Consider the following 42641-nt stretch of genomic DNA (forward strand, 5'->3'; position numbering starts at 1 on the left):
TTTCGTTTGCGGTTCGGTTTGATGGCTCTTTTGTTTCGGCACCGTTAATGGTACTGGCGTGTTTGTACTTGCTGTTCTGGAATTATGATTCGCTGAAATACATACTACCGTTCAAAAAGCATGAAAACAAAACCATTGCCCTGAAACCTGCAAGGTATAGCTTGAGATTTCCATTTGGTTTTGCAGCTGCGGTTATTGCAATGATAGCCGTAGTAATTTTGTTTTTCGCCTATGGTCACGATGTAATGCCCCGAAATGATTTTAAAAACTGCATGGCTCAATTTCAACAAACCGAGTACGAAATGATTGGGAAAGAATTCTGTGAGTGCGTACACAAAAAAGGGGAGCCACTAGACATCTGTTTGGGGGTTTTTGAGACTGCTATTCCTTAGGTGGATATTTCTTCAAAATTTTTTCTATCACTGCTAGATAGTGGGCTTCTTTTTGGGCCGGGGAAGCTTTTTCTTTATAGTCGGCATCGGCTACGGCTTGCCAAACCAGATCGTCCTTTAGTACGTCTATAAAATCCATGGTAAACTGTTGGTTCACCACGCGCCCACCAATAGGAATGCCACCACTTACGCCTACGCCCACGTTGCCGCCGCCCCCGCCAACACCAATCCCTATTGTATTACGGGAATTGGAAACACTTTCCTTCGCATAAAAATTGATGTACAGTTGTGGCGTTTCAGATTTTATGAAACCACGTTGTTGCATCAGGCTATCGGTAAGTTGCATAACACGTTTGTCGTCCAGATCGTTAAGACCCGATGCTATAGTGGGGTAAAAGTTATAGGTATTGTATTGGGAGAAATTGGTGGTTTCGTCATAATCTACCCCAACGGTCGCCCCGCAGGATAGAAGGAGTAAACTTCCTAAAAGTACAGACAGTAATTTCATAGCTTGGTTTTTCACTAAAATAGTCAAAAATTAAGCCGAAAGGTTGCGTATTTGTTATTGTTTAACAAAATTTGGCAATGTGTAGCACTACTCCTGTACGGATGTTTCATTCATCATCTCCCACAGTTTATCCTTCAGTTCCATTAACCCCTGTTGGGCAACGGCGGAGATAAATAGGTAAGGCACTTTGGTAAATTGTGGGTCCAGTTGGGCCTTCATCTCGTTCTTTAGTTCTTCATCCAGCATATCACTCTTGGAGATGGCTACCAGGCGCTGCTTGTCCAGCAATTCGGGGTTGTAACGTTTTAACTCATCCAGCAATATATCATACTGTTTTTTTATGTCGTCCGCATCAGCAGGGATTAGGAACAGCAACGTAGAGTTGCGTTCAATATGACGAAGGAAGTAGTGGCCAAGGCCTTTCCCTTCGGCGGCACCCTCGATAATCCCAGGAATATCGGCCATTACAAAGGTGCGATGGTCTCGGTACTCTACAATTCCTAAATTGGGCTTTAGGGTGGTAAACTCATAGTTGGCAATCTTGGGTTTGGCAGCGGTCACTACTGAAAGCAAAGTAGATTTGCCCGCATTGGGGAAGCCTACGAGGCCTACATCGGCCAGCACTTTCATCTCCAAGGTAAAATTACCTTCTTCACCTGGCATCCCGGGTTGGGCATAACGTGGTGTCTGGTTGGTAGACGATTTAAAATGATCGTTCCCCAACCCTCCTTTTCCACCTTTGGCCAAGATTAGTTCTTCGCCATGCTCCATGAGTTCTTTTAGGGTTTCGTTGGTGTCGGTATTTTTCACTACCGTTCCCAAAGGCACTTCTACATACACATCCTCACCATCGGCCCCAGTGCTGGTCTGTTTGCCTCCCGCACCACCATGACCTGCCGTAAAATGTCTTTTAAACTTTAAGTGGTGGAGGGTCCACATATTTTCGTTGGCCTTTAAGATCACATGTCCACCACGCCCACCATCACCTCCGTCGGGACCGCCTTTTGGGATATACTTTTCACGGCGCAAATGCGCACTCCCTTGCCCACCCTTTCCGGATTTCACATGGATTTTAACGTAGTCTGTAAAGTTGCCTTCGGTCATTTTAAAAAAATTGAGGAGGTTGGTAGTTTATTGTGTATTGTTTTCGATTTCTAATATAAGTAATCGAATTAGAAAACACCTCCTACCCCCCCTCAAGGGGGATTTATAGTTTATTGATTACGTCGCTCAAACGCTCGGTAATTTCTTCTATGCTACCCACACCGTCAACGCCATAGTATTTGTCTTGGGCTTGGTAGTACTCTTTTAGGATATCGGTTTTACGGTAGTACTCGGCAATGCGCTCGCGAATCACTTCCTCGTTGGCATCGTCTGCCCTACCGCTGGATTTTCCACGCTCGAGTAGGCGCTGTACCAAAATTTCATCATCTACTTCCAAAGCTACCATTGCATCTACTTGGGTATCCTTTTTCGCCAAGAATTCGGTGAGCACTGCGGCCTGTGCCTTGGTACGTGGATAGCCGTCAAAAATAAATCCATTGGGGCTTTGTTCTAGCTGGCGGTTAACTTCGTCCTTTAGCATATCGTTGGTCACGCTATCTGGCACCAAATGTCCTTTTTCGGTATAGGTCTTGGCCAGTTTTCCCAGTTCGGTATCATTCTTCATATTGTACCGAAACATATCGCCCGTAGAGAGGTGGATGAGCTGGTACTTTTCTTTCAATACTTCGGCTTGGGTTCCTTTTCCGGCGCCGGGAGGGCCAAATAATACAATGTTTTTCATCTGCATTGCTCCGTCTTTAGTGGAGTATTTTATTAATTCAACTTTCTGTTTTGCTTTATCGTTCATCTTGAAGAAAGTTCGCATCCAGTTCCACATACAGAAACAATAAAGGGTTACATTTTTTAGAGGCACAAAGATACAAATATTCAAGCGACGAGGTACGAGATACGAATGTCGATTTTATTTAATTTCAATCCTAACACCCCCAGCCCCCCTAGAGGGGGAATTGCTTTTTACAAGCAGCGAACCCTTGGAGCTCCCTTGGGGGTGTTTTTTTAGTTTTTCCCTCGACTTAAGTTTCCACTTCAATTTCAATTTCGATTTAATTACCTTTGCGCTATGGCAAACTATTTCTCTTCCTCCTTTACCCTTGGCATCCTAGGCGGTGGCCAGTTGGGCAAGATGATGGGCTACGAAACCCGTAAATACGATATCAAGACCCACGTACTGGATCCCAGTGACCAAGCGCCTTTCCGTATTGCTTGCGATTATTTTGAGCAGGGCGACCTTATGGATTTTGATACGGTGTATAACTTCGGAAAAAAAGTGGACGTGCTCACTTTTGAAATTGAGAGCGTGAATGTGGATGCACTTGAAAAGTTAGAAGAAGAGGGAAAAAAAGTATATCCCAGTGCCAAGACACTCCGAAACATACAGGACAAGGGGGTTCAGAAAAATTTTTATAAAAACAACAGCATCCCCACTGCCCCGTTTCTGGTCTTTAAAGATAAATTTCAACTCACGGAAGCTATTGTTCGCAAAGAAGTAACCTTGCCGTTTGTTTGGAAAAGCTGTACAGGCGGGTACGATGGTAAGGGTGTTTCGGTGATACGGACCGAAGAGGACATGATCCCCCTACCCGAAGTTGCCTGTATTGCCGAAAAATTGATTCCGTTTAAAAACGAACTCGCTGTAATCGTGGCGCGCAATGTTTCAGGAGAAGTAAAAACGTACCCTGTTGTAGAAATGGAGTTCCACCCAGAAGCAAACCAAGTGGAATATGTAATCTGTCCCGCAAGGATTTCAGACAACGTTGCAGCAAAGGCAAGGGCTGTGGCCGAAAAAGTTTCCGAGGCATTTAAACACGTAGGTTTGTTGGCCGTAGAACTATTCCAGACCGAAGATAACGAGATTATCGTGAACGAAGTAGCTCCACGCCCCCATAACAGTGGGCATTACAGCATTGAGGCAAGTTATTGCAACCAGTTTGAGCAGCACATTCGCGCCATTTTGGACCTCCCCTTGGGCAATACCCAAAATAAAGTGGGCGGCATTATGGTAAATCTCGTAGGCGCCGAAGGCCATACGGGTGAAGTGGTGTACAAAAACATTGAAAGGATCATGGCAATGGACGGGGTAACCCCGCATATCTATGGAAAGAAACAAACCCGCCCTTTCAGAAAAATGGGCCACGTGACCATTGTTGATGAGAGTATTGACAAAGCGAGGGAAGTTGCCGAGAGGGTGAAGGGGTTGATTGAGGTTGTAAGCAAATAGAACGCAAACGGAATTCCAAAATCGTATCTTTGATTTTAAATTTTACAACATGAGCAAAGTAGCAATAATAATGGGAAGCACCAGCGATCTGCCTGTCATGCAGGACGCTATAGATATTTTGAAGGGTTTCGATATTGAAGTGGAAGTAGATATAGTTTCTGCTCACCGTACACCCGAGAAACTGTTCGATTTCAGCAAAAATGCCCACGAAAGAGGCATCAAGGTAATCGTTGCAGGTGCCGGTGGGGCCGCTCACTTACCGGGGATGGTCGCATCTTTATCACCACTCCCTGTTATTGGCGTACCCGTAAAAAGCAGCAACAGCATAGACGGCTGGGACAGTGTGCTTTCTATTTTACAAATGCCCGGAGGTGTACCCGTAGCCACGGTAGCGCTAAACGGTGCAAAAAATGCAGGTATTCTCGCAGCACAGATCATTGGGGCTGCGGACAAGTGCGTTCTGGACAAAATAATAGCCTATAAAGAAGGGCTTAAAATGAAGGTGGAAGAAGGAGCAAAATCTGTACGTAGTGGGCAGTAGGCAACGTTTAATCTTTTAACAATGTCCGGTCGAGCATTATTTGATAAATTACGATTGGTAATTTAGAAAATAGCCAACGTAGTTGTCGAGACCTTCATTGAACAAACAAATTTGAAAAGTTATTACACTTATATTATTGAATGCACTGATGGTCTCTTGTACACCGCCTTCACAAACAATATCACAAGGCGTTTTGAAGAACACCAGCTTGGAAAAACAAATCAAGCTTCACCTATAAGCGAAGACCACTTAAACTACTTTATTACCTAAACTTTAAAAATGTTGAGCAAGCTATATATTTTGGAAAGAAAATAAAGAAATGGAGCGCACAAAAAAAGAGCTCTTGCCCAAAATGATTTTGAAATGTTACAGATATTAGCTGAATGTAGAAATATGACCCACTTTAAATATCGCCCCTCGGCATTGGAGGTCTCGACTGCGCTCGACCAGATATACAAAGACTAGAAATTTATGAACCCCCTTTTAAAAAAATTCAACACAGCACCGTTTTCAGAAATAAAGAACGAGCATTTTTTGCCCGCCATTAAAAAATTGATTGTTGAAACGAAAGCTGAAATTGACCAAATCGTAACCAACACCGAAGCTCCTACGTTCACAAATACCGTGGAAGCACTAGAGAATACCGGGCAACAATTGGATCGTGCCACCAGTATATTCTTTAACCTGAACAGTGCCGAAACTTCCGAAGAAATCCAAAAGATAGCACAAGAAGTTTCTCCGTTGTTGACCGAATTTTCCAACGATCTATTGCTCAATGAAGCACTCTTCAAAAGGGTGAAAGCCGTATATGACAATCGTTCAGATTTCAGTTTGAATACGGAGCAAAATACACTCCTGGACAAGCAGTACAAAAGCTTTAGCCGCAACGGCGCCAACCTTTCGGAAGAGAAAAAGAAACAGCTCCGTAAATTGGATACAGACCTCAGCAAGCTAAAACTCACTTTTGGGGAAAACGTACTTGCCGAAACCAACGCCTACCAAATGCATCTCACCGAGGCAGAAGATCTAGCAGGATTGCCCAATGGCGCTAAAGAAGCAGCAAAACAAGCTGCAGAAGAGAAAGAACTTGAAGGCTGGTTGATAACCCTGGATTACCCAAGCTATATTCCTTTTATGAAATATGCCGAAAAGAGGGAACTTCGCAAAGAACTATCCTTGGCTTTTGGGGCGAGGGCATTTCAAACACGCCTGCCGAATGGCACGGAGAATAAATACAATAACGAAGAGAACGTGCTGAAGCTCGTTAACCTTCGTCACCAACGCGCAAAATTGCTGGGCTATGATAGCCATGCACATTTTGTGTTGGAAGAGCGCATGGCAAAAACACCACAAAAAGTACAATCGTTTTTGGAGGAGCTCCTCGAAAAAGCAAAACCCGCCGCCCAGAAAGAATTTGAAGAACTTTCAGCGTTTGCAAAAGAGTTGGATGGCGTGGATCAACTTCAAAAATGGGACAGCGCTTTTTATGCTGAAAAATTGAAGCAACAAAAATTCAATCTGGACGATGAAAAACTGAAACCCTACTTTAAACTGGAGAACGTGATCGATGGTGTGTTCATGGTAGCTGAAAAATTATTCGGTATACATTTTACAATTGATAACAGTATTGACAAATACCACCACGACGTAAAAGCCTATCGGGTGACAGATGCCGAAGGTGCCGAGGTTGCCATTTTTTATGCCGATTTCCACCCGCGACCCGGCAAGCGACAAGGGGCGTGGATGACCAGCTACAAGCCCCAGCAAAAATTTCATGGGATTAACGATAGACCGCATGTTTCCATAGTTTGCAACTTTACGAAACCTACGCCCACAACCCCATCATTATTAACATTTAACGAAGTTACCACATTGTTCCACGAATTTGGGCATGCCTTGCACGGAATGCTTGCAAACACAACGTATAAAGGCTTGAGCGGTACTAATGTATATTGGGATTTTGTGGAGTTGCCCAGCCAGATTCTGGAGAATTGGTGTTACGAGAAAGAAACGCTGGAACTGTTTGCAAAACATTATAAAACAGACGAGATTATCCCTATGGAACTGGTCGAGAAAATAAAGGAAAGCGCCACTTTTCACGAAGGGATGCAAACACTGCGGCAAATCAGTTTTGGGATGTTGGACATGGCTTGGCATGGGGAAGATCCATCTTCCATAAAAAATGTGAAGCAATTTGAAACCAAAGCTTTTGAAGGAACCCAACTTTTCCCTGAAACTCCAGAAACGTGTATGAGCACTTCATTCGGGCATATTTTCCAAGGTGGGTATTCATCGGGGTATTACAGCTACAAATGGGCCGAAGTACTGGATGCCGATGCCTTTGCCTATTTTCAAGAAGAAGGGATTTTCAATAAAGAAGTAGCTACAAAATTCAAGGAATTCGTATTGAGCCAGGGGGGCACACAGGATCCAATGGAATTGTACGTAAAATTCCGTGGCAAGAAACCAGATCCAGAAGCTTTGCTGAAACGTGCTGGACTTTTAAATTAATCGTAATGAAAAGATTTTTATACGTTAGTATTTTCTTTCTGGTCTGTATTTCCTGTAACGAAAACAAAACAGGAACCACAAAAGAGCCAATTGAAGCAGTAAAAGACGATGCAACCGAAACCTTCAAAATGCTCCAGGGAACTTGGGTGAATGTCCAGGACACCCTTAGCACCATCAGCTTTGAAGGGAGTACCTCCACAAACAGCTATAATGGCACACCCAATGGACGCACTATACATTTTACTATTGGAAATAACTGCGCTGCGGGACAGACTGTAACAATCTCAGAAAAAGATAAATATATAAACACCACTGGCGCAGCAGAAGAGTGTTACTACATTAAAACACTAACGAAAAGTACACTGGAGTTGCAACTGGTCGCTAGCGATCTTACTTTAGCATTTAAGAGACCGTAAGGTTCAAGATAGAGTCTTTTATTCTTTGATCACTTTTTTCGAAACCGAAACACCTGTTTTACTGGCAAGAGTAACAATGTAAACACCTTGGGAAAGACTGGCTACTGGCACTTCTCCTTTTGTTTCGGCAATAGGTAAAGACAATACTTTTTTTCCTAGAGTATCAAATACAGACAATAACTCAAATTCAGTTTTTGAGGCCGAAACATCGAAATGCAACTTATTTTGTTGAACTGTAACAAAAATTTCTTTTGCCGTAGCCTCATGTACCGAAAGAAGTTCATTTCCTTTAGCGGTTTCAATTAAAAACTCTGCACAAAGCTTTGTAAATTTTGTTGCGTGGGATGCCGTTCCAGTAACCGAAAAGGTATCGTTAGACGTATGGATGTTTCCGTTGTGTTGCCCAAAACTGGCCTCGAATGGAAAGGACGCCATATATCCTTCGGCCGTCCAGCTTGCGTGGTCCGAACAGCCGTAGTTACACAAGGAGGTACCGTATGTGATCTGGTGGTCTCCAGTAGCATTGTAGTGGTCCATCAAATCCATAAAAAATGTATTCAAATTGGCATTTGTAAAGTCGGAAATCAATGAAACATCAGTCGCCGAACCATTAAAAAGAGTCATATCAAACTGTCCCACGGCAATAACATTTACATTGTTCGAGGCATATTCTTCCGCTATTTCAGCAGAACCTACCAGACCTATTTCTTCGGCTGCATAGGCCATCACCTCGATGGTTCGCTTAGGAACAAAACCAATTTCAAACAATGCACGTGTTGCTTCAGTTATTGTGGCAATACCCGATGCATCATCGTCTGCGCCAGGGGCATTGTTGTTACCTTGGTTTGAGGTAGAGTCTAGGTGACCTCCCACTACAACAAACTCCTCTGGAGTTTCAGAGCCAGCTATGGTCATTATTACCGATGGCATATTTGTATTTGTATGGTTAAATAGCCTCACACTCACATCGTTCCTATTGTATTGTGCGGCCATAGATTCCCATTTAACTTTAAGGTCCTGGGCCGCTTGTATCGCTTCGGGTCTTGTATGGAACCTGGTTCCATACGCCTGCAACTCCAAGATATGGTCTTCAATATTCTGGACATTTATAACCTCTAATACCTCTGCTACGGTAGCATCCTCTGTTATGGTGAACGGCATTAGGTTTTCAGTATTTATAGCACCTTGTCTGCCCAATGCTGCTAAAGCATCAGTTTTTGAGGCCTTAAACATATACCCTGGCCCATGGACCAAGATACGGTCGTGCAATTTATGGGCTGCGGCTGGGGTCATTAAAACAGCCGCCTCGTTACCTTTGGTTGCCAAAATCTGGATTCCGTTAGGGATGTCTTTTTCTAATGCTTTTGCATCCACAACATTCATTGTTGCATAGAATGTATCGTTATTTTGTGCAAGTCCGCAGACTGAAAAAGCGATAAAGAGGAAACTTAGCAGTAAATTTTTCATAATAATTTTTTAGTGCCACAAAAGTAGTCATTACATACGTATCTAATTGAAGAAAATAACTTCACTACAGTATTTAACTTTCAAATAATTTTGAAAGTTTAAAATTTATTATATATTTGTGCTATGGAATTACAAGAAGCAAAAGAGAAGTTTATAAGTACTTGGGGCACCTTGGGCTCACTTTGGGGTATCAATAAAGCAATGGCACAAATACACGCACTTTTATTTATATCGCCCAACCCACTTTCCATGGAAGATATTATGGAAGCACTTGAAATCTCCCGCGGAAATGCCAGTATGAACCTACGTGGGCTTATGGACTGGGGCATTGTGTACAAAGTAAATGTACCCGGTGAGCGAAAGGAATTTTTCACCAGCGAGAAAGATGTTACCGAACTCTCTCGCCAAATCGCCAAGGAACGCAGCCGCAGGGAGTTACAGCCCACCATAAAAATTTTGAAAGAAGTTTCCAGTATTGAGGACGACGGTACAGCCGCCACCAAAGAATTTATAAAACAGACCAAAGCCATGCACGATCTGGCCGATACGGCAGATACTATGATGAACCGGATCGTAAGCCAGGAACAGAACTGGATTACAAAAACCCTGGTTAAGTTCTTGAAATAACCCTCTCAGCACCGCTCGCATTGCGAATTTACACCCAAAGGCCATAAGAGTGCTGAAAAGACCATAATAAACAAATGGAGTTCACTCCCTTTTAATTTGAATTAATATTTCAATATTTTTTGAAACTTTAAAATAATCGAAATGAAACAAAATTTTCTACACATCCTTTTACTTCTTGCAGGAATTGGGCAAATCTTCACTGCAGTTGTATATCCATTGGTACGGTATAAAGTATTGCTTTGGTTCACAGACCTAAAAAAACTGACACCTCTAAATGAAGCCATTGCAAAAATTTATGGCTACTACATCCAAGGCATAAATTTTTGCATGGGATTGCTATCAGTTATGCTCCCCAGCGAATTGCTCCGTCCTACTTCTCTTTCAATTGCAGTTGTTGGGTTTATGGCAATGTATTGGATTGGCCGGATATCATTTCAGTTAAAGGACTACTCCTTTAAGGAGCTCTCAAAGAACAAACATTTCAAAAAAGGTGTTTGGGGAATGAATCTCCTCATAAGCTTCTTCGCACTCACCTATTCAATTTTATTTCTCAACCTTTTAATTCAATCTATATGAAAACTTTAGTGATTGCTGGCGGAAGTGGGTTTCTTGGAAATATCCTTATAAACCATTTCAAGAATAAGGTTCAAAACATATATATCCTATCTCGCTCTCCGAAGAAAAATTTTGAAAATGTAACGCACCTTATCTGGGATGCGGAAACGAGAGATATCTGGACACAAGTTCTTGAAGGTGCCGATGTTCTTATAAACCTCACAGGCAAATCGGTTGATTGCCGATATAACGAAAGGAATAAAAAACTGATATTAAATTCAAGAGTTAACAGCACCAATATTTTGGGCAAAGTAATTTCAGAATGCAAACATCCCCCAAAGATCTGGCTAAACTCTTCAACCGCTACCATTTATAGGCATTCTCTCAACAAAGAAATGGGCGAGATAGATGGAGAAATAGGGCGTGGATTTTCCGTAAACGTTGCAACAGCCTGGGAAAAGGCATTTTTTGAGCATAATCCCCCCAACACAAGACAAGTAGCGCTTCGCACCTCAATTGTTTTCGGAAAAGATGGCGGTGCCTTTTCACCCATTAAAAAGTTGACCCAAATTGGTTTTGGTGGAAAGCAGGGTAGCGGCGACCAAAAAGTAAGCTGGATCCATGCCGTAGATTTCGCAAGGAGTATAGCGTTTATAATTAAAAATGAAACTATTACGGGTGCAATAAATATTGTTTCCCCGAAGCCTACAAACAATGCCGAATTAATGCAAAAACTTCGAAAAAAGACAGGTGTACTTTTTGGAATTCCAATGAGCGAATCTTTACTGGAACTTGGCGCAAAAATTATCAACACCGAAACCGAACTTATTTTAAAAAGCCGAAATGTAATTCCGGAGAAATTACAGGAATCTGGCTTCAATTTTACTTTTGGAACGCTAGATATTGCTCTTGACAACCTTTTAAACCACTAAACCATGAAAGCTATCACGACAACCCAGATCCAAATGCCACAAACACAAAACGCTTCCCGTGCAGAAATCACCCACTTTTACGATGAGGCCACCAGTGATTACAGTTTTTGGAGCAAGGATTTGAACATGCACTTTGGGTATTTTGCTTGGGGACGCACCAACCCCGTTAAGCGGGATAGCATGCTAAACGAAATGAACCGCCAGATCTATTCCCGCTTAGAGTTGCCCAAAGAAAAAGCAACCATTGCAGACCTAGGCTGCGGGATGGGCGGCACTATGCGCTATTTCTTGAGACAGCACCCACAACTATCGGCCATTGGGGTGACCCTCTCTCCTTTTCAGGTACGGGAAGGAAACAAGCTATTAAAAGGGAAAAAAGCTATTATCCTGGAAGAGAATTATTGTGGAACATCCATACCCACTAACAGTATGGATGCTGCAGTGGGCATAGAAAGCCTTTGCCACGCTGGACATAGCAATGAGTCGCTCCGGGAGGCTTACCGGATTGTAAAACCTGGAGGCACATTTGTGCTTGCCGATGCCTTTTTGAAGAAAGATCCATCGCAATTGTGTTTGGGAAGTCGCTTTAGCTACAACCAATTGTGCAAAGGCTGGAGCTTGGACGGATTAGGGGTCATCTCGGTCGTGGAGCAAAACCTGAAAGAGATAGGATTCAGCAAGGTAACGGTAGAGGATATCTCGTTTCGGGTAGCACCCTCGGTATTTCACGTGCCGTTTGCCATTGTGGGGTTTCTGTTGCAGCAATTATTTCAGCATAAAAAAATAAAATCCCAGAGCTGGAACAATTTGAAAGCTTCTTTTTATGCCTTGGTTTCAGGTCTGCACATGAAAGATTTTGGATACTATGTAATCACGGCGAAAAAATAGTTTTACCCCTACCCTGATAGTTTTTAATTAAAATTTATGATGACTACAATAACACTAAAAACCAGAATAAATGCTCCTGTAGAAGAGGTTTTCGATTTATCAAGGAACATAAGCTTTCACCAAAAATCGGCTTCCCAAACTAACGAAACCGCTCTCTATGGTAAAACGTCAGGGCTTATCAATTATGGCGAAAGTGTTACCTGGCGCGGAAAACATCTTGGGATTTATTTAAAGCACACCTCAAAGATCACAACTTTTGAAAGACCCTTAAAATTTATCGATGTGATGACAAATGCACATTTCACCTATTTCGCCCACCAGCACTTGTTTGAAACTTCAGAAGGAGGAACTATTATGAAAGATATTTTAACGTACAAGGTTCCTTTCGGGCTCTTGGGTAGGGTTTTCAATAATTTGATATTAAAAAAGCACCTTACCAAGTTTTTAAAACAAAGAAACTTTAAGTTGAAAGAAGAGCTTGAAAAATAGAACATTAGAAACCTTATAGCTTTTTCCGAAAAGAATTACCCAAACTTTCCTATTTTTGGTAAAATTCTTGGAATTGCTATGCCAGAACATCAGTTAGACCCAACTACTTGGGTAGATGCGTATTCAGATTACCTTTACAACTACACCATTGTAAAGGTGAACGACCACGAGGTGGCACAGGACCTTATTTCTGAAACATTTCTGGCTGGGTTGAAATCGGCTCCCAATTTCAAAGGAGAAGCTAGTGAACGTACGTGGCTCATCTCCATTTTAAAGAGAAAGATAATTGACCACTACCGAAAGAAAAACAGCAAGAAAGGTAAGGCCGAAGTACATATAGAGTATCGGGACGAAGACAGTGAGGGCGAATGGCTGGAAGAACGTGTTAGCGACCCTTACGACCGTACCGCCGAGGATAGGATGGAAAATGAAGAATTGGGACTGGCTATTATGAAATGTTTGGAAACGTTGAACGACAGACACGCTTCTATATTTAAAATGAAGACGATAGATAATTTTGACACCGAGGCGATTTGTAATGAATTTGAGATCACCCCGTCTAACCTTTGGGTAATCATCCACAGAGCAAGAACCTCTATGGCAAAATGCCTTGAAAACAGTTGGCTACAATAAGTTATGAAGATATTTTTGAAATGTGAAGAAGCAAACCATACTTGTGACAAGAACCAGTACAAGGAGGCTTCATTTATGGAACTCGTCAAGTTGAACATTCACTTGATCTATTGCCGTGCGTGCCAAAAATATACTGCGCAGAATACAAAATTGACAAGACTGTTCAGAAAATCAAAAGTAAAAACCATGCCCTTGGATGCCAAGGCAGCCCTGAAAGAGCGCTTACGCCAGGAAATGTCCAAATAACAGCAAGAGCAACAATCCAGCAATCGGGATACCTTCTACCCAAAAAGACGAATAGTATCGCGATTGTTCTTTTTGTGCTGCCAATAGAGCAATCCCAGTAATACCTACCATGCAAAACAAACTGTAAAAGCTGCTCGGGACAATCGTATCCTTAAATCCTTCAAGAAGTAAAACACCCACCAACAACCCCATTCCCAAAAGCTTGGCCTTTTTCACTCCCAACAACTGTGGAATTGTTTTAAGTTGTGCCACATCGTACTGCAAATCCCGTATCTCAAACGGCAGTGTTAACACAAAAACCAGAAAAAACCGTTGCAGGAAAGCAAGCCAACAATCTGTAGTGAACGTCATCCCTGCTGCTACCATAGGAACAAAGACCGTTACCCCTGCCCAGACCAATGCCACGATCAAAATCTTTATTCCAGAGAACGTTCGTAGGTTTTTCCTTTTCAGGAATGGGACAGCATAAAAAACGGTAAAGAACCCAAATATTCCCGTAACAATAAGTGTATCCATTTGTAAGAAAAAACAACTCAACAACAGCGCTGCAAAGCATAAAAAAGAAAAAATCTGGATACTCCGCAAGCTATTGGCAAGACTCCTGTGGTGCAATCCCGCAATCTTAGCATATTTTACAAAGTTGTATCCCGTTACCGTTCCGCAGAAAATAAATACCCAAAAAGCAATCGGCACATTTAAATCAAATTCAATAGTGGTAATCAAAGCAAACGAAACTACTGCCAAAGTCACATGAATACTGGCATTGATATAAAACTTGAAGATAGTTCGCAAATACTTCACCCCGTAAAAATAGACAAACTGTTAGTAACCCATCCTTTTGGTTGAAAAGTTAGCTGTTACAAGCTCTTAAACACACGTTTTTTCGCTTTAAAATCAGTAATTTTGCATCATCTTTTCAGCTACTTATTTCTGAAAAGCGATGTTTGTTTAATTTTTAAAAATTTTCGGAGAACCGGAACACCTATATGAATACAGACTCTTTCGCCCTTAGGCATATTGGCCCCCGCCGTAGCGATCTTTCAGAAATGCTTAAAACGGTAGGTGCCGAAAGCATGGAACAACTCATAAACCAAACTATCCCAGACGACATACGGCTAGAAAAAGATATTGCTTTGGATACGGCCATGAGCGAGCAGGAGTACCTGGAACACATTACCGAACTATCTACAAAAAACCAAGTTTTCAAAACCTATATAGGCTTGGGATACCATCAGGCCATTACCCCTCCCGTGATCCAAAGGAATATTTTGGAAAACCCTGGGTGGTACACCGCCTACACACCCTATCAGGCCGAAATTTCACAAGGAAGACTGGAAGCATTGCTCAATTTTCAAACCATGGTCACAGACCTAACCGGCATGGAGCTCGCCAACGCTTCACTACTGGACGAGAGTACGGCAGCTGCAGAGGCTATGACGTTGCTATTCGCGGTACGGGAGAGAGCGCAGAAAAAGAACGGTACCAACAAATTTTTTGTTTCGGATGAAATCCTACCACAAACATTATCGTTGTTGCAAACACGTTCCATCCCCTTGGAAATTGAGCTGGTGGTGGGCAACCACGAGGAGTTCAATTTTTCTGAAGATTTCTTTGGAGCCATCCTTCAATATCCGGGAAGGAACGGCCGTGTGTACGATTTTAAGGATTTTGTCACCAAAGCCAACGAAAAAAACATAAAAGTAGCCGTAGCAGCAGATATCCTTAGCTTGGTAAAACTGGAAGCTCCAGGCCATTTTGGAGCCGATGTAGTGGTAGGAACCACACAACGTTTTGGAATTCCGCTGGGGTACGGAGGGCCGCATGCCGCCTATTTTGCAACTAAGGAGGCTTACAAACGAAATATTCCCGGGCGCATCATAGGAGTGACCAAAGACATGGATGGCAACCGTGCACTGCGCATGGCTTTGCAAACCCGCGAACAACATATAAAGCGAGACAAGGCAACCTCAAACATTTGTACCGCACAGGTGTTACTGGCAGTTATGGCAGGTATGTATGCAGTTTACCACGGTCCCGAAGGATTAAAATACATTGCTACCAAAGTACACAATACAGCAGCCACACTGGCAGATGCCTTGGAAAAGTTAGGTTATGTGCAAGAAAACGAAACCTACTTCGATACTATTTCAATTAAGGCAGACGTTTCAAAAATAGATTTCAGGGCCGAGTCCGAGGGCATAAACTTTTACTATCCGGATGACGAGACGGTATCTATCTCCATCAATGAGACCACTACCCTGTACGATATCAACAAAATAATTGGTGTTTTTGCCGAAGCAGCCAGTAAAGATCGTTTCTATATTTCAGAATTGAAAGAAGGAAATACAATCCCTAAAAGCGTAAACCGGAAGACAGAATTTCTTCAAAATGAAATTTTTAACAGCTATCACAGTGAGACGGAATTAATGCGCTATATTAAAAGGCTGGAACGTAAAGACTTGGCATTGAACCATTCTATGATCTCTCTTGGCTCTTGTACCATGAAACTGAATGCAGCTGCCGAAATGTTACCGCTAAGCGACCCTATGTGGGGAAATATGCACCCCTTTGTACCCGTGAGGCAGGCAGGTGGTTACCAATTTATGCTGAAGAAACTAGAAGAGCAACTAACTGAAATCACTGGATTTGCCGGAACCTCCCTACAACCCAACTCAGGCGCACAGGGAGAATATGCCGGGTTGATGGTGATACGGGCCTACCACGAATCCAGAGGCGATACCAACCGAAATATTTGTTTGATCCCCTCCTCTGCCCATGGAACCAACCCCGCCAGCGCAGTAATGGCAGGTATGAAAGTAGTTGTTACAAAAGCTACCGAAGAAGGAAATATAGATGTAGAAGACCTTCGTGCAAAAGCCGAAAAACATAAAGACAATCTTGCTGCCTTAATGGTTACCTATCCTTCTACGCATGGAGTTTACGAGAGTGCCATCAAGGAAATAACAAGTATTATCCACGAAAATGGCGGCCAAGTATATATGGACGGTGCCAACATGAACGCACAGGTAGCCCTAACAAATCCCGGGGCCATTGGTGCAGACGTATGCCACCTTAACCTACACAAGACATTTGCCATCCCTCACGGAGGAGGCGGTCCTGGTGTAGGCCCTATTTGTGTTGCAGAACAGTTGGTGCCATTTTTACCTTCCAACCCAGTAATTGAGACAGGGGGCGAAACAGCCATCACAGCAATTTCTGCGGCCCCGTGGGGAAGCGCCTTGGCCTGCCTTATTAGCTATGCATACATTTGTATGCTGGGTGAAAACGGATTGAAAAAATCTACACAGTATGCCATTTTGAACGCAAACTACATCAAGGAACGCTTGAGCGGGCATTACGCCGTACTGTATACTGGCGAAAAAGGAAGGGCCGCCCACGAGATGATTATTGATTGTCGCCCCTTTAAAGAAAAAGGGATAGAGGTAACCGACATAGCAAAACGCTTGATGGACTATGGTTTTCATGCGCCAACGGTATCATTTCCCGTGGCAGGAACCATGATGATTGAACCTACTGAGAGCGAAAGCAAACAAGAGTTGGATAGGTTTTGCGATGCTATGATATCAATTAAGATAGAAATTGATACCGTTGAGAAAGACAGTACAAGCAATGTTCTTAAAAATGCGCCACATACACAGGCTATGCTCACCAGTGATACCTGGGAACTACCTTATACAAGACAACAGGCTGCATTCCCTCTGGACTATGTTAACGACAACAAGTTCTGGCCAAGCGTACGGCGTGTAGACGATGCTTACGGAGACCGAAACTTAATTTGTACTTGTGCCCCCATAGAGGATTTTATGGATGCATAACATCTTTAAGTTTTAAGTTATGATAATTGACATAGCGGCATGCAGAAATTGATTTCTGTAAAAAATAATCTGCTAGCTGTGTCGTTTTAACTATTTTAGTGAAAAAATTTTAGTTTATGGGCACAAAAATCACAGGGGTTGGCAGTTACATCCCCACAGGTGTTGCACGCAACGAGTCATTTGAGCAGCACAGCTTTTACACAGAAGATGGAAGTCCATTTGATCATGACAACTCTATAATAATAGAAAAGTTCAAGGCCATTACCGGTATTGCTGAACGAAGGTATATTAAAGACAGTCTTAACACTTCGGACATTGCTTACTATGCTGCCGAAAAAGCTATTGAAGATGCTGGAATAGACCGAGAGACCATAGACTATATTATTGTAGCCAATAACTATGGCGATGTAAAGCACGGTTCGCAACAAAGCGACACCGTACCCAGTTTGGGATCACGGGTAAAGCATTTGCTGAAAATTAAAAATCCCAACTGCGTGGCCTACGATCTTATGTTTGGCTGTCCGGGCTGGGTTGAGGGGATGATAACCTCTCACGCCTATATAAAGAGTGGGATGGCAAAAACCTGCTTGGTAATTGGAGCCGAAACGCTTTCACGTGTGGTAGATCAGCACGACCGCGACTCTATGATATACAGTGACGGAGCAGGAGCTACCATACTTCAGGCAACCGATGATGATGACAGTGGCTTCATGGCCCATAAAAGCGCCACCTTCGCTTATGACGAAGCGCATTTTATTTATTTTGGTGAGAGCAACAATCAGGAATTGAACGATGCCCGAAGGTATATTAAAATGTACGGTCGTAAAATTTACAACTTTGCCCTGAGCAATGTCCCAGAAGCCATGAAAACGTGTTTGGACGAGAGCGGTGTGGATATTTCAGAATTGAAGAAAATCTTTATCCACCAAGCCAACGAAAAGATGGATGAAGCCATTATAAATCGCTTTTACAAAATGTATGGCAAAGAAGCCCCGGAAGGCGTGATGCCCATGACCATAAACAAACTGGGGAACTCCAGCGTTGCCACTGTTCCTACCCTTTACGATTTGGTACGTAACAACCAACTGGAAGGGCACAGCGTTTCGGAAGGAGATGTAGTACTATTCGCAAGTGTGGGTGCAGGGATGAATATTAATGCGATAGTCTATAAAGTTTAACACGTTAAACTTCAGTTTGGACTTAAATTTTCTACCAAAAAACATGTACGAGGGCAACTATCCAAAAAAGAGGTACGAGCATACCATTAAATTCCTAAAGGAACATGTTCCTGTGGATAAAACTATATTGGACCTAGGTGTAGCAAACCCCTTTACCGAGATAATGAAGGCTGAAGGCTACACAGTAAACAATACCACTGGAGAAGACCTTGATATAGACACAAGCCGGGTACAACAAAAAGATTATGATGTGCTTACGGCTTTCGAGATCTTTGAACACCTTGTAAGCCCTTTCAACGTGCTAAAGGATTGCCAAGCTAATAAACTGGTTGCCTCGGTACCTTTAAAATTATGGTTCGCTTCGGCATATAAGAGCAAGACCGACAAATGGGACCGCCACTACCACGAGTTTGAAGACTGGCAGTTTGACTGGTTGCTGGAAAAAGCCGGCTGGATTATAAAGAAACGTGAAAAATTTACCAATCCTGTAAAAAAGATAGGGTTCCGTCCCATATTGAGACGTTTTACGCCTAGATATTATTTGGTGTATGCAGAAAGGAATAAAAACACTTAACGAATAGTAATTTTATAGGTATCAGCATCACCTGAATTGCTACTAGCTTTCACCAAATACGTCCCTGCAGGAAGTAATGAAACATTGAAGTTGTTATTTGTTACAATGTTAAACCCAGCTACCTTTTTTCCATCCATAGAATAGATTTCTACTTTTTGAATATTCTCAACCATGAAAAAGCTAAAGGAATCATTGGTTGGATTAGGATATAAAAAATTAGAATTTTGCTTTTCAATATCTTCTACTGAAAGTTCTCTTTCTCCGATTTCTAAAATCCAAAAAGACCCTTTCTGAAAGCCAAATTCACTATCCCCGAAGGAACTAACAAGTATCGAGGTACTATTGTTTTGGATAGCTAATTGACTTATAGAATAACCAAAGAAATCTTCTTCATCCAATTCTCCGTTAAAATTGTTGATACCTTCGGTATATTTTTCAAAACTATCAACAGTCCCATCTGGATTTAAATTTAGAATGTAAAATAGGTTTTTTTTGCATCCAACTAGTAAGTTCACCTTCCCGTCTTGATCAATATCCCTAATGTTACTTGAAGATTTTCCAAAACGTAAGTCCTCGGCTAACTTATCATTCAAGTTCCCTTCTAATTCACTAATCTTTTGATGTGAAGACACAGTCCCATCGTCATTCATAAATAAAATGTATACAGCTCCTTTATTTAATCCGCCATCATTATCCCTATAAGCGCCTACAGCTAAATCTATAACCCCATCGCCATTTAAATCACCAAGGCTTGTAATTGAAGCACCGAAATAATCTTGAAATTCTAAATTCACGTTAAAATTACCAGATGTCATACTAATTTTTTCATGGTAGTTTACTGTAAAGTCTTGATTTAGGAAAAGAATATAAACAGCACCTCTTTCCTGACCTCCATCTCCGTCTCTTCTCGCTCCAACGGCAATATCAGTGAAACCATCACCATTTAAATCTCCAATATTGGCGATATCACTGCCAAAAACATCCCAAACTTGTAACCCTCCATTGAAGTTTCCGTGTATTTGATTGATTTTCTGATATTCAAAGACTGTCCCATCCGTATTCAAAGTCAATATATATATTCCTCCAAACCTATGCCCTGCTTCATTATCGTATTCGGCACTAATTGCTACTTCAATCTTTCCATCGTTATTTAAATCTCCAAGATAAGATATGGACCTTCCAAAATAATCCCAATCTAGCATGGGTGCATCAAAATCTCCAGAAATGTCGCTTATTTTTTGAACCGATTGAACGCTATAGTCTTCATCCATAAAAAAAACATATACGGCACCTCGGTTAGTTCCACCATCATCATCTTGATTTGCACCAACAATAAAATCATTAAATCCGTCCCCGTTTAAATCCCCAATTCCTTCAATAGAATGAGCAAACCAGTCTTCATTATCTAAATTCACGAATCCGTTTAAATTTTCTTCAGAAAACTTAGTATGTTCTAACACCGAATAACCTTGTGCGGAAACATTAAGAACAAAAAAATATATAAGAATTAAAAATGATGGGTAGAAATAGTTCAAAATAATCGGTTTAAAGATTGATATTTGTAAATATAACGAATATTGATAAATCTTGACAATTAACGTAATCATACCCGCCTACAATGAAGAAAACTGTATTTCTCATACACTTCAATCTCTTGTGGAACAAACACAACTCCCCAAAAATATTATAGTGGTAAATGACGGATCTACCGACAACACACAAAAAATTATAAATGACTTTTCGCAAAAGCACGGTTTTGTCAAATCGGTCACCATACCTTCAAAAACTAAACACGAACCCGGGAGTAAGGTTGTAAGAGCATTTTATAAAGGTTTTGAGACTTTGGATGAAAATTTTGATCTCATCTGCAAGTTTGATGCAGATCTTATCTTCCCTAAGAATTATCTAGAAAAAATTTCAGAATTATTTCAAAAGGACTCAAGAATAGGAATAGCAGGCGGATTCTGTACAATAAAGCACAATGAAGGCTGGGAAGTAGAGTCCCTTACAAATAAGGATCATGTGCGAGGAGCATTGAAAGCTTACCGCAAAGCATGTTTTGAAGCCATAGGAGGTCTCAAAAAATCTATTGGCTGGGACACCGTAGACGAACTCCTCGCAAAATACCACGGCTGGAAGGTAGTGACAGATCAAACCCTGCACGTAAAACACCTAAAACCTACCGGGGCAACCTATACCAAGGCAGCAAAATACAAACAGGGGGAGGCTTTTTATAAAATGCGCTATGGATGGGCACTTACACAAATAGCTGCCCTAAAGCTGGCCACCAAAAAAAAGAGTCCCATGTTTTATTACCACTGCATGCAAGGTTTTTTAAAAGCGAAGCGAAAAAACACGCCTTTTTTGGTAACTGAAGAAGAAGGTAAATTTATCCGCCAATTACGCTGGAAGAACATTAGAAAAAAGGTGTTTTAGTGCATCTTAACCTTTTTATAGCATTTGTAGTTTTGTTAATCCTTATTTTTGAAATTCTAAAATTCGACCGTATGCCTTCAAGCCTATTTAAAATTCTTTCATGTTTCATTATTTGTTTGTTTGTATCTCCCAGCAGTATCTCCCAAGCACAAAAAAAACCCAAGAACATTATACTATTGATCGGTGACGGGATGGGATTGAGCGAAATTTCTTCCAGTTTATATTTCAACGAAAAACCGTCCAATTTTCTTCGGTTCAATACCGTGGGACTGAGCATGACCTCCTCCTCTAAAGAATTGATAACCGATTCTGCCGCGGGAGCCACCGCCTTTGCCTCTGGCATAAAAACCTATAACGGAGCGGTTGGGGTAGATGAAAACATGCAAGCTGTCGAAACTATTGTTGAATATATCTCAAAGAAAGGAATTGCCACTGGGCTGGTTGCCACTTCCTCTATTGTACACGCTACACCCGCAGCTTTCTACGCACACCAAGAATCTAGAAGAATGTACGAAGAGATAGCTGCAGAACTGGTTACCAGCGATATCGATTTTTTTGCAGGAGGCGGGCTTCAGTTCTTTACCCATAGAGAAGATGGGCAAAACCTTCTTCCCCAATTGGAGAAGAATAATTTTGTTGTACATACCGATGTGCTTCCGAAGAAAATTTCAGAAAAAAAACAGGCCATTCTCTTGGCCCCGGACGGAATGCCCAAAATGTCCGAGAACCGCGGTAACTTTCTTACCAATGCTACTATGCTGGCCATTGGACAACTGTCCAAAAACAAAGAGGGCTTTTTTTTAATGGTCGAAGGCTCACAAATAGACTGGGGTGGGCACGCAAACGACGCAGACTACCTCATTAACGAATTGATAGATTTTGACAAAACCATAGGAGCCGTACTGGATTTTGCCGAAAGAAATGGAGAAACACTGGTAATCGTAACCGCAGACCACGAGACCGGCGGTTTCAGTTTAAGTGCTGAAGAAGGAAATTACAACAAGATATTGGGTTCCTTTTCCACCAACGGCCATACCGCTACTATGGTTCCCGTTTTTGCACAGGGACCCAGTGAGGAGCTTTTTGGAGGGATCTACCAAAACACCAATATATTTACGCTACTAAAACAACTTTCTGAAAAAAAGTAATGGTACTGGGGTCATCAAAATTTTCATTTAATTAGTACCTTAGCCAGAGTTATATGACGGGATATATAGAAGATATAGGTTCTTATTTTTTAATGCTGAAGCGCACCTTTGGGAGTTTCACCAAAAGATCTGTACTCAAGGAACTTATTTTAAAAGAAATTGACGACCTTATCATTGGCTCGTTAGGCATCGTGGTATTCATTTCATTCTTTGTGGGTGGGGTAATCTCAATACAAACCGCCCTGAACGTAAGCAATCCCATTATCCCAAAATCGTTGATAGGTTTTGCCACAAGGCAATCCATCATCCTGGAATTTGCGCCAACGTTCATGTCTATTATCATGGCGGGAAAAGTTGGGTCTTTTATCACCTCCAGCATAGGCTCCATGCGCGTCACCGAACAGATAGACGCACTTGAGGTTATGGGTATAAACTCCCTAAACTACTTGGTATTCCCTAAGATTATCGCCCTGCTCTGCTTTCCATTTGTAATAGCACTCGCTATGTTTATTGGTATTTGCGGAGGGTTGCTCGCTGGTGTATACGGCGGGTTTATTACCTATACCGATTTTACCGCTGGCCTTCAAGAAGATTTTGAACCCTTCCACTTGGTTTACGCATTTATAAAAACATTTGTATTTGCTTTTATCCTGGCAACCGTACCTTCTTGGCAGGGGTACTACATGAAAGGTGGTGCACTGGAAGTGGGTAAAGCAAGTACCAACTCGTTTGTTTGGACCAGTGTACTTATAATTCTGGCAAACTTCATCATCACTCAACTCCTTCTTAGCTAATGATAAAGGTAGATAACATAAAAAAACGTTTTGGCGAAGAAGAAATCTTAAAAGGTATCTCTACCGTCTTTCACAAAGGGAAAACCAATCTTATTATAGGGCAGAGTGGTAGCGGGAAAACCGTTATGCTAAAGTGCTTGCTGGGCCTTTTTAAACCTGAAGAGGGACTTATTTACTACGAGGAGAAGGCCATCCAACACATGAACGAAGAGCAACAAAGGGATCTAAGGGAAGAAATTGGGATGCTTTTCCAAGGAGGTGCACTGTTTGACTCTATGAATATTGAAGAAAATGTGATGTTCCCCTTACGTATGTTCACCAAACAGAAAAAAAGTGAAATGCTCGATCGTGTAAACGAAGTACTTTCACGGGTGAATCTTGAAGGAGTGAATAAAAAATACCCTGCCGAAATCTCAGGTGGAATGCAAAAAAGGGTCTCTATTGCCCGGGCCATAGTAAACAGGCCAAAGTATCTTTTTTGTGACGAACCCAACTCTGGTCTGGATCCCAAGACCGCAACAGTAATAGACAACCTTATCCAGGAAATTACCCACGAGTTCGACATTACCACTGTGGTGGTAACCCACGATATGAACTCCGTTATGGAAATTGGCGAAAATATCGTATTCCTGAAAAACGGGGTCTTGGTCTGGCAAGGAAACAATACAGACATCTTTAATACAGACAATGTAGATGTTACAGATTTTGTGTATTCTTCAGACTTGTTCAAGAAAATCAGGGAGATACAATTGAAGGAGCGGTAAATTACCTCGAAAAATCTGTCGTAATTAATTTTTTTTAAGTTATTTTTAACGGAATTTTCCAAAAAAGTAAACAATGAAAAAATTAGTATACTATGCAGTCTTACTCTGCGCACCTACTCTACTTGTAGCCCAAGTTTCTTTCACCAACCAATCTGGGATGATAGGAAATTATCCTGATTCTTCTGAAATCGCTACAGACATGAACAACGACGGTCTGGACGATTATGTAAGGGTTTCACAAAATGGTATTGGGATTGACTACCAACAGCCCAACGGGACCTTTAACTCTGTGATGCATTCCATGAACATTCAAAATGTTCCTAACTGGAGTGTTGCCGTTGGAGATTTGGATGGCAATGGCTATAACGACTTTGTTCTAGGTAATGGACAGCGCGTTTCCTTCGTCATGGCAAATGCAGACGGCACTGCTTACACCGAAAACACCCATCCGGAATTTATATTCTCCCAACGTTCCACAATGGCAGATATTGACAACGATGGTGATCTTGATGCCTTTGTGTGCCACGATATAGACTTAAGCCATCCCTACCGCAATGATGGCTCTGGAAACATGACCTTGGACCAGACACTCATACAAACCATAGACCTTCCTGGAAACTATGCAAATATTTGGGTAGATTACGATAATGATGGCGACCAAGACCTGTATATGACGAAATGTAGAGGAGGTTCTTCTCCTGGAGACCCAGAAAGGGACAATGCAATGTATACCAACAATGGTGACGGAACCTTTACTGAAAACGCCGCAGATATAGGGATGAAAGATAATGCACAATCCTGGACCACCGTTTTTGAAGATTTTGATAACGACGGAGATTTTGATGCTTTTATAGTAAACCACGATTTTGAGAACAGGTTTATGATAAATGATGGCACAGGAAACTTTACCGATATTATTAGTACTACCGGCATTAACCCAACAGATTTAGGTGCCTGGGAAAACCAAGCGGTAGACTTTAACAATGATGGCTTTGTGGATATTTTTTCTGAAATGTCCAAGGAACTTTATATCAACAATGGCGACTTAACATTTACCGGGCAAGATTTACCGTTTGACGAAGGTGCCATAGGAGATATGAACAACGATGGTTTTTTAGATGTAGTAAACGACGGAAACCTATATATAAATGACGGTAACAGTAACAATTGGGTTAAATTTTTACTCGTAGGTGAAGAAAGTAACCTTAACGGGATTGGAGCCAGAATTTCTATTTATGGAGATTGGGGCGTACAAATTCGTGAAGTTCGCTCTGGACATGGCTTTAGCCATATGAATTCCTTGACAGCACACTTTGGGCTAGGGACTGCAACAACTATAGACCAAGTGGTTATAGAGTGGCCATCCGGAACAGTAGATGTAATTGATGATGTACAGCCCAACGAGCAACTTACCTTTGTTGAAGGAGACAACGTATTGAGCGTGCCAGAAAACGCTATATCCACAATAAACGTGTTCCCTAACCCAACAGCAGATTTCCTTAACTTCTCCCAAGAAGGATTACAGCACAGTAAAATTCAAATAGTTGATGCTAACGGTAAACTTGTTTTGAACACTACAATTTCAGCAAATGGAAGCGTGGATGTAACTTCATTGAGCAGCGGTGTTTACATCGCCATGCTACAAGTGAACAAACAATTTGAAAGCTTCAAGTTTGTAAAAAGGTAAACTTGAACTTTAAATATCATATAAAAAAAAGGCACTCGTGGAGTGCCTTTTTTTGTGGTTTATTTGCTACGCTCCTCCACCGCCAAGGTGTCCAGATCCAAGCGTACTTTAAGGAGATCTCCCATCTTTTTCATTTGTTCGGTCCTTTCTCTCGTGCGAATATTTTTGTCCCAGCTTACCGAAAAGACAGCTAAGGTATCCGTCTTTTCAAAATTTGTGGTTACCCGTCTCGAATAGGAGAAGTCTTCCAATCCATCGAAAGTAACCTTCAACTCCTTACTGATGTTCTCAAAGGGAAAATCATCTTTCACCCTTAATTTGGCAATTTCATTTTCCAAAAATTCTATACGCTCATCCTTATCACGTATGGTTTGTTGGTTATTGGCATACAATTCACTCAAGATATCGTTCTTTAAATCTCCAGAGATTTGTGCAGCCAATTCGCCACTCCTGTCAGATCCTTGATAAATCCTTAGGTTACAACCTTCCAATTCTTCGGTTTCATTAAGTGCAGTAATCCATTCGTTTATTTTGGGTTGGGGCACGGGGTTGCCTATTAGGTACACTTCAATATTCCGAGTCTTATAATCCTGTGTAAATTTTACTACCTCGGCACCTTCGTAACGTATAATCTCTTTCACAAAATCTTTGGTCTTGTTCTCGAACACCTGCTCCTGCAATAGCTTGTAGAACAAGTACACACTGGGCACAATAACAATAATAGCTATCAAGGAAGCCATTCTTGCAATAAATTTTCTACGTTTTGAATTGGCATATCGAACCATGGGAAACCGTAAGATCTTGGCTACGATAAATGTAGAAAGCGCAATGAATACAGCGTTTATGGAGAACAAATATAAAGCACCCCCTGCGTAATCTAAATTGCCAATTGCAAGCCCATACCCTACTGTACACAGCGGGGGCATAAGTGCCGTAGCAATGGCCACACCAAAAATTACACTGGCAATTGTACCGCTCTTTGTTTTTGCTACAATAAGGGCCAAACCACCAAACACAGCTACCAATACATCTAATATCGTGGGATAGGTACGTGCCACGAGTTCTGGGGTTTCTTCGGTCAAAGGTGAAATGGAGAAATAGAAAAAAGCTGTGAGCACACTAAGTCCCACCATAACCCCAAGATTTACCAGCGATTTCCGAAGTGTTTCTACATCGTTGATCGCCACCGAAAGTCCAACCCCAACAATAGGGCCCATTAGTGGAGAAATTAACATCGCACCAATAACAACTGCAGTGCTACTTACATTTAACCCAATAGAAGCCACGAAAATTGAAAAAATGAGGATCCAGGCTGTGTGCCCTCTAAACGGAATGTCTTTGCGTACGGCCTCAATGGTAGCATCCCTATCGGTATCGTCATGTAAATTGAATAACCCCTTTAAAAAGGCTCTAATTCCGTCCCACGCCTTCTTCTTGTCCTTTTCCAGTTCTGCCTCACTGGGGGTGACGTAGTTTTTATCTTCAGGTGTGCTCATTAACTATATTTTTTTCCGTGCTTATTGGCAACTTCGGCCAATAAGATCTTTATTTCTTGTTCTTTTTCCTTCGGAAAGATAAGCATTACATCTTCTTTATCCACCACAATATAATCGGTAAGCCCATCGATTACGATCAATTTATCCTTTTCAGAAAAAATCATATTGCCACTGGCCTCCTTTAGGTGTGTCGTTGCCCTTACAATGGCATTGCTGTTTATGTCCTTTACAAGTTTATCGTGCAGTGCGCCCCACGTACCAAGGTCGTTCCAGTCGAAAGTAGCTTCCTTGACGTACACATTTTTTGCTTTTTCCATGATACCATAATCTATGGAGATATTTTCGGCAAGTCCGTAATTTTGTGCAACAAACTGTTCTTCTCCTTCGGTATTGTAAATAGGTTTTCCTTCTGAAAATAGCGCATTCATCACGGGCAAATGGGCTTCAAAAGCTGAAATAATACTTTTTACGCTCCACAGGAAAATACCTGCATTCCAAAGATAATTCCCCTGCGAAAGAAAATGCTTGGCCGTTTCGTAATCTGGCTTTTCCCGAAATTGATTCACCTTTTTTATTTCTGAAGTAGCATTGGCATCGCATTCAATATAGCCATAACCCGTGTTGGGGAACGTGGGCGGGATTCCCAATGTCATGAGCACATCTTCATTCTCACAGTTCTTGAAGCATATTTCTAGATCTTCTTTAAAAGAGTTCTCGTCTTCAATCCAATGGTCGCTTGGCGCGACCAGCATTACAGCATCTGGATCCTCCTTTTGTATCTTCAATGCCGAAAGCAAGATACACGGAGCCGTATTGCGCATCGCTGGCTCCAAGACCACTTGTTTTTCGGAAATTTTTGGTAATTGCTGAAGCGTAAGGTCTAAATATCGCTCATTGGTCAAAATAAGGATATTACTGGCGGGCACTATCTTTTCCAGCCGTGAAAAGGTTTTTTGTAACAAGCTCTCCCCTGTTCCCAACATATCGTGGAACTGTTTGGGGAATTTCTGCGTGCTCACTGGCCAAAATCTGGAGCCTATGCCCCCGGCCATGATTACAGCATAGTAATTAGTGTTTTTTGTGCTTTCCAAGATTGTTTATTTAGGTTGAAACATCTCCCCATATCTCTTTATAAAACAGGGTATAATTTTTAATTTGAACAAAAGTCAAGAATGCAAAAATTCCACCTCGGCATTGGGATTGAAGAGATACATCCTTCCCGTGCTCACTTCCAGACATTCGTAACGTTTTACCCGTTTGTTACCCCGTTTAAAAATTTTCCCGTTGTACAAACGGAACAGTCCACCGGGGGGTATCTCAAAGATATAGTTTTTATCGTTGGGGGCATCATACTGTTTTAAGGCCAGTGAAAGTTTGGCATCGGTATCGCTGCTCGCCCGCGGATTTTTAAAATGAATCGCCAACAGAGGCAACAATTGGCTGGGAAAAATCTCTGGGCGGATGTAGGGCAGCATCAACATGGTGAAGCTGTGTTTCCATTCCTTCCCGTGGGGCTTTATGTTCCTGCCAAATTTCGAAAACGCTACCAAATGTGCAATCTCGTGTATAAGCGTGATCAAGAAACGGTATTTGTTAAGATTGGCATTAACTGTAATCTGGTGCTGGCCGTTGGGCGTCTTGCGATAATCGCCGTGACGGGTTACCCGTTCGTTCACGATTTTCAAATACACATTATTCGTTTTTATGAGCTCAAAAGTAGGCTCAACAGCAGCTTGCGGAATGTATTTCGCGAGGATTTCTTGCACAGTTCAAAAATAGTGAAATTTACTTGTTTTGTCATCTCCAAGAAGTCACGACTGAGAGATCACATTCTACCAATTGGGATTCAATTTATGTCTCCAAATCTGTACTGAGCTTGCCGAAGTATCGAAACGACCGTTAAGGTGTAGAACTGGAAACCTGTAGGATCTTCCCGTTGTACATTTTGTTGCCCGTTAACGAAAAGTCCATAATGTACTGTGCCATTTCTTTGGCTGTAGTGGGCGCCTCGTAACCCGGAAAGGCTTCTTCCAGCATTTCGGTCTGTACGGCACCAAGGGCCAAGCAGTTAAAGCTAGGACCTGTTTCTTTATATTCTTCGGCCAGGACTTCGGTAAGTGTAATAAGTGCTCCTTTGCTACTGCTGTAGGCTGCCAGACCAGGAAATTTCAAACTTCCCTGAATACCGCCCATACTACTAATGTTTACAACGTGGCCGTCCTTTTTCATAAAAGGCAATACAACTTGTGTCATTGCAGCGGCACCGAAAACATTTACGGAATAGCTATCTTCAAAGTCTTCCCGTTTCAGTTTTGAAAAGGGTTTGCTTATCAAATAGCCCGAATTATTGATAAGTATATCTACGTGGGTCCAGGTTTCGTTCAAGAATTGTCTTACACGGGCGATATCCTTTTTGTCCGTAATATCGCAAGAAAAACACCAGCAATTTGAAATATCTAATCCCGAAACTGGCGCAGCATCACGCGACAAGGCAAGCACATTATGTCCTGCATCTGTAAGTAACGAAACCAGCTCGTAACCTATACCCCTGCTTGTACCTGTAATTATGATGTTTTTTTGTTTTGGCATAGAATTATTCAGGTTTCGTTAAAAAATTAAAAGAACACACCCCTCGATCCCCTCTTTACAGTGGGGAGGTTAGATTACACAAACATAGTGACAGGGTTTTCAATATACTGTCGTACAGTTTGCAAAAATTGTGCTCCTGTAGCACCATCTACGGTACGATGGTCACAAGCCAAGGTTACGGTCATAGTGTTTCCAACCGCAATGGCACCATTTTTAACAACTGGCTTTTGTACAATGGCACCAACAGATAAAATAGCAGAGTTGGGCGCATTGATGATACTGGTAAATTCTTTGATACCAAACATTCCCAGATTGGAAACCGTAAACGTGCTTCCCTGCATTTCGTCTGGCGTCAATTTTTTATTGCGTGCTTTGCCTGCCAGTTCCTTAACGTTGGCCCCAATTTGGGAGAAGGTCATTTGGTCTGCAAATTTCAAGACAGGAACTACCAATCCTTCATCTACTGCTACGGCAACACCCATGTGGATGTGCTTTGCGATTTTTGTGGTATCTCCAGTCCACTGGCTGTTTACCTGTGGGTGCTTGCGTAATGCCATGGCACAGGCCTTCACAATCATATCGTTGTATGAAATTTTTACATCCGGATTGCTATTGATTGCCGTTCTGGATGCAATGGCGTTATCCATATCCAGTTCAACTGTAAGATAATAATGCGGTGCGGTGAACTTGGACTCGCCCAGACGTTTGGCAATGGTTTTGCGCATTTGGGAGTTTTTGGTCTCTTCCCAAGCTTCTTCACCTACAGGTTGGTAAGCTCCTGCGCCCGCTGCAGCTGGTTGGTAATTTTCAATATCGCTTTTTACGATCCGCCCGTTTTCTCCACTTCCAGAAAGATGGTTAAGGTTGATTCCTCTCTCCTCGGCCATTTTCTTTGCCAATGGGGATACAAAGATTCTCTTTGAGCTTGAACTCGAAGTAGAAGATGAAGATGCCTCTTTCTTTTTCTCTTCTTTTTTAGGAGTTTCTTTTTTTGTTTCAGTTTCCTCAGCTTTTTTAGAGGAAGGCTTTTCTTCGGATTTTTCTTTCTTGGCTGTAGTTTTCGGCTTGGTTGAAATAGAAGAGACATCCGTCCCTTCTGGGCCTATTATGGCCAAAAGCTCGTCTACTTTTGCTGTTTCACCTTCGGCAATACCTATTTTTAGCAGCGTTCCCGAGTAGAAACTTTCAAATTCCATAGTGGCCTTGTCTGTTTCAATTTCGGCCAGAATATCACCTTCTTCAACGGCATCGCCTTCTTTTTTGAGCCAAGTGGCAACGGTTCCTTCTTCCATGGTATCGCTCAAACGCGGCATGGTGATCACCTCTACACCTTCGGGAAGTTCCTCGTCACTCTCTGCCTCGTTAGCGTCATTTTCTTCAGTAGCTTCTGCTTCGTCTTCAGCTTCAGCTTCATCTTTTGAGGAAGTATCCTCAGGCTTCTCTCCTTTTTCAGTTTTGTCTTCAGTCCCACCATCCAGTAATCCTGAAATATCCTCTCCTTCCTCACCAATAATGGCCAAGAGGCTATCTACCTTTGCGGTGTCCCCTTCTTCAATACCAATATGGAGCAGTGTCCCCTCGTAAAAGGATTCGAACTCCATAGTAGCTTTATCGGTTTCAATTTCGGCAAGAATATCGCCTTCTTCCACTTTGTCGCCCACTTTTTTAAGCCAAGAAGCCACGGTTCCTTCTTCCATGGTATCGCTCAAACGAGGCATGTTTATTACTTCTGCCATTGGTTATAGTTTATGAGGTAAAAATGGATAATCTTCTTGTTCGTACACTGCGTCGTACATCACGTTCTTTTCTGGGTATGGAGATTCTTCGGCAAATTGCTCACATTCTTTTACCCTATCCTTCACACGTTTGTCTATTTCTTTTATTTCTTCCTCCGTAGCCCATTTCTTTTCGTAGATATGGTGCAGCACGTAGGAGATTGGGTCTTCTTCTTGTTTTTTGGCAACTTCCTCCTTGGTACGGTAATGTTGTGCGTCACTCATGGAGTGGCCTCGATAGCGGTAGGTGCGAATTTCCAAAAAGGTTGGCCCATCGCCACGGCGGGCACGGTCTATAGCCTCGTCCATTTCTTTGGCAACCACCTCTGGTTTCATCCCGTCCACTGGCTTACAGGGCATCTCATACCCTAGCCCTAGTTTCCAGATATCGGTATGGTTTGCTGTCCTCTCTACCGAAGTTCCCATAGCGTACCCATTGTTCTCACAACAGAACACCACCGGTAATTTCCACAGCATAGCGAGGTTGAACGTTTCGTGCAACGACCCTTGACGTACGGCACCGTCTCCCATATAACAAAGGGTTACAGCCTTACGATCGTGGTATTTGTCACCATACGCTATCCCAGCACCAAGTGGTATTTGTCCTCCCACGATCCCATGACCACCATAAAAACGGTGCTCCTTGGAGAATATGTGCATGGAGCCTCCCAGTCCTTGTGAGGTTCCAGTGGCTTTTCCGTAGAGCTCTGCCATTACCTTTTTTGGGTCCACGCCCATTCCAATGGGCTGTACGTGGTTACGGTAAGCGGTTATCATTTTATCCTTGGTGAGGTCCATGGCGTGCAATGCTCCGGCAAGTACTGCTTCCTGCCCGTTGTAGAGGTGCAAGAAACCACGCACTTTTTGATTGATGTACACTTGCGCCAGCTTGTCTTCGAACTTACGCCAAAAGAGCATGTTCTCATACCAGTCCAGGTATGTTTTCTTGGTGATTTTTTTCATCAACTATTCGTGTTGGATTACTGAGATAAAGTTCAGCATTAATTTTTTCGCGAATAACAAAAATAGGAATTTTAAAATCGTATATGAAACTTTAGTTTCTAAAATATAGGTACGATACTATTTATGAAGAGAACATCCTTGTGTCGCTTTTTATCAAGAATTTAAATAGCCTATACACTAGGAAATGTTCTGTAAAAAGGTACTATCAAAAACAAAGGGCAACAAGTCTTTTACTGAACTTGCCTGCGCAACTTTTCCAGTCTCACCCATAAAATAAATAGCAATGGGTGTTTTTTGGTTTACCTCGTATTCTGCCAAGGATTGGCGGCAGGCACCGCACGGAGGAGTGGGTGTGTTTACTTCTTTCTGCAGGGAACGTACGGTTAAAGCCATTGCCTGAAAGGCAACTCCGGGATAGGTTGCCCCTGCGTGGAAAGCAGCTACCCGTTCGGCACAGAGCCCGGAAGGAAAAGCTGCGTTTTCTTGGTTGTTGCCCATGACCACTTCTCCATTGGCCAATTGTAGTGCAGCACCCACCTTAAAAAGCGAATAAGGCGCATAGGCTCTTTCTCGAGCTTCTTGCGCCTTATGCATTAATTCTTGAATAGGTTGTGGAAGCTCGTCTATAGATTGAAAAACCGTGAGTTGGGTTGTGATGGTGAGCTTCTTTGCCATATAATTTTTTAGTATTCGTCGTACTCGTCTCCAAAGTTGAAGGTAAGCCCGAAACGAAGTGTTCCCTCCAACGGACTTCGTACCGCTGAAGTTGAGAACAGGTACGAGACATCTATGTTGATAGCCGTATACTTAAATCCAGCACCTAGGGAAAGAAATTTTCTAGATCCTTTTTCGTCACTTTCATTGAAATATCCTGTACGGAATGCGAACACATCCTGGTACCAGTACTCTGCACCCAAGGCCCAGGTAAATTCTTTCAACTCTTCACTGAAACCATCTGGGGCATCACCAAAAGACTGGAAGATTCCAGAAAAGAAACTGATGTCCTCGTACTCCTCGTCATCTTCTCTATCTATATCGCCATCGCCATCAAAATCCTGTGGGGTTGGCACCAACAGTTTATTTACTTCAGCAGAGACACCTATCTTGTTATATTCATCTAGGATAAAGTCGAAACCAGCACCCAAGGCCATATTGGTAGGTATGTTGTTTTCTTGTCCAGATTCGTCATATTTCAACTTAGGGCCAATGTTTGAAAAATTGAAACCTGCTCTCCAGCGTCCATCAAAATCGTTATAGGCTATTTCTTCAGATTGGTAATATCCTGCGATATCCACGGCAAAGGTATTTGCTGCGTTTGCATCGTCTCCATTTACGGTTGGGATCCTGAGGTCGGACCTGATGTATCGTCCGGCAACTCCCATGGAGAAACGATCACTTAAACGTAATGAGTAAGACACATCCAACAACATTTCATTGGGTTTTACTGTATTTACTGGTCCGTCTGCGGTTTCTCTCAATTCAATTTCACCTACACTGAAATAACGCAAGCTTGCTCCTACCGCACTACGCTCGTTGATACGGTTGTAATACACTAAGTTACCAAGGAATATATCGTTTACAATCTGGCTCAAATAAGGTGTATAGGTAACCCCTACTCCTTGTTTTGAGATAGCAAAGGCATATTTTGCAGGGTTCCATTGTTGTGAAAAAGCATCGGCCGAGGTGGTCACGCCAATATCTCCCATACCTGCAGATCTTGGATCTCCAGAAATTAACACAAAAGGAACACCAGTAGTAATTACTCTGTTACCCAAAGTTGGATCCGCACCACCTTGGGCAGATGTTTCAAAAGCAACCAAGGCCAGTAGAATCAAGATAGAAATTTTCTTCATGAGGTAAAAAATTTTTGCAAATATAGGTTTAATTTTCAATTATTAAAGGATGACAAGTTTTTCAAATTTTTCAACTTGCTTATTGGTTAACGGAGATTTTACGGTAATCTTGTACACGTATACGCCTTTTCCTATTCGGTCTCCAAAATCGTCACGACCGTCCCAAACAATATCTCGGGACAGGAAACCATCGGTAGAGATGGTTTGGTTCTTGGTCCAGACCACCTTTCCAGTTACGGTAAACACCTGTACCTGAACCTCTAAAGGCTCGAATGGGCGGTTGTGGTTAAACCAGAACTCGGTATAATTCACAAAAGGATTGGGGTAATTAAGGACGCGTGTTATTTCCAGTTCATCATCTCCAGCTACGATAAATTGGATATCGGCCGTTGAGGAATTGTTGTACACATCCCACGCCTTAAGGGTAAGGGTATGCAGTCCTTTTTCCAAGTCCCTAAGGTTATAGGTAGCGGTTCCTTGCGTGAAATCGTCAACTTCAGATTGGTAAAATTCATTCAGAACAATAGGGTTGGCCTCGTCCCCGTCCAAGATAGCGATCATATCGTGCCCTATCCCACTGGCTGTGTTTATCCCGTTTTCGTCTTCCAGCTTTGCCAATAATATAGGGGAGTCGTTTGTAATTCCTCCGGAAACAAAACTTTCGTCATTCATAAACAGGTTGATACGCGGCCCTACATTATCGGCCGGGGCATCTTCGTTGAGTCCTCCTATCCTAATCACCTCGTTGAAGCCTGTTTGGTCCTCAAGCCTAATATTATTTTGGGCATACAAGCTTATCCTACCGTTCCCCACAGGAATTTGTATGTCTCGGGGAACGACAAATTCAAACTCAAATTTTCCACCAGTGATACTTGCCTGACCATTGAAGAGACCTTCGCCCAAGGTCTTAAAACGCATTTGCAGCAAATCCCCGCTACCCACAATTCCATCTCCATCAATATCGGTAGAGTCGTCCCTTACGTTATCGTTTCCTAACGTGAGGCGCTCTACGTCTTTATCAAACAGTTTCACAGCAAGGGTTCCATTGTAGGAGGGGATAAGGCTTCCGTTCTGGTCTATTACCTCCCCCGTAAACTTCACTTTACCCAAAGCCTGCAATGGTGGCGACGAAGCGCTTATAGGTGCCCCATTCAAAGAAGTAAGCCGAATGCCCGGAGTAGGGAAGGCAAGTTTTGAGGCTGGATCCCCTATAAAGAACACAACCCGTCTTGAATTATTACTAGAGAGTATATTTTTAGCCCGACGTGTAGCTTCAGCTGGAGTAATCACATCGTTCATATTATAGCCGAAAAGCAGTGGCGCCAGCTCTCTATTAAAAGCCACACCCGTACTCACCGTAATAGATCTGGTGGTTGTAATGAGCGAAATAGCACCTCCTTCAGTATTCCAATATGTAAGTTCCCCAGCAGTAATCCTTTCGGGATCATCAAATTTTGTGAACTCGCAGGTTACGGTAACAATACATGGCAACCTATCTGGGTTCTTTAAATTTTCGGCCACCCCTTTTGTGTAAATGAATTCCTTGGCAAGACCATCTTCTCCACCGTGACCAAAATAGTTGATGATGAGTGCCCCAACTTCGGTTTTATTTTGAATCTCTTTGGTAACGGTTGGGTACCTATTCCCCCCTGCCGATGTTTCTTGCAAAAAGGCATCGGTATGTATTTTCTTGACGTTTATAAAGTCTTTGTTGTCTGAAATCTCATCTCCCAACCCATCCAGATTTTTTTGGATAGCTGTGTATTCCCAGTCTTTATCTACATCGTCAGAAATCAACACAAAGTTATTTCGCCAGTTTCCGTAGGAAGCACGCGAGGCGTAATTAATAATTTTATCCACCAATTGGTTGGCCAACTGTACATTGTCTGCGATAATCCTACCTACAGCAATGTCCAAATTATCGTTATCATTAAGAGTGCCGCCACCCTCATTGAGAGCCGTACCACCTATGGTTCCTTCAAAAGGGCCTATGCTTCCGAAAAAATCATCACTCATAAACGAATTTGAGGTACTTACACTACTCAAGGTGTGGAATGTAGGGACAGCATTATTATTATCAATCAGTCTATTTTTATAATCTACGGAGGTATCCCCAAACAAACACAAATATTTTAATGCCTGGCTTGGGCTGGAAGCGTTTTCATAAATGTAGCGTACAAAATTCCGTATGGCGCTTATGTCCTGCTGGCCAGAACTGAACTCCTCATAAATTTTATCGGTAGTGACCACCTTCACCTGCATACCGCTCGAATTCCTATGATGGTCTGCCAGGCGCAATGCGGGCTGCAATAGGAATGGCGGTGCAATAATAAGATATTCCAAATCTTTGAAGTTCCCCGAAACATCCTCGAGAATACTTCCCTTTAGATCTTGATTACGCACATTGGCGTTTGGCACCTCTATGGGGCTATAGTAATCTGAAGGATCTATGGCCACATATTTCCTCAACTGCCCCAGTGTAACCTTGAAGCCGAAGTTGGCACTCGTGTTTTCATTGGTTACTGAGGTAATAAAGTCGGTATCGGTAACATCCCAGACCTGGGAGAAACCCGATGCATTGCTTATTTGGTACTCCCCTACACCAGACAGTGTAGCAGCATCATTAAATTGAAAGTTCAATTGATTGCCCGTACCAGACAATCTTCTCTCTGCAGAGACACCTATATAATCCAAATATCCTTTTGCTGAAGGATTGCCATTGTTGTTATAATTTAGGATCACATCTACCTGTTCGTTACCAGCAGGTATATCGTATTCCCTAGAAGCAGTATTCAATAAATTTTGACCACTAATAGCGCCAAAATTAAGCGGCGTTAAGCTTGACCCATTCACACTCACCGCCATGGAAGATGCTCTCTCTGAAGCTGCAGCTGCTTTTACCACCACTTGCATTTCACTTCCGGCAATTATATTGGGAAACTCAAAAGAAAATTCCTGTTCGTTCTCTACATCAAACCTGTTCCCGAACCAACGCCTACCCACTCTTGCTGGTGAAAATTCATCTTCTTCGTGGAACTTATAATCGTTGAACGCTGTAATAGTAGTGGTGGCATTGCCCGTAGGCTCCACCATTGACTGCACACGTTTACCCGCACTGCCATTGGCCGTAACATAATAAAAGGCCTCGTCGCTATAGGGGTTTAAGTTGGTGTCATTCTCAAGGTCGTATCCTTTGGTTCCTATTCCGTAGAAAAGGATAGAGTCGCCACTATCAAAACTACCATCTCCCTCTCCTATAACCTGGATGGCGTTCTCTGGCAAATCAAAAGCCACGGGAATTCCACTATACCTAGGGAGCGGCTTTCCACCATGCCCGTAAATTTTAATGTTTCTGGGGTCCACGCCGTCCGTATTCATCCCTATGTTGTTCAGGAAATCCTTTGTAATCCTGTACACCCCTGTTTCTTCTATTTTAAACTTATACCAATCTCCAGTTGCCAGTACAGAGTTGGTTATGGGCATTCTTGTGGCATTATTCTGTCTTTCAGTTCCGTAGGCGTACGACGCATTGAAGGAAACCACTTTTTGATATCCCGAACCGCTTTTTACAACGGGCGAGACCTTTAGCGCTGTATACAGTACATCCCTTGCCCTGGTGCTGGAAATGGTATATTCAATCTGTGATGGCACAAGGTCCTTATTTATCCCTTTGAGCTCTGCACTTGTCATGGGCGCATACACTACATTGCCAATCCTTAGCGAGTTTTGGTTCACTACCCTGCTGTCCTTCCATTGCGATGCATAGAAAAGCGATGTCTCGTCCACACGCAACTGCTGCCCAGAAGTTTTGCTGGCAGGTTGGGGCACTGTCCTAGTTTGGGATATGGTTCCTTTTTGGGTTTTAGAGGTATTCTCACCCTCCCAAGGCACAACAAATTGTTTGCTTTGTGAATAAAGAGGCAGGGATAAGGGAAATAGAAGGAATAGTACTATTAACTTTTTCATCATAACTTGTAACGCTCCAAAGATACGCTTAGTGTAGCAAATTGAAAGTTTTTTACAGAAATAACATTTTACCATAATATTTGAAAAAAAAGTGCGTTTATGATGGGTCGATACAAACAATCGAGCCTTACGGTGCATAATATGGCAAAATATTATTGCGCTTTTATCGTTAATTATTATATTGCGAACCCAATTTATTCATAATTGAACCTATGAACATGATAAAAAACTTAGCCCTAAAAGCACTATTATTAGTTGCTGTGGCAGCCTTTATTACCAGCTGTAACAAATCCCGCGACTACAAAAACAGCTCGAGAGCAACCGGTTGGAAGATGAACTCCAAAGAAGGTGGCTTTCAGTACAACCCAAAAGCCAAAGAACAAGAGACAGGTCCAGGACTTGTATTTGTAGAGGGTGGAACCTTTACTATGGGCCGTGTACAGGACGACCCAATGCACGACTGGAACAACTCCCCAAACCAACAACACGTTCAGTCATTCTATATGGATGAGACCGAGGTAACCAACTTAATGTACCTAGAATACTTAGATTGGTTAAAGCGTGTGTTCCCCCCAGAGGATGAAAACTACCGTCGTATCTATGATGGCGCCGTGCCAGATACCTTGGTATGGAGAAACCGTTTAGGTTTTAACGAAGTAATGACAAACAATTACTTGCGCCACCCTGCCTATGCAGACTACCCAGTTGTGGGAGTAAGTTGGTTGCAAGCTGTAGAATTCAGTAACTGGCGTACAGATCGTGTGAACGAGCTTATCCTAGAAGAAGAAGGTTTTACTACTAGAAATGCCCGTTACGAAGTTGAGCCAGGTGAAACTTTCAACACAGATACCTATTTGAACGCTCCAACCCAAACGTACGGAGGGAACGACTCTATTACCAGAGGTGGTAAGCGCTCTGAAAGTTTAGCAAAAAGAAGCAAGGACAGTACAAATCTATATGTACAGCGTAAGGACGGATTATTATTACCTGCATACAGACTTCCAACCGAAGCTGAGTGGGAATATGCTGCCCTAGGTCTTGTTGAGCTTAGAAACTACAATGTATATAGAGGTAGAAAAAAATATCCTTGGGATGGGCAATATACCCGTAACAGCAAAAGAAGAAATCGAGGTGACCAATTGGCCAACTTCAAGCAAGGTGATGGTGACTACGGTGGAATTGCAGGATGGAGTGACGATGGTGCCGATATTACTGCCGAAGTAAAATCATACGAGCCAAACGACTTTGGCCTTTACGATATGGCTGGTAACGTAGCCGAATGGGTTGCAGATGTATACCGCCCTATTGTTGATGATGAGTTTAACGACTTTAACTACTATCGCGGAAATGTTTACACCAAAAACGCTATTGGCGAAGATGGAAAAGTAAAAATTATCACTGCAGACTCTATAGTGTATGACACCTTAAGCAACGGTAAGATCGTGGCTAGAAATTTCCCGGGAGAGATCGCCCAGGTGCCTGTTGATGAGAACGAAACATACCTAAGAACACAATTCTCAGAAAGTGACAACCGTGATTTCCGTGATGGAGACAGACGCTCAACACGTCATTACTCTTCTTTTAGCGATTTTGACAGTGAAGGAAGCCAGGATGGAAAGCGTATGTACAATTCACCAAAACACAGTGTCACGGCAGATAGCACCGGATCTTTAGACCGTCAATACGACCAGACCTCTTCTAGAACAACACTTATAGATAATGAAGTACGTGTTTACAAAGGAGGATCTTGGAGAGACCGCGATTACTGGTTGGATCCAGCACAACGTCGTTTCTTCCCGCAAGATATGGCTACGGACTATATCGGGTTTAGATGTGCGATGTCCCGTGTAGGTTCAAAATCCAAAAAAGGGAAGCGTCCAAGACACTAAACTTATAGTACAGCATACAAACCCTCCCGTGCATCTTGCAATGGAGGGTTTTTTTATACCTTTATCCCAAAACCCACACCATTGAAATCAGAAGCACTACACCAACTTTTTCTTGAGAGTAGCGGCATTTGTACCGACACTAGAAAGATTACCAAAAACTGTCTATTCTTCGCCCTAAGGGGCGATAACTTTAACGGCAATACATTTACCCAAGAGGCATTGGACAAAGGGGCATATAAAGTAGTGATAGACGATTTGGGGTTTCATAAGAACACGGGCGAAACCATTCTATGTAGAAATGTACTCGAACAACTTCAAAAACTTGCCACATTCCATCGCAACTATTTAAAGGTGCCTATAGTCGCTCTTACAGGGAGCAACGGTAAAACCACTACTAAAGAGCTTATAAACGCAGTCTTGGCTACAAGTTTCAAAACCACTGCTACTGCAGGAAACCTGAACAACCACATAGGTGTCCCCCTCACCCTACTCTCTATGTCTGCCGAGACAGAAATAGGTATTGTAGAAATGGGAGCCAATCACTTAAAGGAGATTGCACAACTATGCAAGATAGCCCTCCCAGATTACGGCTACATTACAAACTTTGGCAAGGCGCACTTAGAGGGTTTTGGCAGCCTAGAAGGTGTTATTAAAGGCAAAACCGAACTGTATGCCCACCTCCAAAAAAACAACAAACTCATTTTTGTGAACGCCAACGATCCCCAGCAAGTTGAAATCTCCAAACCGCTCTCCAAATACACTTTTGGCGATAGCAATCAAGACTGCTATGTTGCTCTTAAAAATGCTACAGGCAACGTGATTGTCCAGTATAAAGGAGCGGATATAAAAAGTAACTTAGTTGGGCTATACAATTTCCATAACATTGCTGCGGCTATCGCCATAGGAGACTATTTCAAAGTTTCAGCAGAAAAAATAAAAGAAGCGATAGAAGGGTATATACCACAGAACAACCGTTCGCAGATCATCCAGCAAAATGGACATACCATTCTCTTGGATGCCTACAACGCCAATCCCACGAGCATGATGGCTGCCTTAGAAAATTTCAAGCAAGCTGAAGGCCACAACAAAATCATGATTTTGGGAGATATGTTCGAGCTGGGAGTTGAAGCCGAAGCAGAACACCAAGCCATTACAGATTATCTTGCTGAACATAAATTCGGCAAAGCATATTTGGTTGGTGAAAATTTCAGTAAAACTGAAACCACAGCTACCCATATTACAAAACACAGGGACTTTGAAACTTTTAAAAATGCTCTAATAGCCGAAAAATTAGATAAAAACACCATCCTAATTAAAGGCTCACGAGGGATGGCCCTGGAACGGTCACTCGCTTTATTATAAATTATCTTATATTTTTCAATAATATATTTGTGGAAAGCAAAAACTAGTTTATATTTGCAACCGCTAACAAAGCAAGGGCGCTTAGCTCAGTTGGTTCAGAGCACTTGGTTTACACCCAAGGGGTCGGGGGTTCGAATCCCTCAGCGCCCACATCAAAAGCTTCACACACGTGAGGCTTTTTTTTATATGCACTACTTCACCCACATACTATATTCCAAGAAATTGAACAAATACTATGTAGGATATACCCAACAATTATCCAAACGACTGGACAACCACAACTGGAAGCACAAAGGATTTACCGGCAGAGCCAATGACTGGGTGCTGGTTTACAAAGAGCAGTTTGCCAAAAAATCCGAAGCCCTGAGCAGGGAGAGACAGATAAAAAGGTGGAAGAGCAGGAAGATGATCGAAAAACTTATAGGCAAATAACCCTGCAAAAGGGTATCTGGAAGGTCCAGAGCATCCCGAGTTCACCTCGGGAGGGTCGGGGGTTCGAATCCCTCAGCGCCCACATCAAAAGCTTCACACACGTGAGGCTTTTTTTATATGCACTACTTCACCCACATACTATATTCCAAGAAATTGAACAAATACTATGTAGGATATACCCAACAATTATCCAAACGACTGGACAACCACAACTGGAAGCACAAAGGATTTACCGGCAGAGCCGATGACTGGGTGCTGGTTTACAAAGAGCAGTTTGCCAAAAAATCCGAAGCCCTGAGCAGGGAGAGACAGATAAAAATGTGGAAGAGCAGGAAGATGATCGAAAAACTTATAGGCAAATAACCCTGCAAAAGGGTATCTGGAAGGTCCAGAGCATCCCGAGTTCACCTA

Annotated in this window: 40 protein-coding genes and 1 tRNA gene (1 of these 41 cut by a window edge); 26 read left to right on the forward strand and 15 right to left on the reverse strand. The window is 42.4% G+C overall.

From position 1 onward, the window contains the following. On the forward strand, positions 1–392 hold the 3' portion of the coding sequence (locus C8D94_RS13145) for a DoxX family protein (RefSeq protein ID WP_115124422.1). The gene continues 316 nt to the left of window position 1, outside the view; only the last 392 of its 708 coding nucleotides appear in the window; the start codon falls outside the window, past its left edge; it ends in the stop codon at positions 390–392. Here the strand turns inward: C8D94_RS13145 and C8D94_RS13150 are convergent. The 3 genes from C8D94_RS13150 to C8D94_RS13160 all read right to left on the reverse strand — a co-directional run bounded on the left by C8D94_RS13150 (position 382) and on the right by C8D94_RS13160 (position 2752). Beyond that, the gene (locus C8D94_RS13150; protein ID WP_115124423.1) at positions 382–900 is read right to left on the reverse strand and encodes a DUF4136 domain-containing protein; all 519 of its coding nucleotides are present in this window, start codon (positions 898–900) and stop codon (positions 382–384) included. The two genes, C8D94_RS13145 and C8D94_RS13150, sit on opposite strands and share 11 nt — an antisense overlap. Before the next feature lie 87 nt (positions 901–987). Continuing rightward, positions 988–2004, reverse strand: coding sequence for a GTPase ObgE (gene obgE / locus C8D94_RS13155; protein WP_115124424.1), 1017 nt, complete (start codon positions 2002–2004; stop codon positions 988–990). Positions 2005–2107: 103 nt separating this feature from the next. Continuing rightward, a complete protein-coding gene (locus tag C8D94_RS13160) occupies positions 2108–2752 on the reverse strand; it encodes an adenylate kinase (RefSeq protein ID WP_245946326.1) in 645 nt (214 codons plus the stop codon). Between the two features lie 273 nt (positions 2753–3025). Here C8D94_RS13160 and C8D94_RS13165 point away from each other — a divergent pair, with 273 nt between their 5' ends. The 5 genes from C8D94_RS13165 to C8D94_RS13185 all read left to right on the forward strand — a co-directional run bounded on the left by C8D94_RS13165 (position 3026) and on the right by C8D94_RS13185 (position 7651). Continuing rightward, a complete protein-coding gene (locus C8D94_RS13165; protein WP_115124425.1) occupies positions 3026–4183 on the forward strand; it encodes a 5-(carboxyamino)imidazole ribonucleotide synthase in 1158 nt (385 codons plus the stop codon). Positions 4184–4232: 49 nt separating this feature from the next. After that, a complete protein-coding gene (gene purE, locus C8D94_RS13170) occupies positions 4233–4724 on the forward strand; it encodes a 5-(carboxyamino)imidazole ribonucleotide mutase (RefSeq protein ID WP_115124426.1) in 492 nt (163 codons plus the stop codon). A 111-nt stretch (positions 4725–4835) separates the two neighbouring features. Continuing rightward, positions 4836–4994, forward strand: coding sequence for a GIY-YIG nuclease family protein (locus tag C8D94_RS15540; RefSeq protein WP_317047730.1), 159 nt, complete (start codon positions 4836–4838; stop codon positions 4992–4994). A 201-nt stretch (positions 4995–5195) separates the two neighbouring features. Next, positions 5196–7235, forward strand: a complete 2040-nt coding sequence (locus tag C8D94_RS13180) for a M3 family metallopeptidase (RefSeq protein ID WP_115124427.1) — start codon at positions 5196–5198, stop codon at positions 7233–7235. A 5-nt stretch (positions 7236–7240) separates the two neighbouring features. Next, positions 7241–7651 (forward strand): hypothetical protein, encoded by a 411-nt coding sequence (locus C8D94_RS13185; protein WP_115124428.1) that lies wholly within the window; start codon positions 7241–7243, stop codon positions 7649–7651. Between the two features lie 18 nt (positions 7652–7669). Here the strand turns inward: C8D94_RS13185 and C8D94_RS13190 are convergent, their stop codons facing one another. Beyond that, entirely contained in the window at positions 7670–9118 is a 1449-nt protein-coding gene (locus tag C8D94_RS13190; RefSeq protein ID WP_115124429.1) for a M20/M25/M40 family metallo-hydrolase, read from the reverse strand. 123 nt (positions 9119–9241) lie between these two features. Between C8D94_RS13190 and C8D94_RS13195 the strand changes: the two genes are divergently transcribed. From C8D94_RS13195 to C8D94_RS13225, 7 genes are all read left to right on the forward strand, one after another. Continuing rightward, positions 9242–9745 carry a GbsR/MarR family transcriptional regulator gene (locus tag C8D94_RS13195; protein ID WP_115124430.1) on the forward strand — a complete coding sequence of 168 codons (504 nt, stop codon included), beginning with the start codon at positions 9242–9244 and terminating at the stop codon, positions 9743–9745. A 141-nt stretch (positions 9746–9886) separates the two neighbouring features. Then, positions 9887–10321, forward strand: coding sequence for a hypothetical protein (locus tag C8D94_RS13200; RefSeq protein WP_115124431.1), 435 nt, complete (start codon positions 9887–9889; stop codon positions 10319–10321). Further along, on the forward strand, positions 10318–11232 hold the full coding sequence (locus C8D94_RS13205; protein WP_115124432.1) for a TIGR01777 family oxidoreductase: 915 nt from the start codon (positions 10318–10320) through the stop codon (positions 11230–11232). The genes C8D94_RS13200 and C8D94_RS13205 overlap by 4 nt, the downstream gene beginning before the upstream one ends. 3 nt (positions 11233–11235) lie before the next feature. Continuing rightward, the gene (locus C8D94_RS13210) at positions 11236–12120 is read left to right on the forward strand and encodes an SAM-dependent methyltransferase (RefSeq protein WP_115124433.1); all 885 of its coding nucleotides are present in this window, start codon (positions 11236–11238) and stop codon (positions 12118–12120) included. 36 nt (positions 12121–12156) lie between these two features. Then, on the forward strand, positions 12157–12609 hold the full coding sequence (locus C8D94_RS13215; RefSeq protein ID WP_317047731.1) for an SRPBCC family protein: 453 nt from the start codon (positions 12157–12159) through the stop codon (positions 12607–12609). 78 nt (positions 12610–12687) lie between these two features. Further along, positions 12688–13242 (forward strand): sigma-70 family RNA polymerase sigma factor, encoded by a 555-nt coding sequence (locus C8D94_RS13220; protein ID WP_115124435.1) that lies wholly within the window; start codon positions 12688–12690, stop codon positions 13240–13242. 3 nt (positions 13243–13245) lie between these two features. Next, positions 13246–13488 carry a glycine dehydrogenase gene (locus C8D94_RS13225; RefSeq protein ID WP_115124436.1) on the forward strand — a complete coding sequence of 81 codons (243 nt, stop codon included), beginning with the start codon at positions 13246–13248 and terminating at the stop codon, positions 13486–13488. Here the strand turns inward: C8D94_RS13225 and C8D94_RS13230 are convergent. Continuing rightward, positions 13465–14238 carry a UbiA prenyltransferase family protein gene (locus C8D94_RS13230; RefSeq protein WP_245946333.1) on the reverse strand — a complete coding sequence of 258 codons (774 nt, stop codon included), beginning with the start codon at positions 14236–14238 and terminating at the stop codon, positions 13465–13467. The genes C8D94_RS13225 and C8D94_RS13230 overlap by 24 nt on opposite strands. A 236-nt stretch (positions 14239–14474) precedes the next feature. Between C8D94_RS13230 and gcvP the strand changes: the two genes are divergently transcribed. From gcvP to C8D94_RS13245, 3 genes are all read left to right on the forward strand, one after another. After that, positions 14475–17324: an aminomethyl-transferring glycine dehydrogenase gene (gene gcvP, locus C8D94_RS13235; protein WP_115124438.1), complete on the forward strand. Its 2850-nt coding sequence runs from the start codon at positions 14475–14477 to the stop codon at positions 17322–17324. Between the two features lie 116 nt (positions 17325–17440). After that, complete coding sequence (locus C8D94_RS13240; protein ID WP_115124439.1) at positions 17441–18502, forward strand: 3-oxoacyl-ACP synthase III family protein; 1062 nt, start codon at positions 17441–17443, stop codon at positions 18500–18502. Between the two features lie 43 nt (positions 18503–18545). Next, positions 18546–19076 (forward strand): methyltransferase domain-containing protein, encoded by a 531-nt coding sequence (locus tag C8D94_RS13245; RefSeq protein ID WP_115124440.1) that lies wholly within the window; start codon positions 18546–18548, stop codon positions 19074–19076. On the opposite strand, the gene C8D94_RS13250 is transcribed toward C8D94_RS13245, so the two are convergent. Then, entirely contained in the window at positions 19073–20611 is a 1539-nt protein-coding gene (locus tag C8D94_RS13250; RefSeq protein ID WP_170134782.1) for a T9SS type A sorting domain-containing protein, read from the reverse strand. The two genes, C8D94_RS13245 and C8D94_RS13250, sit on opposite strands and share 4 nt — an antisense overlap. A 52-nt stretch (positions 20612–20663) precedes the next feature. Between C8D94_RS13250 and C8D94_RS13255 the strand changes: the two genes are divergently transcribed. From C8D94_RS13255 to C8D94_RS13275, 5 genes are all read left to right on the forward strand, one after another. Then, positions 20664–21512, forward strand: coding sequence for a glycosyltransferase (locus C8D94_RS13255; RefSeq protein WP_115124442.1), 849 nt, complete (start codon positions 20664–20666; stop codon positions 21510–21512). A 71-nt stretch (positions 21513–21583) separates the two neighbouring features. Continuing rightward, a complete protein-coding gene (locus C8D94_RS13260; protein WP_115124443.1) occupies positions 21584–22660 on the forward strand; it encodes an alkaline phosphatase in 1077 nt (358 codons plus the stop codon). A 53-nt stretch (positions 22661–22713) separates the two neighbouring features. Next, positions 22714–23454 carry an MlaE family ABC transporter permease gene (locus C8D94_RS13265; RefSeq protein ID WP_115124444.1) on the forward strand — a complete coding sequence of 247 codons (741 nt, stop codon included), beginning with the start codon at positions 22714–22716 and terminating at the stop codon, positions 23452–23454. Then, a complete protein-coding gene (locus tag C8D94_RS13270) occupies positions 23454–24218 on the forward strand; it encodes an ABC transporter ATP-binding protein (protein WP_115124445.1) in 765 nt (254 codons plus the stop codon). Before C8D94_RS13265 ends, C8D94_RS13270 begins: the two co-directional genes overlap by 1 nt. A 73-nt stretch (positions 24219–24291) precedes the next feature. Then, positions 24292–25905: an FG-GAP-like repeat-containing protein gene (locus C8D94_RS13275; protein WP_115124446.1), complete on the forward strand. Its 1614-nt coding sequence runs from the start codon at positions 24292–24294 to the stop codon at positions 25903–25905. 59 nt (positions 25906–25964) lie between these two features. On the opposite strand, the gene C8D94_RS13280 is transcribed toward C8D94_RS13275, so the two are convergent. The 9 genes from C8D94_RS13280 to porU form a co-directional block, all read right to left on the reverse strand. After that, positions 25965–27401, reverse strand: coding sequence for a DUF389 domain-containing protein (locus C8D94_RS13280; RefSeq protein ID WP_115124447.1), 1437 nt, complete (start codon positions 27399–27401; stop codon positions 25965–25967). Further along, on the reverse strand, positions 27401–28453 hold the full coding sequence (locus tag C8D94_RS13285) for a mannose-1-phosphate guanylyltransferase (RefSeq protein WP_115124509.1): 1053 nt from the start codon (positions 28451–28453) through the stop codon (positions 27401–27403). The genes C8D94_RS13280 and C8D94_RS13285 overlap by 1 nt, the downstream gene beginning before the upstream one ends. A gap of 114 nt (positions 28454–28567) precedes the next feature. Then, positions 28568–29167: a SprT-like domain-containing protein gene (locus C8D94_RS13290; protein WP_115124448.1), complete on the reverse strand. Its 600-nt coding sequence runs from the start codon at positions 29165–29167 to the stop codon at positions 28568–28570. 133 nt (positions 29168–29300) lie between these two features. Beyond that, positions 29301–29990 (reverse strand): SDR family NAD(P)-dependent oxidoreductase, encoded by a 690-nt coding sequence (locus C8D94_RS13295; RefSeq protein WP_115124449.1) that lies wholly within the window; start codon positions 29988–29990, stop codon positions 29301–29303. Positions 29991–30064: 74 nt separating this feature from the next. After that, positions 30065–31726 (reverse strand): pyruvate dehydrogenase complex dihydrolipoamide acetyltransferase, encoded by a 1662-nt coding sequence (locus tag C8D94_RS13300; RefSeq protein ID WP_115124450.1) that lies wholly within the window; start codon positions 31724–31726, stop codon positions 30065–30067. A 3-nt stretch (positions 31727–31729) separates the two neighbouring features. Continuing rightward, positions 31730–32728: a pyruvate dehydrogenase (acetyl-transferring) E1 component subunit alpha gene (gene pdhA, locus C8D94_RS13305; protein ID WP_115124451.1), complete on the reverse strand. Its 999-nt coding sequence runs from the start codon at positions 32726–32728 to the stop codon at positions 31730–31732. A 177-nt stretch (positions 32729–32905) separates the two neighbouring features. Continuing rightward, a complete protein-coding gene (gene cdd, locus C8D94_RS13310; protein WP_115124452.1) occupies positions 32906–33403 on the reverse strand; it encodes a cytidine deaminase in 498 nt (165 codons plus the stop codon). 8 nt (positions 33404–33411) lie between these two features. Next, positions 33412–34581, reverse strand: coding sequence for a type IX secretion system outer membrane channel protein PorV (porV, locus tag C8D94_RS13315; protein ID WP_115124510.1), 1170 nt, complete (start codon positions 34579–34581; stop codon positions 33412–33414). A gap of 42 nt (positions 34582–34623) precedes the next feature. Further along, positions 34624–38550, reverse strand: a complete 3927-nt coding sequence (porU, locus tag C8D94_RS13320) for a type IX secretion system sortase PorU (protein WP_317047734.1) — start codon at positions 38548–38550, stop codon at positions 34624–34626. Between the two features lie 209 nt (positions 38551–38759). Here porU and gldJ point away from each other — a divergent pair, with 209 nt between their 5' ends. The 5 genes from gldJ to C8D94_RS13345 all read left to right on the forward strand — a co-directional run bounded on the left by gldJ (position 38760) and on the right by C8D94_RS13345 (position 42593). Further along, positions 38760–40436 carry a gliding motility lipoprotein GldJ gene (gene gldJ / locus C8D94_RS13325; RefSeq protein ID WP_449405539.1) on the forward strand — a complete coding sequence of 559 codons (1677 nt, stop codon included), beginning with the start codon at positions 38760–38762 and terminating at the stop codon, positions 40434–40436. An 81-nt stretch (positions 40437–40517) separates the two neighbouring features. After that, a complete protein-coding gene (locus C8D94_RS13330) occupies positions 40518–41798 on the forward strand; it encodes a UDP-N-acetylmuramoyl-tripeptide--D-alanyl-D-alanine ligase (RefSeq protein ID WP_115124455.1) in 1281 nt (426 codons plus the stop codon). A gap of 75 nt (positions 41799–41873) precedes the next feature. Next, a tRNA-Val gene (locus tag C8D94_RS13335) sits at positions 41874–41948 on the forward strand. A gap of 36 nt (positions 41949–41984) precedes the next feature. After that, complete coding sequence (locus C8D94_RS13340; RefSeq protein ID WP_115124456.1) at positions 41985–42230, forward strand: GIY-YIG nuclease family protein; 246 nt, start codon at positions 41985–41987, stop codon at positions 42228–42230. A gap of 117 nt (positions 42231–42347) precedes the next feature. Beyond that, entirely contained in the window at positions 42348–42593 is a 246-nt protein-coding gene (locus C8D94_RS13345) for a GIY-YIG nuclease family protein (protein ID WP_115124457.1), read from the forward strand. Positions 42594–42641: the final 48 nt, after the last annotated feature.

Source organism: Marinirhabdus gelatinilytica (assembly GCF_003353425.1).
Taxonomy (GTDB): Bacteria; Bacteroidota; Bacteroidia; order Flavobacteriales; family Flavobacteriaceae; genus Marinirhabdus; species Marinirhabdus gelatinilytica.

Excerpts from the sequence above, each read along its gene's own strand:
- C8D94_RS13150 (WP_115124423.1), bottom strand. The coding sequence starts at position 900 with ATGAAATTACTGTCTGTACTTTTAGGAAGTTTACTCCTTCTATCCTGC.
- obgE (WP_115124424.1), bottom strand. The coding sequence starts at position 2,004 with ATGACCGAAGGCAACTTTACAGACTACGTTAAAATCCATGTGAAATCC.
- C8D94_RS13160 (WP_245946326.1), bottom strand. The coding sequence starts at position 2,752 with ATGAACGATAAAGCAAAACAGAAAGTTGAATTAATAAAATACTCCACT.
- C8D94_RS13165 (WP_115124425.1), top strand. The coding sequence starts at position 3,026 with ATGGCAAACTATTTCTCTTCCTCCTTTACCCTTGGCATCCTAGGCGGT.
- purE (WP_115124426.1), top strand. The coding sequence starts at position 4,233 with ATGAGCAAAGTAGCAATAATAATGGGAAGCACCAGCGATCTGCCTGTC.
- C8D94_RS13180 (WP_115124427.1), top strand. The coding sequence starts at position 5,196 with ATGAACCCCCTTTTAAAAAAATTCAACACAGCACCGTTTTCAGAAATA.
- C8D94_RS13185 (WP_115124428.1), top strand. The coding sequence starts at position 7,241 with ATGAAAAGATTTTTATACGTTAGTATTTTCTTTCTGGTCTGTATTTCC.
- C8D94_RS13190 (WP_115124429.1), bottom strand. The coding sequence starts at position 9,118 with ATGAAAAATTTACTGCTAAGTTTCCTCTTTATCGCTTTTTCAGTCTGC.
- C8D94_RS13195 (WP_115124430.1), top strand. The coding sequence starts at position 9,242 with ATGGAATTACAAGAAGCAAAAGAGAAGTTTATAAGTACTTGGGGCACC.
- C8D94_RS13200 (WP_115124431.1), top strand. The coding sequence starts at position 9,887 with ATGAAACAAAATTTTCTACACATCCTTTTACTTCTTGCAGGAATTGGG.
- C8D94_RS13205 (WP_115124432.1), top strand. The coding sequence starts at position 10,318 with ATGAAAACTTTAGTGATTGCTGGCGGAAGTGGGTTTCTTGGAAATATC.
- C8D94_RS13210 (WP_115124433.1), top strand. The coding sequence starts at position 11,236 with ATGAAAGCTATCACGACAACCCAGATCCAAATGCCACAAACACAAAAC.
- C8D94_RS13215 (WP_317047731.1), top strand. The coding sequence starts at position 12,157 with ATGATGACTACAATAACACTAAAAACCAGAATAAATGCTCCTGTAGAA.
- C8D94_RS13220 (WP_115124435.1), top strand. The coding sequence starts at position 12,688 with ATGCCAGAACATCAGTTAGACCCAACTACTTGGGTAGATGCGTATTCA.
- C8D94_RS13225 (WP_115124436.1), top strand. The coding sequence starts at position 13,246 with ATGAAGATATTTTTGAAATGTGAAGAAGCAAACCATACTTGTGACAAG.
- gcvP (WP_115124438.1), top strand. The coding sequence starts at position 14,475 with ATGAATACAGACTCTTTCGCCCTTAGGCATATTGGCCCCCGCCGTAGC.
- C8D94_RS13240 (WP_115124439.1), top strand. The coding sequence starts at position 17,441 with ATGGGCACAAAAATCACAGGGGTTGGCAGTTACATCCCCACAGGTGTT.
- C8D94_RS13245 (WP_115124440.1), top strand. The coding sequence starts at position 18,546 with ATGTACGAGGGCAACTATCCAAAAAAGAGGTACGAGCATACCATTAAA.
- C8D94_RS13260 (WP_115124443.1), top strand. The coding sequence starts at position 21,584 with ATGCCTTCAAGCCTATTTAAAATTCTTTCATGTTTCATTATTTGTTTG.
- C8D94_RS13265 (WP_115124444.1), top strand. The coding sequence starts at position 22,714 with ATGACGGGATATATAGAAGATATAGGTTCTTATTTTTTAATGCTGAAG.
- C8D94_RS13270 (WP_115124445.1), top strand. The coding sequence starts at position 23,454 with ATGATAAAGGTAGATAACATAAAAAAACGTTTTGGCGAAGAAGAAATC.
- C8D94_RS13275 (WP_115124446.1), top strand. The coding sequence starts at position 24,292 with ATGAAAAAATTAGTATACTATGCAGTCTTACTCTGCGCACCTACTCTA.
- C8D94_RS13280 (WP_115124447.1), bottom strand. The coding sequence starts at position 27,401 with ATGAGCACACCTGAAGATAAAAACTACGTCACCCCCAGTGAGGCAGAA.
- C8D94_RS13285 (WP_115124509.1), bottom strand. The coding sequence starts at position 28,453 with ATGGCCGGGGGCATAGGCTCCAGATTTTGGCCAGTGAGCACGCAGAAA.
- C8D94_RS13295 (WP_115124449.1), bottom strand. The coding sequence starts at position 29,990 with ATGCCAAAACAAAAAAACATCATAATTACAGGTACAAGCAGGGGTATA.
- C8D94_RS13300 (WP_115124450.1), bottom strand. The coding sequence starts at position 31,726 with ATGGCAGAAGTAATAAACATGCCTCGTTTGAGCGATACCATGGAAGAA.
- pdhA (WP_115124451.1), bottom strand. The coding sequence starts at position 32,728 with ATGAAAAAAATCACCAAGAAAACATACCTGGACTGGTATGAGAACATG.
- cdd (WP_115124452.1), bottom strand. The coding sequence starts at position 33,403 with ATGGCAAAGAAGCTCACCATCACAACCCAACTCACGGTTTTTCAATCT.
- porV (WP_115124510.1), bottom strand. The coding sequence starts at position 34,581 with ATGAAGAAAATTTCTATCTTGATTCTACTGGCCTTGGTTGCTTTTGAA.
- porU (WP_317047734.1), bottom strand. The coding sequence starts at position 38,550 with ATGATGAAAAAGTTAATAGTACTATTCCTTCTATTTCCCTTATCCCTG.
- gldJ (WP_449405539.1), top strand. The coding sequence starts at position 38,760 with ATGAACATGATAAAAAACTTAGCCCTAAAAGCACTATTATTAGTTGCT.
- C8D94_RS13340 (WP_115124456.1), top strand. The coding sequence starts at position 41,985 with ATGCACTACTTCACCCACATACTATATTCCAAGAAATTGAACAAATAC.
- C8D94_RS13345 (WP_115124457.1), top strand. The coding sequence starts at position 42,348 with ATGCACTACTTCACCCACATACTATATTCCAAGAAATTGAACAAATAC.